This window comes from Levilactobacillus brevis ATCC 14869 = DSM 20054 (assembly GCF_001433855.1).
GTDB lineage: Bacteria > Bacillota > Bacilli > Lactobacillales > Lactobacillaceae > Levilactobacillus > Levilactobacillus brevis.
In genome coordinates this window covers 15,541-73,211 of record NZ_AZCP01000004.1, presented here as the reverse complement: position 1 = coordinate 73,211, position 57,671 = coordinate 15,541, and the positions used below count along the sequence as shown (strand labels likewise).

Sequence of the window (57,671 nt, the reverse complement as noted above, 5' to 3'; positions counted from 1 at the left end):
TATCGGCTCCTTTGCCTAGTCAACTGCTTGGGCGTGATCAGCTAAAGCTTTTTCTAGCGTAGCAACAATGGCACCTTTACCCGCAATCATTTGCTTAAAGTAATTTTCAACCTTTTCGCCTAGACCAACTGCATAGAGGTCTTGACCAAAGATCGACGTATTCGTCAAAACATCCTTCAAGTGGGCGTGGACATCCACGTCATCACCCAACTTGATATCGCCAACATACTTCTGTAAGTCAGCCATCATTGGGTCAGGACTCGGTTCGAAGCTAGCGCCTTCATCATTGACAGCCATCAGGTAACGGAACCAAGCGGCAATCGTCAATGGAATGAACTCCAAGGTTGCTGGGTCAAAGCCATCGCGTTCATCGTAGTGCTTGATTGTGACACCATACCGAACTGGAATCTTCTGTGAGGTATCGGTTGCAATCCGTTGTGGCGTATCAGGGATGTATGGGTTAGGCAAGCGCTTCGTGACTAATTGGTTGATGAAGTCTTTCGGGTTAATCACCTTAGGATCAGTCACAACTGGTAAGCCTTCGACGTAACCAATTTGCTTGATTAAAGCAACCAAGTCTTTGTTTTGGAGCTCCTTGGCAATGGAATCAAAGCCCAGAACACTCCCAAAGATGGCTAGCGCGGTGTGCAAAGGATTCAAACAAGTCGTTACTTTCATTTCATCAGCATCGTTAACCGTGTCACGGTCAGTCACAATCACACCAGCATCTTCAAACTTTGGCCGGCCATTTGGAAAGGCATCTTCAACGACTAAGTAGTGTGCTTCTTCCGTGTTAGTAAATGGCGCAATATTCGTATGCTTAGGTGTGTGCACAATCTCATGATCTTCAAAGCCAGCAGCGGCTAGTTTGTCTCCAACAGCTTCGGCAGGATTAGGGGTAATCCGGTCAATCATGGATAATGGGAAGCTGATTTGTTGTGGGTCTTGTAAGTAAGCTAAGAAGTCAGCGCCAACAAACCCATTTTCTTGCCAGCCTTTAGCAATAGTTAAAACGCTTTCTTTTAAGCGATCACCATTTTGTGAGAAGTTATCGGTACTCAAGAGAGCCAGTGGTGCCTTACCATTGTTAAAACGCGCCAATAATAAGGAAACTAATCCCGCCATGTTGCCCTTAGGTTTTTCGGGGCCATTAGCGATATCGGCCTTGGTGAGGTCATTTAAATCACCATTAACGGTCCGAAGGTTATAACCCTTTTCAGTAATCGAGAACGTAACCACCTGCAAAGAATCCTTCTTAAAGACATCAAACAAGTTGTTCCAGTCATCTTCGTGGCTTGGATTAAAGAAGTAAGCTTCCGCAACAGATGCAAATAATTCTTTGTCAAAGTTACCATCAGCTTTCGTCACAACCCGTAAGATCCGGTTGTTATAGGCTTGGTAAATATCTTTAACAACATCGTCATCGTATGTTTCACCAACAATCACGCCAGAATCCAATTCACCTTTTTCAATCAACGTATTCGCAATGGCAGCGTGGAATGCCCGGAATAAGTTACCACCACCAAAGTGAACCCAGCGAGGATGATCAGCCGTTGCTTGCTTTAGGGCAGCTTGATCATAAGTAGGAACTTTAATCCCAGCCTGTTCAAACGCCGCTTTATTATTTAAGTAATCGTCAGATAATTTAACCATGTCAATACGTCCTTTCTGATAAAAACATGCACTCAATAACGGTAACGAACCAAATAACTATCGCTTATAACTTATATATCAGTATTCGTATGTAACCGATTTCATATTACAATAAAAAAATAAAATGTCAAGACCCATTTAATCAGCGATTACAAGGCCGTGTACCGCTATTTGCGTAACAACAGCATCTACGACAATTTATATTTTTTTCGTTTTTTACGAAATCTAATACATCAGTTAACCGCGTCAACATTTTAGATTAAAAAGCCTTTAAATCACTATCGTATCAGCAATGTTACCGTGAACATAATCTTTCACAAACTAGTATACCACGAAGCGCAAATTCTTCAAATGTATTGGCACTGCTTATCAGCACAACAAAAAGTGGGTATTATCCGCTATTGCGGATGATGCCCACTTACCATCACTATTTTTTATAATTAAAGTCCGGAATATTCCGCCACCGTTGCGTTAAATACCGAACCACCATTTTAGGTTCACGCGCTCGGGTAAAAATCCCCTTCTTATTTCCTTGAACGCGTTGAATCCCAAATTTTGTTTGGAAATCAGCAAAATTCCAAAGCTGCTCGCCAACAAAGTTAGTCACTTCATCAAAAACCCGACTACACATCCGATAGTAATCTTCTTGGAACTCTTCGGAAAACGGCTCATCGTAATTACTATGCAACCCCGCAATCGTATCCGCACCATATTCAGTATACATGATTGGCTTGTCTGGGAACTTTGCCTGATAAGCTAAAAGTTCTTCGCGCGTCGCAGTTTCTGCTGCTTTCAAATCACCATTGCCCATATACCAACCATAGTATCGGTTCAGTGCAATTACATCAGCTAGTGCCAAACACCGATCTGTTTTTAACGTTGTCATCATAATGCTGGTATACGTGCATGGTCGTTGCTGTGGATCCAGCTTGCGAGCCAGATCAAATAACGGTTTAAAGTACTCATAGGCCCCCTTGGAAAAGTTGGCGGCCTCATTAGAGATTGACCACATCACCACTGAGGCATGATTTTTATCACGATCAATCATCTCAGTGATCGCCTGACGATGGGCCTCAGCCGTCCGTAATTTTTCCCACGTATCGTCTTCAAAATCATCCTTTTCTAGTGCCGAAACATCAAAGGTAAAGGACAGCATCAATCCAACTGCCGGCACCTCATCAATCACAACGATCCCCTCACGATCACATAGCCGCATCATTTCTTCTGAATACGGGTAATGGGACGTTCGGAATGAATTAGCTCCCATCTGCTTCATTAGGCTCAAATCCAAGACATTCTGTGGTTCGCTTAACCCTCGACCATGAATATAAGCGTCTTCGTGTTTCCCAAATCCTTTGAAGTAAAAGGGCTGCCCGTTAATCAAAAATTTACCAGCCTTGACCGCAATTTGCCGAATGCCAAACGCCTCGATGTACGTATCAATCACTTGCCCCGCCTGATACAATTCTACTTTAGCGCGATACAGGTAGGCCTTTCCCGGCTGCCATAGATGAACTGAGTTCAACTCAATTGCCAGTGTTTTCCCACTCGTGGTACCAACAACCTGGTTATCTTCGTCTAAGATCGTGACGACTACCTGTTCAACATCGCCTACCGTCTCAATTTCACCATTAACCACCGCCGAGTGATTGGTCAAATTAACCTTAGGCGTCAACGTAATGTCTCGAATATAGCTGTGTGGCGTACTGTAGATTTTTACAGGACGCTGTAACCCCGCATAATTAAAGAAGTCAAAATTTTCATCTAATTGCCGTACCCGTTGGCCCGTCTCACTTTGCGTTTCTTTGTAATGTCCGACCGGCAAAGTTGTATAGTCAAGCATATTACTAAGTTTAACCGTCAGTCGATTCTCACCAGTCACTAAGTCGTCATTAATTTCTACTTCAAACGGTGTAAAGCCACCCTTGTGATGCGTGATTAAGTGCCCATTAAGATACACCCAGGCCTCATGAGTCGCGGAGCCAAACCGCAAAACGAGTCTTTCTTGCCGCAGTAGTTGGGGCATCTCAAAACACCGTTCATACCAAACGTATCCGACATGTTCACGGATCTCTTTTGACGCCGTCTGATCGTTAAATGAAGCTGGAACTGCCATCGATAAGGTTGCAGGCAATGGACGAGTCACATCAACTGGTATCTGTTCTTTATCAATCATAAACCGCCAGACACCTGATAAATCTAAAACCACTCGTGACGTTGTTTCCATCGGATATAACATAATAATGCCTCCATTTCTATTCTGACTGTATAACAAAAATGATGACCGCCAGTGATTGCCTACTCGTCATCATTCTTGCATTTTTAACTCAAGATCCTAAATCGAAATTAAATCCTTCACACTAAAGTTAACCTTTACGGCATAATCAGCCACTTCGGGATTAGCATATTTAATTTGAACCTGGCGACTTTCGCCATCAAAGTACCAACCCTCAGCGGCATCCGCGAACTTAGCCGCATTGAGGTACCGTGGCAAGGATTGGTCGGCTAAATCAACACTTAACGGCGCAATCTTCGGACAGCAAACTGCTAGTGCCATGGTTTTAACTTGCGTTTGATACTGGCCAACCCGACTAAAATCAATCACAACACCGTCAGCTGTTGCCGTCGTTTTAATGGTCGTTTCTAAGGTTTCGCCTTGGCGGTAATTATTGGTTACTCCGTCATCTTCATACACCACAAATTCAGCATCGCGACTTGGTTCAATTAACACATCCAGCTTGTCGATCACGTCGTTATGCAGGTTCATCAGGCCCTTACTTTGAGGAACGATGCTCCCGGCTTTCAAGAACATCGGAATGCTCCCTAAATCTACCGGAATCGTGATCGTCTGACCACCCGTATAATACTGAGACGTCTTCAGATCTAACCAATCCACTCCCGCTGGCAGGTAGACTGACTTAGCGGTTTGACCCTTGTCAACAACGTTAGCCACCAATAACGAAGCGCCTAACATAAATTCAAAACTTTCTTCCGCCACCTGCGGATCGTCTTGGAATTCATAAACTAATGGCCGCATGATCGGTGAGCCTTTCGTTGAGGCTTCATACAGCAGTGAGTACAGGTACGGCACCAAAGAATACCGCAACTGAATTGCTGCCCTGATGTACTTGGTGTAAGCCGGATACGTCCAGGGTTCTGTGACCGTATTATCATTGTTGCAAGAGTGAATGGAGAATCTTGGTTGGAAAATACCATTTTGAACCCACCGAACAAAGAGTTCTGGTTCAGGTAGCGGGCCATCGAACCCACCAATGTCACAACCCTGGTTCGCCACTCCTGACAACCCCATGCCTAGAATAGTGGGAATATTATATTTCACATTCGTCCAGCTCGTGTAGTTATCACCAGCCCACGTTTGGGCATACCGTTGAATGCCAGCAAATCCTGCTCGGTTGACTAGATACGGGCGAACCGTTGCGTCATAACGATTAATGGCATCCTTAGCTGCCTTAGCCATCATCGTCGGCATAATCGGCTTTAGCGCACCAATCGTGCTCTTTTGTCCTTCGGCATCCACTACGGCCTGCGTATCATTGATTTCATACTCGTTATTATCATTCCAAATCGAGGTAATGCCAATTGATAGCAAGGCCTCCGTCATTTTTTGCTCCCAAGCATCCCGACCATGGGGATTGGTAAAGTCAACAAAGTGGGCATCGCCACCCCAATACTGGTCGACTTGGCTCCCTTGACCGTCGGGCGTCTTGATGTAAGCATCCTTTTCCATAAACTCATCGGCTAATGGGTGAGTCACCAGCATCCCTGGTTTAATATTGGGAGCTAACAGTGCGCCGCGCTTCTTGAGTTCCGCCACAAATTTTTGTGGATCAGGGAAACGTTTCTTATTCCAATTAAAGACGTACCGTTTGCCATCCTTGCCCGAGGTATACCCCGAAGATAGGAAGAAGCCATCACACGGAATCCCGTTTTTCTTACACGTATCGATAAAGTCCAGGATGGCTTGATCGGCATCCTGATCCAGTTCCGTATAAAACATGGTTGAGCCCATATAGCCCAGTGATGGCAATGGCATCATGGCTGATTTTCCCGTCAAATCCGTATAATGCTCGACCACTTGCTTAATGGTTGGGCCGCCAATGAAGAAGACATCTAGATCGCCACCATCACACTGGAAATAACTGTAACGTAACCAGTAGTTACTGTGTTCACAGTCCATATCAAAGACCGAGTCGTGCGTGTTGTTGTAGTACAAGCCACTCGCGATATTAGTCGTCGTGTTGAAATCAATATAGAAGGGAATCATTTTATACAACGGATCTGACTTAGCGGCATTCCAACCTAAAGAATCCGTGTTGTGCATGCGCATACGCCGTTTAAACTTATTAAGTTTGCCGGACTTCTCACCAAATCCGTAAAACTTATCGTGATCGCCCATGGCACTGTAGTGGAAACGACGACCTAAATCATCCTGGACAAAGGACCGTTTCACGAGATCCTTATGCACCGTCACACCATTTTGATCTTTAATTTCAAAATAGAAAGGCTCTGCATGAATTTCCAACGTGTAGCGACCGTTTGACACCGTATAACCGTCAGCCGTTTCCGTCAATTCAACCGCAATCGGGGTTACCCGTTGCCGCTCGTCACCGATTAGGTCATCGGTTGCATCCGCCCACGCCGTCTTAACCAGTGCGTAGGACTCTTCTGGCGCGAAGTCATCATCAAACGTTCCCCGGATGCGAATAATATTCTCATCTAGTAAGTAAATTCTAAACTTTGCGCCGTCTGTAACTAAATCAAGATACTCATGATGGTTGGTGATACTCAGCAATTTTGAGCTAACTTTCATAATGCGCCTCCAAAGCAGGTTAGGTGGTATATCAGAAATGTGTCTCTAGTGATACTTTAGAATCTTTTGGAAGCGCTGTCAACCATCTTTTTAATAATTAAAGGTCACTATCGATTAAAGTATAAACGTTAATATAACGGGATTGGTTAACCAATTTTTTAAATAAAGCCAATTTTATTTCACTTCGTGATTTTTGTCATTTATCCTTGAAAGCGGTTTCTGAACGTGCTATTCTGTGGATAGCTTATATATCAGTTTTGAAGGAGATTTGCCTATGAGTTAAACGTCTAACCGTATTTTGCTTTTATCTAACAACCTGTACCCTCATCATAATTTATATTTTAGGAAGTGTCAGACATTGGAAAAAACACAAAAAACCATCACTGTGGCTGCTGCGCCTTTCAATATTAAAGACCGAATTGGCTACATGTTTGGTGATATTGGGAATAACTTCTCCTTCAACATCATCAATTCCTTCTTAATGATTTTCTACACCAACGTTTTAGGGTTAACGGGGGCCCAAGTAGGGATCCTCTTCTTAACCGCCCGCTTCGTCGATGCCTTTGCCGATATCACGGTTGGCCGGTTAGTCGACAACAGTAAGCTACATAAGAGTGGGCGCTTCAAGCCATGGATTAATCGCATGAAGTATCCCTTACTCATTGCCTTTATTCTAACTTTCGTGCCGATTGTTAAGGACTGGGCTTTGCCAGCACGACTCGTCTACGTCTTCATCACGTACTTGGGTTGGGGAATTTTCTACTCCTCCGTCAATATCCCTTATGGTTCAATGGCCTCTGCCATTAGTGGTGATCCTAACGATAAAACCTCACTATCAACATTCCGGGCCATTGGTTCCGCTGTTGGTAGTGCCTTAACCAGCTATATTGTTCCAATGTTCATCTATATCGGCGCCTCACAAAAGATTTCTGGCAGCCGCTTCTTCTGGGTTGTGGTTGGCTGTGCCCTGATTGCCTGGGCCTGCTACACGCTGACCACCGCACTGACTACCGAACGGGTACGAACTGAAAAGTCCGAAAATGTACCTTTAGCTAGCGTTGTTAAAGGGATGTTTGAGAACCGGGCGCTGGTTGTTTTAGTTGTCGTGGATATTTTAATCGTCATCAACCAAAACCTCTCGGGAACGCTATTGACTTACCTGTTTAATGACTACTTTAAGGATACCAAAGCCTTAGGGATTGCTTTGATCTTCAACTTTGCTACGGTTATTTTACTTGCGCCATTCAGTACCTGGATGACCCGGACTTTTGGTCGGAAAGAATGTTCGATTGTGGCCTTATTTATTGGAGCTGCCATTTATGGAACTTTAATGATCGTCCACACCCAAAGCTCCCTGTTCTACTTGGTTATGTTATTCTTTGGTTCCTTAGGTGCCGGAGTCTTCAACTTAATGGTTTGGGCCTTTATTACCGATGTTATTGATAACCATGAAGTCTTAACGGGTGTCCGTGAAGACGGTATCGTTTACGGGGTTAACTCATTTGCCCGTAAAGTTGCCCAAGCAATCGCCGGTGGTTTCGGTGGTTTCATGTTGACCTTCATCGGTTACAAGTCCTCCACTGGTGGTGGCGCTGATCAAACGACCACCGTTATTAACCATATCTACACGTTAGCAACTGGTGTACCAACGGTCTGCCTCTTCTTAGCCGGCTTGATCTTATTGGTCTTCTACCCACTGAGCAAGAAGCGCGTTAATGCCAATGCTGCTAAATTAGCTGAAATTCACGCAGAAAATGCCGCTGAAGAAAACAAATAAGCGCCTGACCATCTAACAAATGAAAGCGTTTAATTTATCAAAACCATCTGTCATAGAAAGAGGAATTTTATCATGACATTATTAAACGAAGATTTTCTATTAACCAATGAGCCCGCCAAACGGCTCTACCATGAACATGCCGAAAAAATGCCCATCATTGATTACCACTGTCACCTAGAACCAAAAGACATTTATGAAAACAAGAATTACCCCAACATCACCCGCATCTGGTTAAACGATGGCAGTTTAGGCGACCACTACAAATGGCGGTTGGAACGGGCCAACGGGGTTCCCGAAGATCTCATTACCGGCGATGGCGATGAATATGACAAGTTTCTGGCTTGGGCGGGCACGATTGAAAAAGCCATTGGCAATCCCCTATATGAATGGACCCATTTGGAACTGAAGCGCTTCTTTGGCATCGACGAACCCTTCACCACCAAAAATGCTCCGGCTATTTGGGAAAAAGCCAATGCGTTGTTAAAGACTGACGACTTCAAGCCACGGAATTTAATTAAAAAGTCTAACGTTAAAGTCGTTTGCACGACTGATGACCCCGCTTCTGATTTGCATTACCACCAGTTGCTCAAGCAAGAAGAAGCAACTAACGGTTTCAAAGTCCTGCCAGCAATGCGGCCAGATAATGCCGTACGGATTAACCAAGGGGACTACGATGCTTATCTGCGCCAGTTAAGTGACGTCTCTGGTGTCACGATTACTGATTTTGATTCCTTAGTTGCCGCTTTGGCCCAACGCTTTGAATTCTTCAACTCATTAGGCGGGCACCTCTCGGATCATGGTCTCAACACGTATCACTTCCGGAAAGTTTCTAAAGCCGACTTGAACCAGATCATTAACAAAGCTCGTCAAGACAACCAAAGCCTCAGTGCGGCCGAAATCGATGGGTACCAAACTGCCCTACTAGAAGCCCTAATGCGCTTGAATAAGCAATTTGACTGGACAATGCAATTCCACGTCAATGTTTTGCGCAATGCAAATGGTCCTATGTTCCGCAAATTAGGTGCCGATGCCGGTTTCGATTCCATGGGTTCACAACCAGGCATTGCCGGTGAACTGATGCAATTAATGAGTGATATGGCTGAGGAAGATAATATTCCTAAGACGATCTTCTTCTCAACCAACCCGAATGATTGGCTCGAATTAGCAACGGGGATGCAAAGCTTCCAAGGTGGCGTAGCTCAAAAGATGCAGTTGGGCTGTGCTTGGTGGTTCAACGATACCCGCGAAGGCATGCATGACCAACTACGGATTATGGCGCAACAAAGTCTCTTGCCAAACTTCGTGGGGATGCTAACCGATTCGCGGAGCTTCCTTTCCTATCCACGGCACGAATACTTCCGTCGGGTTCTCTGTGATCTGATCGGTGAATGGGTGGTTCGCGGTCAGGTTCCAGACGATGACGCTTATCTTGGCAAGATTGTCGAAGATATTTCGTATAATAACGCCCACGATTATTTTGGTTTCTTTGACCAAAAGTAAGGCGCAACCGACTAAAATTTTTCAATGAATAATGGGGAACTACCGGTGTATGACGGTGGTTCCCCATTATTACTATCCTGTATTCAAGGAGTGATGGCATGAATCAATTAGATCTAACGACTGGTAGTCCCCTGCGACGCTTACTTTTGTTTTCGTTGCCCTTAATTGGCGGGTCACTCTTCCAACAACTCTATAACTTCATTGATACGCTGATTGTCGGCCGACTGATTGGCATTGATGCGGTGGCCGCAGTGGGGGCCTACTATCCCCTTAGCTTTCTAATTCTAGGATTCGTTCAAGGCAGTTGCATTGGCTTTAGCATTCCCCTGTCTCAAAGTGTGGGCGCCAAAACAGCCACCACCACCCGGTCTTATTTTACCAACGGGGTGTGGTTAAGCGGTGGGCTATGCCTCCTGTTGACGCCACTGATGATTTTAGGCACCAACTATTTCCTTCAATGGCTGAACACGCCCAATAATATCCTAGCAATGGCCGAAACCTTTACACTAATTTCCTTCATCGGCATCCCCGCCAATATCTTATTTAATTATTCGGCAGCGGCCCTACGCGCTTTTGGTGACGCAATTCACCCGTTGCACTTCCTCGTATTTTCACTGATTGTGAACGTTGTTTTAGATTTACTGTTCATTTGTCAGTTTCATCTAGGCATCGCTGGCGCTGCTTGGGCAACCGTAATCAGTGAGTTTATCGGCGGGTTACTGAACCTCTCGCGCTTCTTTTGGGGCCAGAATCAATTAAAACTAACGTCGTCTGATTGGCGGATTTCCTGGGCCAAGCTCAAACGCATGTGTGCCATTGGCCTACCAATGGGGTTTGAATATTCAGTATCCGCCATCGGGGCCATTATCATGCAGGATGCCATCAACCAACTAGGCTCAGCTATCATGGCAGCACAATCGGCCGCTGATAAGATTCGTCAATTGTTCACGCTCCCCATGGAAAGTGTGGGCGCAGCGATGGCCACCTATCAAGCCCAAAACTTTGGTGCCCGGAATCGGGATCGGATTAAGCGGGGCATCTTAAATGGTTGTCTAATCCAAATCATCTATTCATTTGGCGCCTTTGGCATCTTATGGTTCAGTCGACGGGCCTTAGTCACTGCTATTTTAGGTAACGGGTCACCTACCACCACCGCAAGTGCCCTACAATATCTCACCATCATTGCCTTCTTCTTCCCAGTGCATGGTTTACTAATGATCTTTCGGAATACCATTCAAGGCTGGGGCCACAGCTTTTATGCTATCGTCTCCGGATTTGGTGAATTGGCCGGCCGGCTGGTCGCTAGTCTATTAGCCCTGACGCCACTTGGCTTCGTCGCTATTTGCTACGCCAATCCATTAGCCTGGCTGATCTCCTTGATTTATTGTGGCTTCATTTGCCGATTTATTAGTAAGCATGGTCTACTTAAGCCATAAAAAAACAGGGGCCTAAGCCTCTGCGTTCCATTCTGCCTTATATTCTGCCAAGAAATCAAGCATGACTTGTTGGCGGTGTTCAGCCAATTTTTTAGCGGCTGTCGTATTCATCAAGTCCTTTAACGTCAGTAGTTTTTCATAAAAGTGGTTGATGATAGTTTCATTATTAAGATTGCGATACTCCGCGTGAGTCATGGCTGTCCGCGGTTTTACCGCCGGATCATAAATTTTCTCACCAAAGTGACCGCCAAAGTAAATGGCTCGTGCAATGCCGATTGCCCCAATCGCATCTAAGCGATCTGCATCTTGCACAATTTGGCCTTCTAATGGCAGTGGCTTGGCCGTACCATCCAGTGTCTTATGGTATGACATATTATCCATAATCAAGAAGACCGTGGCTACCTGTTCAGCGGTTAACCCCTGTTGGTTCAAGAACTGCCGCACCTCGTCACTGGCCGCGACAGTATCTGTGACCAATTTTTCGTCAATCACATCGTGTAAATAAGCGGCCGTCAGTGTTAAAACCCGATCGGCTTGCGGGTAGGCCTGTACCAAACGATCCGCCAACCCCACGACCCGTTGAATATGGTCGAATCCGTGGCCCGTCTCATCATCCCCCATTTTGGCTTGTGAAAATTGCCGCACTGCTGCTAAAACTGTCGTTGTCATCCGTTTTCCTCCTTGCCTGGGCTACCGGTTCGCCCTAACGTCTGCATCTATTTTAGCATACCACTGAGCAAAATTTAGTCACCGTTCCATAAAGGGCGTTCACATTGACTTCCCTTAGCGATAAGCTTACGATGTAATCGATTTCAGAATCGTTAGGGGGAATGACTCATGAGCACCACACCACTCTTGCACCTACAGCATTTGCAAAAAAACTTTGGCCACTTTCGTGCCTTAAAGGGCGTCACCTTTGACGTCTATCCCGGTGAAGTCTTTGGTTTTATCGGCCCTAACGGTGCTGGTAAATCCACGACGATTCGCATCTTACTTGGGCTCATTCGGGCCAGTGGTGGTACCGCCACTCTCTTCGGTCGGCCCGTCTGGCAGGATAGTGTTCAGATTCATCAGCGATTGGCTTACGTTTCCGGCGATGTCTATCTCTGGCCTAACCTGACTGGCGGCGAGATCATCGACCTGCTGCTCCGAATGAACGACCAAGCCCACACGACTCAAACGGATACCCTGATTCACCAATTTGGATTAGATCCCACCAAGAAGGCCCGGACCTATTCCAAAGGTAATCGCCAAAAGGTGGCCCTCATTGCTGCGCTCTCCCAGGAAGCTGACTTCTACATCTTTGATGAGCCAACTTCAGGGCTAGACCCACTTAACGAGCGGCTTTTTCAAGCAGCAGTACTGGCGCTTAAAAAACGGGGAAAGGCAGTACTATTATCCAGTCATATTCTGTCAGAAGTGGAACGCATGTGTGATCGCATTGGGATTATTCGTGAGGGTCAAATCATTGAAACCGGTAGTCTCGCTGCAATGCGTCACCTAACGCGGACCACAGTAGCCGTCACGTTGGGCGATGACTTCGATGTCACCACCCTTCCCGGTTTACATGCCGTTACGCCCGGACACGCCGCACGCGAGTGGCAATTTTCAGTTGATGCCGATAGCTTAGCCACCACGATGACCACATTAGCTGAACATCACATTGCGGCGCTCCAAAGCACGCCACCAACCCTTGAAGATCTCTTCATGCACTACTACGCAAAGGAGTGATCACAATGTCTCAATACCATAAAACTGGTTTATTACTCCGTTTGAACTGCCGGCGTGATCGCTGGCGAATCGTCATTTGGATTGTGGTACTGGCTGCCCTCATGGCCAGTGTTGCGGCTAAATTTGACGGTATCTACGGCACCCCACACGAGATTGAAGCGATTCGCCAAACGTTGGCTAGCCCCGGAATTGTCGCGATGTTTGGCGCCTTTCATTTCACTGGCCGCGTCACCACTGCCGAAATTTTTGCTAACGAAATGTTATTGTTCATGGCCCTAATCCAAGTAATCATGAACCTGACGCTAAGTATCCACGCCACCCGTAGCGATGAAGATCAAGGCGTGACCGAACTTATTCGCGCCCATACCGTCGGGGCATTAGCCCCACTAGCTGCGGCAATGGGAGAACTGGTCATTATCAATGGTGGACTCAGCGTTCTATACGGTCTAGGGCTCCAACTGGCCCACATGCCCGGAGCGACCACCAGTGGGAACTGGCTGATTGGCTTAGGACTCGGAACAACCGGTCTGCTATTTGGCACTGTGGGGGTGTTAACTGCCCAGTTGGCCGACCATGCCGCTAGTGCCACTGGTCTCGCCTATGCCCTGTTTGGAATCAGTTACTTGGCGCGGATGATCACTGACGTTCAGCACCCCCAGTCCACTTGGTGGTCACCACTTGGTTGGATTGAAAAACTCAGTCCTTACCAGCATCCCAATTGGACACCCGTGGGTCTCAGCTTGCTTTTAACGTTCGTGATTTTGGGATGTGCAGTTTTTGCCAATGCACACCGGGACTTAGGTTCTGGCGCTTTGACCACTCGACCGGGACGTCGAACGGCTTCTCCGTTGTTACGGGGTCCGCTCTCCCTCATCTGGCGCCAACAACGCAATATTTTTATTGGCTGGTTATTGGGAATTACCCTCTTTGGGGTGGCATATGGTACCGTCTTTAACACAATCGGTAACATTTTAAAAACCAATCCCACCATGCAACAAGTCTTCGGCCGAGCAATGGTTCACGATGCCAATCATCAAATTCTACTGAATTTCACTAGTCTGCTAGCTATTGTCATGGCTAGTGTGGCCGTTATCCCCGGTCTACAGTTGGTTTTAAAACTGCATACGGACGAAACGCATGGCTGGTTGGAGGCCCTGTACGCACGACCACTTAGTCGTTCGCGCCTGTTGGTCAGTTACGTTAGCAGTGCCTTGGGCTTGAGCACCGTGGCTTACATCGGTGGCCTCGCCGGTGTTATTGTGACTGGAAATGCTAGCCTTGACCATGTTCAAGATGGCATTAGCACCGCCGAGTTTTGGCAAACCATCGCTGCTCAACTCCCCATGATCTGGGTATTTTTGGCGCTGGGAGTGGGTTTAGTCGGCTGGGCGCCGCGCATTAAGGCACTCAGTTGGGGCTACCTCGCACTAGGCTTTATCGCGGTCTACATGGGTGGTCTCCTCCAGTTACCAACTTGGGTCCAACGCTTGGCGCCTACCGGGTGGATGCCCCGCGTTCCCGTTCATGCGGTCAATTGGACCACATTTAGTTGGATGGTGGCTTTGAGTGTCCTAGTCTTATTCCTGGGCTGGCTGGGCTACCACCGGCGAGATCTCCAGCTCCGTTAATCACGACAAAAAGCGCACCCTTAGACAGTTGTCTCGGGGTGCGCTTTCTAATCTATTGAATGACGACATCATAATGGTTGCCGGTGATGGCCGTCCCGCGGTCATGCACAACCCCCATTCCTAATGGCGTCATAATTTTTGTGCCAAAGGCAACGTTTGACGGTGCTGCCACAACCCGGTAGCCATTTGAATCTAATCCATTGGCACTGATCTTAGTGCCATCGGCGGTTGTGCTACCTGAATAATAAGTCCATTTATTTCTATTCAAATAAACGACCCCTTGGGATTCAAAGGCGGCTTCCGTAGTCGTCGCCCCGGTTGCCTGACTCGTTGTAGTAGTGTTAGTGGTACTGTTAGTTGTCGTCGTTGCGACTGTTTGATTGGTCTTTGCTGTCGGCGCTGTGCCATAGATGGCTGTTTGAGGTTGATAATGATAGCTTTGTGCCGGTACTTGGACCGTCGCGGCATTGGCGGTTACGTTAGAAAAACTGATACCGGCTGCCAAGACTGCCGCCGCACTCACGGTCGTTAAAATCACTTTTTTTATCATTAAATCGTTCCTCCTTTTGATTGACCCTAGCTTACAACGCCCATATCTCAAATCGATTAGTTTAACGTTACTGCTTGGTTAAGGTAATCCGATTTTCATGACAAACTGTCATGATTTTTACGTAATCGACATTGTCTACAAAAAATAGTTAAAATTAGCCATTAAGCTTTTACTAACCTAGCTCTGTTACTGTAACCTGGGGGATTTTGCCTTTAAGGCTTTGGTTCCCCCAATAAACAACCGGACCAATCGCCACTCACTGGCACGATTGGTCCGGTTATCTAGTTTAGTGGGTAAGTCGCGCCACATCGCGAACAATCATCAATTCCTCATTGGTCGGAACGACTAAGACCTTAACGGCCGCGTCATCCGGACTAATCACCCGTTCCTCACCCCGGAAATTATTTTTGGCCGGATCAATCGCAATATTGAGTCCCGCCAACTGGTCCGCAATGGCTTGTCGCATCGCAATGCCATTCTCACCAGATCCGGCTGTAAAGACAATCGCGTCCACGCCACCCAGTTCAGCCACGTAACTACCGACGTAACGCACGACCCGGTTAACAAACATGTCTAAAGCCAGCTTAGACTTTGGCCGGTCAGCTTGGGTGTCTTCCAAATCCCGTTGGTCAGGGGACAATTCCGAGATACCCAAGAGTCCTGACTGGTGATTCAAAATATCGATCATTTCTGGCATCGTCTTCTGTAATTTTTCTGCTAGATAGGCGACTAACGACGGATCAACATCCCCCGAACGAGTCCCCATCATCACACCGGCTAATGGGGTAAAGCCCATTGAGGTATCCAATGCTTGACCATGATCGAAGGCAGTAATCGATGACCCCGACCCCAAATGCAGCGTGATTAATTTTAACGCCTCTAATGGCTGGCCCAAGAGTTCAGCCGTCCGCTTCGCCACATAGCGATGACTAGTCCCGTGGGCCCCGTACTTTCGGGCCCCGAACTTCTCGTAATAGGCATACGGCAGGCTATACAAGTAGTTCATGGCCGGCATTTGTGTATACAGCGACGTATCAAAGACGGCGACCTGCTGCGCTTCTGGTAATAATTGCTGGAACACATCAATGTAATAGGCCTGCACTGGGTTATGTAACGGCGCATAGTCCTTCAATTCCTTAATTTGCTTCAGTACGGTGGGCGTGATGACGGCTGAATCCTTGAACACCTCACCCCCGGCGACAACGCGGTGGCCCACTCCCGTAATTTCACTCAAGTGCTGGACAATCCCGTAAGATTTCAGTCGGGTCAATACCATTGCCGCAGCCAGTTTATTCGTAATCTTATCTTGCGTTTCCGTGAACTTTTGCCCGTCCGCTAATTTAACTTTGAAGATGGACCCCGGTAAATTCAAGCGATCGACCATCCCTGAGGCAATGACCGTTTCTTCTGGCATGGCAAATAGTTTCCATTTCAGTGTTGAACTCCCGGCGTTGATAGCTAATGTTTTTCCCATGATACTCCTCCCAATCTATTATCAATTACTTTCCAGTCTAAAGAAAAATGTAACCGTTTTCAATGATAAGTTCAACTTATTAAAAAACCTGTCGCAACGACAACGTTGCGACAGGTTGATAGTCACGCTTCAAGGTGATGCTCACGATAAAAACGGGTTAACTGGGCCGGCGTCGGGTAGCCGTCATTATCGCCCGGCGTTGTAACGGCTAACGCCCCAATGGCACAGGCCCGTTGAACCGCGGCGGTTATCGGTACCTCCGCCAGCAGGCCACTAATCAAGCCCACAGCAAACCCATCACCGGCACCGACGGTATCCACGACTGAATCCACGTGCACCCCGGGAACCCGCTGGGCCGCCTGCCCCCGGACTTTCAACAATGCTCCCGCAGCCCCTAATTTAACAATTACCACCTGCGTCACGGTACTTTGTTGCAGGTAAAAATCCGCAATGGCAACGGGATCTTCTTCTCCGGTCAAAATGGTTCCTTCATTTAATCCCGGTAACACGATCTGCGCGTCACGAGCCAACTGATTGGTGACTCGGCACATCTCAGCGCGACTCGGCCACAGCGTTGGTCGGAGATTTGGGTCAAAGACCACGGTCGCCCCGACTGCTAACAAGCGCCGGTTCAGCTCCCGATAAATGGCTTGATCATTAGCCGACAACGCGGCAAAAATTCCAGAAAGATGGCCCAACTTCACGTGGGTCAAATCGAGCGACGCCAGCACCTGCGGATCAAGATTGGCCGCTGCCGAATTTTTACGATAATAATAGGTAGCCGGATCGCCTTGGGTTACCCGTTGTTTTAAGTAAAAACCAGTCCAATAATCGGCACTCACTTGAACATGTTGATGATCAACGTGTGCTGCTTGGAGTTGATCCAAAATAAATTGACCCAATGGATCTTGACCCACGGCCGACACGTAGCTCACCGAATGACCCAATCGGGCTAACCCCACGGCCACATTCAATTCTGCTCCGGCAACAAACTTTTGAAAATGCTGGGCCGCTACTAGCGACACATTCGGTTCGGTTGCGGCAAATACGGCTAGTGGTTCACCAATCGTCACCACTTCAGCACCAGATATACTGGTTGTCATCTCTCATCACCTAATTTCTAACGTAAGTCGTGCATATCCACGGCATCCATATCATCGTAAGTCTGGTTCTCACCACACATTGCCCAAATGAAGGCATAGTTGGTCGTCCCAACCCCGCAGTGAATGGAATAACTGGGATTAACGACCGCCTGATCCGGCTCCAACCAGATGTGCTTGGTATTCTCGGGAGTCCCCAAGAAGTGCGCCACCCGCGTATTGGGATCACCAAACTCAGTATATAAGTAGGTTTCCATTCGCCGGGCATGCGTATGGGCCGGCATGGTATTCCAAGAATTCCCCGGCGCCAAGACCGTGTAGCCCATTTGCAACTGACAAGTCGCCATGGTTGAGGCATCAATGTACTTATAAATAGTCCGCTTATTCATATGAACTTGGTCACCCATCGGCATCGCCAGCGCATCCTTAAAAGCCAACTGCTTGCTAGGATAAGCCCGATGCGCAGGCGTTGACACCACGTAAAACTTGGCGGGGTGTTTGGCATCCGTCGAGGCAAAGATCACTGATTGGGTCCCCATACTGATATAGTAGCCATCATGCGGTGCCACATCACTGGTCGTACCATCAATCGTCACCGTGCCGGCACCCCCGATATTAATGAATCCCAGTTCACGGCGTTGCAAGAAATAATCCACACCTAGTTGCTGATCAAGCTTGATTTCCAAAGGCGTCGTTGTTGGGGTTACCCCACCAAAAATCATGCGATCGTTGTACGTATATGTCAGGCGGATATCACCTGGTACAAATATTTCTGCCATTAAAAACTGTTGTCGTAATTCATCCGTATTGTAATGATCAATATCTTCCGGACTATGAGCATACTGCGTGACCATCTGAAATGCCATCTTCATTACCTCCAAATTAATTTAGCGATAAACACCGTGTTCATCACAAAGAAAACGTTAACATTATAAGTTTAGCTTAGAGGAAATGAAAATAAAGTCAAGTTAGGCTCTTAGCTTCTGGCCCAGCCAACCCTAATTCAACAACTGGGCTGGTGACAATTCTCGACTACGGGTGAAAATGGTATATGCCTGCTGTGGCGACTGAACTGGGGTCTGCGTTAACCAGAAGCGAATAAAGTCCAAAACGCCCTGGGCGACCAGCTCACGGGCATAGTCAGCGGGAATCAGTGTTGTCTTGGGTTGACCGATCACCTCAAGAATTAGCGGTTTAATGCGCTTAGTCAGCTGCGACGCGGGACTTTCCAATAGGATTACGGCCAATTGCCGCTGGCGGTACAGGTAGCGGAATAGCTGACTAAAGGCATCCTTTGCGCCTGTCTGGGTGGCGGTGGGCTTCGGATACTGCTGGAAGATCAAGTGAACTTGATTGACCAAATCATTTTCGTACCGCGTTAGTAAATCGAACTTGTCTAAATAGTGGAGATAAAACGTCCCGCGATTAATCTGCGCTTCCGTTGTCAATTGCCGCACGGTTACCCGCTCAAAGCCTTGCTCACCAACCAATTTGATAAACGCCCGTTGCAGTTTTATTTCCGTTTGTAGTCGTTGCGCGTCTGCTTCCATAATGCCACCTCCACAATTGCTTCCTTTTACTGCCCACATTAGAAATCTTTTTTCGGCACCTGTCAATCAACAACTAGTCGGTTTGTGTTAAGCCGTTAGTTTCCTAACTGACTCACCCCAAGCGCAGGCCGCGCTTGAAACCCGCCATTTCTACCCAACACTTCCACTAAAATTGATGATTGCCCGGCCGCAATTTTGCAGGTACTCTGTAGGCGTTCAATCAACAGGCTGTTCAGCCAAAAGGGGCGCGTATGATGTTAAAAAGTGAATGGCAATTTCTCAAGCAACATAAAATGATGCTAGTCGTTATGTATGATGCCGATCGCACTTATCGACGACCACGCTGGGCTATTGGGGAACGGGGAAGCAAGGCTGCCGTTATCTCGACCAACACCGCTACGCCAGCTGCTTGGCTGGCAATGATTAGTATGACCATTGGGTTCAATCTACTCATCATTTTGAAATTTCACTTAGAGATGAAACGTCAGCCGCTAGGGGTTTAGTGGCGACTTATTTAATAAGGGATGGGGCCTCTGTAATGAGTTACCGCCATCAGTAACCCTTCTAATGAATCATCAACAGCCAAAAAAAGGAACGATTTCCAATTACCTGGAAATCGCTCCTTTTTTTATTAAAACCACCCGTAGCCCAACCAATGATGCTTGGCCTGAGTCCAAGTGCCATAACGACTGTGGGCATACCGGTCAGCCGTCTTTTCTTGATTTGCTTTACTGTAGTCACCATGAAGCATCGAAATCGTTAGTTGATACTTACCGTAGTAGCGACCATTTCGTGCGCGGTAATTACCACCGGATTCTTTCCGGGCAATCCAAGCCTTCGCACGCTTTTCTTTCTTAGATAGGTTGCAAACGTACGTCACACTGGCCTTAGCCGTCGTTGCCGGCGTAACCACAGACGTCACGCTGGGCAGAGCCATCGAAACGACCATGACGATTAACATAAAAATTGTCTTGAGTTTCAAAATCAGGTTCCCTCCCAGCGAATTGTTAAGAATATCATAACCTTTCCAAGTTACAGGTGGATTGTCCGCATGTTACAAACGTGTAACGAACGACCCCATTTTTTGCAGTATGGTGTACAAATCCTATTTTATCAGGGGTTTTCCACGTCAAAACGACGGTTAGCTCATTTGAACTAAACCGTCGTTTCCGTGTATTTTTTTAGGTGAACGTCTTAACTAGTTTTAGTACCAGCCATTTGCTTGCCAGAAAGACTTGGCAGCGGCCCATGAACCATACCGTGAGCTAACGTAAGAATTAGCAACCTTTTCTTGGTTGGCAGCTGAGTAGTCACCGTTTAACAGGGACTTCGTCAGTTGGTACTTCCCATAGTAGTTCCCGTTAGACGCGGTGTAAGAACCACCAGATTCCTTGTTAGCAATCCATGACTTAGCGGAAGATGTCGAGCCAGATGTTGACGTTGTTGCTGCCGTGTTAGTGCTCGTTGTTCCCGTAGTAGCCGTTGTATGGTTTGCTGTGCCACTATAGTTTGTTGCTGTGTTGGCGCTGTTGTTAGTCTTGGTTGTCGACTGAGCTGGCGTCGTGCTTTGGCTTTGCGTCGTCGCCGTGGTTGCAGCAGTGGTGCTAGCTGCGGTCGTGCTATTCGGCACTGACAGGCTTTCACCGACGTAGATTAAATTAACATTCTTTAAATTGTTTGCCGTTTCAATGGCAGAAACACTTGAATTATATTGGTTAGCGATCTTGGCCACCGTGTCTCCCGATTTCACCGTTACCCGGACGTCGGCGTTAGCGGAAGTGGTGCTGGCAAATAACCCAGCGCCCAATACTGCGGCGGTACCTAAAGTAGAAACTAAAACTTTTTTGATATTCATAAAAATGAATGTCCTCCTTTTGTTTTGGTGAAACTGTCTTGCAATTACTTAACGAGACCTATCATAACCCGTGGAGGTTACATCGCGATTGTTAGTGAGTTACACGCAGATTAAGAAAATCGGCCGAAAATGACAATCCGTAATGTGGTTAACCAACTTGACACATTAACCCACTTTAGCGGCGATTAATTGCGGTCATGTGTCAGATAAAGCGGTCTCATCCCATTTAAGGCCTGTGCCGTTTTTTTAAAAAAGCACTTTTTCTCCATATTTATTGGTGTAATCTAGCAGATTTACCGTCATAACTCGTTGCCCAACTACTTCAATCATCAAAAAAGCAGATCAACTCGTCGCCGAATTGGTCTGCTCATTTTTGATTTTATTCATAAATAACCCGTTCTGTCGCCTGCAAGTTAATGTCGTTTTTCGCGCCGGAACCCTGCTAATCCCAATAGACTACCTAGAAGAACGATCCCCCACCACGGAGAAGTTGCTTGCTCCCCCGTCTGTGGTAAAGTCTTCAACGTTGTCTGGGTTGGGTCTGACATCCCGGCTGGCGTGGTCGTGGCCTTGGCCGAAACTGCTGGTTGCGTTGCACCGTTTTGAACGGTGGCCTGTGGTTTGACTCGCGTACCTACCCGAGCCTGATCAGCTTGCCCACCCGTCTTATTCACAGTCGGCTGCTTGGCTGGTTGTGTTGGCTTAGTCGGTTTAACCGGCTTAGTGGGAGTCGTCGTCCCTGGTTGATCAGGGGTTACTTGATCCCCGTCACCACTCTGTTGGACATAGACATAGGTTACCACAATATTTTGATCACCCACTACTCCCGAGGCATTTGCCGGTGTGGCCTGTAGCCGATAATTCTTTACATCGGCGGGACTGGTCGCGTAACGATCGCCGATTTGCTTCGTAAAGACGAAGTCCGATGCTACTGCCTTGCCATCCGGATCTTGGTAATGAACCGTCACGGTAACCTGTTGCGTAGGGGTTGGTGGCGTCACCGCATCTTTGGTGTAGGTGACGGTAAAGGTATTGGCAGCCACGTCGTCACCAAACACTGACGTTGGCAGCTTACTTGCCGTGTAGCCCTTAATCACCGGACTTGTTGGGAAGGCGATGGTATCGCCATATTTGCCACTAATCGTTTGGCTCGGGGCGGCTTCACTGCCATCCACATAAACGTAATGTACCGTTGCCGTCTTGGTATCAGCGGTATAAATCAAATTAATCGTCGTATCAGCCGTTAAAGTTCCCGCCAATTGGCCATCTGTTAGCGTTAACGGTTGACCATCTTGGGTTGCCTGCTTAAACGTATAACCTTTTAGGGATGGAATTTGTGTCTGCCAAGCTTGCCCATAATCCCCCGTCATCGTTTGGGGCACAGCCAGTGTGTGCCCTTGATCATCAATAAAGTTGAACGTTGCCGCAAGCTTCTTCACGCCAAATAGCAACGTAATGTTAGTAGGATCTTCGGCGTATACACCTGTCACGGCCATATCATTGGCTGTTCCCTGATAAGCGTAACCTTGAGCCATAATTTTCTGAACCGCGTTCATCACCGTGGCGGATTGATTTAAGTCAAAATCATCCCCCAAGTTGCCACTCAAAGTCACTTGCGGCGCCAATGATAGCCCACTAGTCGTCTTGAAATTAACATTAACGTTACCGACCGAATCGCTCAGCGTATATGGCTGAACAATTTCACCATCAAATGGGTAACCTGGTAGGCCCAGCAACGTGTCATGCCAATCTACGAATAGATACCCCGACTGCCCTAGGTCTTTCCAAGCGACCGTCGCATCATCCAAATTAGTTCCTGTTCCGGCGCTAGTCATCCCAAAATAAGGTGAGGTTTGCACTGGCGTAATCGGCACATTACCGCCATCAAGATTGGTAATGATAAAGGATGGCATCGTATAGGAAGTTGTTTTGGCATTCAACACAATGGTGGGCAACTTGATAATTTGATAAGCCATCGTTGCCGACGTTGACATCGTATCCTTGGAATTCTGGAGCGGTGACAGGTCAGAAATCTGGTTGTATGAGAGTGAAACCCCTTTTAGTTTGAGGTTCTTCAATGCTGAAATGTTACTAATTTGATTCATCTGTAAATTTAATTCAGTTAAGTTGGTCAACCCAGCCAGTGCACTAATATCACTAATACTTCCGTATTTCATGTATGCGCCGGTCCAGTTGAGATTAGCATCCAGATTAGGACAGATCCATAAATCCGTTAAATTTTTCGCATACTCCAATCCTTGCAACGACCGGACTTGCATGGTTGCTAAGTAATAATCTTTATTGTTCTGCTGCGCCGACGTATCCACATATAGTTTTGTCAGATTGCCCATCATCGCCTGCGTAATCTGATCAGCCGAGGTAATGCCAGTCGTCTTCGCCAGTTCATGGAGAACCACTTGTTGTAAGTTCGTATCAGGCATCCATTGGTCAATGGTGACATCTGTTGGTGCCACTGACTGGATAGTTGCCACAACAGGAGCAACCGCTGCTGCATTGCGAGTTGTTGCTGCTTTTACTTGTGCTGTTGCGGCTGATACCGGTGTGGCTACCTTAGTCGCGTCGATGGCAGCCGCAGATGATACTGGCGCTACAGATGAAGGTGCCGCACTAGCCGGCGTGGACGTCGAATTAGTAGCCGTCGAATCAGGCGTCACAGCTGAGGCCGTCTTCGAAATCACCGGTGCGGCAGAACTAGTCGCCGCTTGAGTAGCAGACTGAGCAACGCTTGTTGCGGCTGAATTTGGCGTGATTGCTGAGCTAGCGGCACTAGCTGGCGTTGCCGCCGCTGAGGATTGTTCAGTGGCTGTGGCTTTAGCTGGCGTCACTGTCTCAGTGGTAGAGGTATCAGTCGTCGTTGTCGTCGCCGCTTGGGCCGGTTGACCGCCCACAAGTCCCATCATAACAGTAGCGGTAAATACCCCTGCTACCATCCAAAGCTTACCTTTTTTGTACATCTTATAATGTTCTTTTGAATTCATCGCCTTAAACACGATAATTCCTCCCTTTATGAACATTGCAATCAATATAACAGTGTGACTAATTAAGTGCTTTTTATAATGCATCATTACATGTTGTTAATCATTACGATTTCATTATAACGTGACATGGTGGATAATTCTATGACACCCAATAATGTTTTATATTGTTTTTCAAATTTAATTATGGTCAAAACACCGATATATCAGCAATTATCATTAGATAAGTCACTTTAAATTAATTCGTTACGTTTTTTAATAACTGTTGCCCATCCGTTTATTTTTAATGCCTAACGTGGCGACTAAACTGGCGAAATGTTTAATCTGAGTAAATAGCGATCTAAAACCACGCTTTGTGGGTTAACACTCATCAAACTTACTGTACGCAAAAAAAGGCACTATCGGACCTGCCCGATAGTGCCTACTTGAATTTAAACGTTTTGTTTAGAAGCTAGGTTTAGTACCAGCCATGTGATTGCCAGAACGCCTGAGCGGCTGACCAAGAACCATAGCGGGAATTTACATAGCTGTTAGCCACCTTTTCCTGGTTAGCAGCAGAGTAATCACCATTTAAGTACGATGAACTTAATTGGTACTTACCGACGTATTGACCATTACGAGCTGAGTATGAACCGCTAGATTCCTTGTTAGCAATCCATGCTTTAGCACTAGCTTCTGATCCGGAAACCCCGGTTGAAGCTGATGCTGTGCTGGTAGTCGTATTTGTCGTTGCTTGACTCGTTGTGTGGCTGTACGTGTTGTTGGCAACACTAGCAGCTTGCGTCGTAGCAGCTTGCTTGCTGTTAGGTACGTTGAGTGTTTGACCAACGTAGATCAAGTCATTATTCAAGCTATTAGCCTTTTCAATAGCGTTAATAGATGAGTCGTACTTGTTTGCCAATGACCAAACAGAATCCCCCTGTTTGACCGTCACCTTAACGTCGGCGTTAGCCGTATCGTTAGTAGCGAAGATACCGGCGCCGACAACGGCTACCGTTCCAAGAGTCGTAACTAAAGCTTTTTTGATATTCATAAGAAATGAATGTCCTCCTTTGTTTGCTTAACGGATATTAGAATAACTGATGGTTATGTCATTTAGATTGGGGTTTCGTTACGCCGCTGTTAAGAAAAATATTACAGTATGACAATCCGTCATATTTGTTACGTGTTTGTTACATAAACCGCTTTTATTAGCCAATTTTTACCCATTTTGGTAAAAACGAGGGGGTTTTTACCGTGCATTTCGCACCGAAAAAGCTGTAAAACTTGTCATATTTAATGAAAATTCGATGATAATTGGCTCTTTTCGCCGTAATTTTTCCTAAAAAATTAACCATCTTTCGAAAAAAAGTGGGGTTAAAATAATGTGATTGATTCACCATTCATCCCGTTTGTCTCTTGTTTCTCGCTCGTTTCTACTATATATAAGAACATTTATCAGATTAGTAACGACCTGTCCCTACAAAAAAGGACCACGATAAACTATCGTGATCCTTTTTACCTATTTATTAATTGCTTATTTTTCGACGTTCTTACCATCGTATTCATCAAGCATAATTTGCTTTAATTCAGATACGAGTGGTTCGCGTGGGTTAGCCGTTGTACATTGATCCTCAAAGGCTAACTCAGCTAGCTTGTCCACTGCTTGGTCAAAGTGGGCTTTGTCGACACCGTTGGCCTTCAGACTTAAGGTCACATCAACGGAATGGGCCAGATCAATGATCTTCTTGACGAGAGCTTCCTTGAGCTCTTCATTAGTCGTTCCTGACAGACCCAAGTAACGTGCGATTTGAGCATAGTCTTCATCGGCCTTGAAGTGGTCATACTTTGGCCACATGGATAACTTCGTTGGTTCCTTGAAGTTATACCGGATAACGTGTGGCAAGGTAATGGCGATAGCCAATCCATGAGGCAACCCAAATTCGCCACCCAACTTGTGGGCAATCGAGTGATCAATCCCCAAGAAGGCGTTGGCAAACGCCATCCCAGCTAGCGTTGAAGCATTGTGCATCTCTTCGCGCGCTGTAATATCACCGTTGTAGGAATTAGTCAGGTTATCCATCACTAATTTAATCGCTTGTAATGACCATGGCCGGGTGTAATCAGAAGCCATGTTTGACACGTAAGATTCAATGGCATGGGTTAAAACGTCTAACCCAGAGTAAGCCACCGTCTTCTTAGGGACCGTTTCGATAAATTGGGAATCCACAATCGCAACGTCTGGCGTTAAGGCATAGTCAGCCAGTGGGTACTTCACGTGAGTTTTAGAATCCGTAATCACGGCAAACGGTGTGACTTCTGAACCCGTTCCAGAAGTGGTTGGAATGGCAACAAATTGGGCCTTGTGCGGCTTGTTAAACTTGTAAGCCCGTTTCCGGATATCCAAGAATTTCTGCTTAGCGCCAAAGAAGCTGGCTTCTGGATCTTCGTAGAATAACCACATGTTCTTGGCAGCATCCATTGCTGAACCCCCACCTAAAGCCACAATTGTATCTGGCTTGAACATCCGCATTTGAGCAACCCCACGGTTAACCGTATCCGTCGTTGGATCAGGTTCCACGTCAGAGAACAAGGAGTATTCAATGCCGTTTGGTTGACGCTTCAATTCATTCAGCACGGTGTCGATGTAACCGAGTTCAACCATGGCTGGGTCAGTAACTAAGAATACCCGCTTGATGCCTGGCATGTCATCGAGGTAGCGAACTGATGTCTTTTCAAAGTAAACCCGAGGTAATTTAATCCACTGCATATTATTTCGCCGCTTTGCAATCGTTTTGATGTTCAGTAAATCAAAGGAAGAAACGTTATGGGAAACAGAGTTTTTACCCCATGATCCCGTTCCTAAGGTCAATGATGGCACCATTTCATTGTAAAGGTTCCCGATACCACCGATAGCAGATGGGGTATTGATCAATACTCGACTAGCTTTCATCGCAATCCCAAACTTCGTTGCCAAAGCATCATCCATTGTGTGAAGAGATGCCGTGTGACCGAGACCACCGAAGTGGAGCAAGTCATCACAAAGCTTGAAGGCATTTTCCTGACTCGTTGCCTTGTAAACTGAAATCATTGGACATAGTTTTTCTTGAGACAATGGGAACTTTGGTCCGACTCCGGTAATCTCAGCGGCTAACACCTTCGTACCAGCAGGAACCTTGATTCCAGCCAAATCAGCGATCTTTTGTGCTGACATCCCTGGAATTGGGCCTTTAACGCCACCCTCTGGTTTGAACATAGTGTCAGCTAGGGCCTTTTCGTCGCTCTTCTTAATGAAGAAAACGCCACGGTCTTGCATTTCTTTTTTAACATCATCATAGATTTCATGGTCAATGACCGCACTGTTTTCAGAGGCACAAACCATCCCGTTATCAAAGGTCTTCGATAAGACAATGTCATAAACGGCCCGTTTGATATTCGCCGTCTTTTCAATGTAAGCTGGACCGTTACCAGGACCCACCCCTAAGGCTGGCTTCCCAGTTGAGTAAGCGGCCTTCACCATGCCAGGACCACCGGTCGCTAAGACACTGGCAACCATTGGGTGATTCATTAAGGCTGTCGTTGCTTCCAAGCTTGGCGTTTCAATCCATTGAATAACCCCTTCTGGTGCACCAGCAGCGATGGCCGCATCACGAACAACTTTGGCCGCCATAACTGAAGATTGTTGGGCTTGTGGATGGAAAGCAAAGATGATTGGGTTCCGCGTCTTAACCGCAATTAGGGACTTAAAGATAGTGGTTGACGTCGGGTTCGTAACAGGCGTTACCCCGGCCAGAATTCCTAGTGGTTCAGCGACTGTAATCAATTGCCGTTCATGGTCATCCTTAATAATGCCAACTGTTTTGTCATGCTTAATTGAGTGCCAAATTTCTTCACTCGCATACATATTCTTTACGGCCTTGTCTTCCATCACTCCACGACCAGTTTCTTTAAAAGCGGCCTTGGCTAAAGCCATATGCTGATCTAAGGCTGCAATCGACATCTGGTGAACGATGTGATCGACTTGTTCTTGGGTAAAGTCATCCATGGCACACAGGGCGTCATGGGCCTTGGCTGTCAACCGGTCGATCATCTGGTCAACGGTTTCAGCGCTTTCTTTTGATTTTGATTTTGAATTCTCTTTCACGTCTTTTAACATCATTATGCCTCCATTTTTTGAAAACACTCTTGTTAACTTCTTCACGAAATATATCATAACATGTTTTTGGGAATCTGCAAGTCTTTTATGTTAAAAAAATCACAATTAATTAACTGGTCTTGTAACGCTATTCAGTCAGCACTTACGGCCGTTTAAGATGTAAGCGCATACAGTTTGATAAACTTTTTTTCTGCCGTTTTCTATACGTGAATTAAATCACGATACTAACATTTTGCTTTCATAATAACTAGATTTTGTTTTCATAAGGTTTAACGATTCTTTCGGCAAACTTTTCTCCACCGACCATCACTAGAATATGCTAAAGTAGAAGTAGTTCATATTTGTGAGAGGAGTTGAGAACTGTGCAAGCTTGGCGGTTCTGGCGGGAATCAACCCGTCATTTTTTTCAGCACTGGGGGAGTTACGTCACGCTCGTATTCATTACGAACTTGGCCATTAGTTACGTTGCCGTTCCCGCCTTTACTTGGTTAACGGCCGCCCTCATGAAATGGCAACACGTCCCCTACGTGTCATACACCAATATCGGCAGTATTGCTTTGCGGCATCCCTTAGCAATCATTGGCTTGTTGCTCATTTTATTGGCCATTATTACCTTAATCTACTGGCAATTTGCTTACCTATTACTGGGGATCATGAATATTCGCAATGGCCGTCCCCAGACTTCCCGTGCCGTACTGGGTGATGTTTTCCGAAGTCTAGTTGGCGCATCACCCAGTACTTTCTTATTCTTTATTGGTTACTTCGTTGTGATCATTCCGTTTGGTAGTGAGCTTTTTTCAACGCCACTCCTCAACAAGGCTAAAATACCCGCCTTCATCGTGACCTACCTCATGGCCAACCCACTGTGGGCCGTCTTTTTGGGCATCTTCTACGTGGCAGCCGCCTATATTGGTATTCGACTTATTGCCGTTTTACCGTTAATGATGCTGGATGGCTACCACAGTCATGAGGCCATTCGCCTCAGCTGGCAACGCACCCGTCGACACTTTTGGGCCTATTTCAGTAAAATTCTGGTGACCTTAGCCATCGTGACGGTCATGGTCACTTTAATCTACGGCCTCATCTACTTGGGACAATTAGGATTTGACCGTACTGGTTTTGGCTTAGCCGCTGCCACCTTCAATCTATTCCTCATGGAAATCATTACCGAATTTATCGTTTGTTACTCCACGGTCATCTTCATGATGGTTGTTCTTAGCAGTCACGATAGCCAGCAACAAACCCCACTGAGCCTGTTCTCATTCCGCGAACCCGCCAGAACCAAGCTACGCACGCGACTCTTAATTATTAGTGGTTTAACACTCATCAGTGCCCTCCTCGTTGTGTTTAATCTCGTTTATCTTAACGGCTTAGCCATGACTAAACCGTTGACCATCGCCCACCGTGGCGTCGACAACGGTAACGGGGTTCAAAACACCATTCCCGCAATGGTCAAAACCAGCAAGGAACGGCCAGACTACGTCGAAATGGATATTCGGATGACCAAGGACCACCAGTTTGTCGTAATGCATGATGGCAATCTGAAATCCCTGGCTGGACTCAATCGTTCCGTTGCCAGCATGACTTTACGCCAATTAACCAAGGTAACGGTGACCGAGAACGGCTATCAAGCAAAGATTCCTAGCTTCAATCATTATCTCAACACGGCAATTAAGCATCATCAAAAACTTCTAATTGAGATTAAAACCGGGTCGGCCGACACCCCTGACCTGTCCGAACGCTTCTACCGGCAATTCGGTCAACGCATCTTAACGAACCACGAGCAGGTACACACACTGAGTTATAAGGTGATGGATAAACTAAAAAAAGAGCATCCGCAGTTATTTGTCAGCTACATCATGCCATACAATCTAACTTTTCCACGGACTCGGGCCAACGCCTATACAATGGAATCAACGACACTAAACGATAGCTTTGTCGACCAAGCGAACCGAGAACACAAGAAGGTCTACGCTTGGGACATCGACGACGTAAATAGTCTTGATCAAATGATGTTTATGGGCGCTAACGGCGTCATTACCAATAACTTAGGTCTGATTCAACAAGAAATTAAGGACAACACGGATCATCCCAGCTATGCCAACCTCCTGTTGACGTTCATGAATGATCTTTCTCTGGAAACTCAAACGCAATAAATCAATATCAAAAAGCATCGTTAACCGCTCACTGGCGATTAACGATGCTTTTACTTACTTCTTTTCAATTTTACGTAATGGTCGTTTAATTAGGCGCAGCAGTTTTTCTGATTGCAGACGCGAGACCACTGTATCGACAGCCACCTGCATGAGCTTCTCATTCAAGTTCTGCGCGGCTGGTTGCACCTGGTCCTCGCCCAAATGGTGTAGGCGGTCTTCCAATTGGCCGATAAAGTTATCGTAAGCCTGTTTAGGATAATCGCCCGCCGTAATCTGGTCGATTCCCGAACGCACCGTATCCGTCTGGAACATGGGTTTGAGTAGGCTGATCATTAAAATATCGGTCAACTGCATGGTCTGATATTTCTTTTTCACGGGGGCCATGATCACATTGTGTTTCACATAATTATTAATCATCGCCGGCGTAACCGTATCAATCCCTAAAGGTCCTAAAACGTCATTAATTAAGGCGGTTACTTGATCCATGTATAGGTCGAACTTGGGAAGATCATCCCAGCGTGGTAATTTAACACCATGCATCTGATGCTCCCACCGCGTGTATTGATTAAAATCAGCCATAACATTCCCTGCCCTTCCATTTCTTACCTAAATTATAACACACCAACTAGTCTTGATGACTAGCTAATGATTATAAATTTCAAATCATCTAGCGCCAACGAATTCGACTGAGAATTCGCCGGCCCAAGATATCTTGCACCAGTAAGAAAATTGGCTCGACACTCACCATCAATGGCAGATAAATCAGTGCTAAGCGCCAGTTAAGTAAGTTAACCAGCGAAAAGATTGGTCCAAAGAATAAGAAGATAATGGCAAACAATGCCGCCATTGCGACCACTAACCCAATCTTAAATCGGTTCAGTGGTCGGGCAACCATCAGTAAAGCATTGAGACTAATTAGCCCAGTCATTAGGACACTAAGCGTTGAAGTTGTGGCAAAGCTCAACTGAAACTGGGTCCCCAATGCCATCACAACTAAAATATATCCCACGACACAGACAGCGGCCGGCGCCGCAATTTCCATGACCTGTTTCATAAACCGGTCCGCGATCCGCGCATAATTCGGCTGCAACGCTAGGAAGAACGTAGGAATTCCCACCATTAACGAAGAGATCGGCGTCAACTGGATCGGTTCAAAGGGGTAGCTGCGGCTCATAAAAATAAAAATCAAGGTGAGTACCACAGAATACATCGTTTTAATGAGGAACAGGGACGCTACCCGTTCAACGTTGTTAATTACCCGGCGGCCCTCATTCAAAACGTTAATCATCGCGTCAAAGTTAGAATCCACTAACACAAAATCAGCCAGACTCTTCGTAGCCTCACTCCCTGAAGCCATCGCAATACTACAATCAGCTTGCCGTAACGCCAATAGGTCGTTGACCCCATCTCCAGTCATGGCAACCGTGTGTCCGGCCGCCTGATAAGCTTTGATCAACTGCTCTTTTTGTTGTGGCGTCACGCGACCGAAGACAGTATAGTCCCGCACTAACTGTCCATAATCCGGGGTCTCACCAACTTGACTCATGTCCACCAACCGCTCGGCACCCGCAATCTCCGCTCGCTGGGCAATACTAGCCACCGTCACTGGATTATCACCCGAGATCACCTTCAAAGCGACATCTTGATTGGCAAAGAAGCTGAAGGTATCTTTAGCCCGGGGACGCAATTCATCCGTAATGAGAATCAAGCCTAGTGCACGTGGTGCCGTTGGTCGCGGCGTAGTCAAGGCCTTAGCCGCTGCTAAGACCAAGACGCGATACCCTTGACCAGCCAGCGTATGAATCCGCGCCTGCAGGTCAGCGGGCACTTGGTCAAAAATAAACTCTGGTGCTCCCATCACGTAGGCTTGCTTATCCCAAATTGCCCCGCTCCATTTTCGCCCGGAAGAGAACGGTAAGACCGTTGTCGCAGTGACTGTTGGCGTTCCTAATGCTTGTTGAATTGCTTGTGCCGTTTCGTTATCATCACCAGTAGCCGCCACCAATTGTGCCAAAATAGTCTGAGTGGCTTCAAGGTTAGTTTCCGCCCACGGTTCTACCCGATCAAGTTGTAATTGGCCGCTGGTAATCGTTCCCGTTTTATCCAAACACAGCACGTCGACTCTGGCCAACGCCTCAATGGCTGGTAATTCTCGTACTAAGACGTGACGACGGCCTAAGGTTAATGCTCCAGCTGCTAGTGCGACCGAGGTCAATAACACGAGCCCTTCAGGGATCATCCCCACCATCGATGCGACGGTGCCCAGAATGGCCCGGTTTAGATCCTGACCGCGCATCATGGATGACACGAACAGGGCCACACCTAATGGAATAATCGCAAACGTTAGTGCTTTAATAATTCGGTTAATAATGGTTAACAGCTGACTAGCCGTTCGTCGTTTTTGCTTTGCCGAATGGGCCAATTGCTTCACAAAGCTGCCATGACCCACAGTAGTCGCTTGGACCGCTGCTCGACCGGCTAAGATTACACTCCCCGAAGTTAACGTTTCCCCAGTCGTCTTTATAATGGGCGTTGATTCCCCCGTAATTTGGGATTCATCAACTTCCAGTCCGGCGGTTTGCCGGATCAATGCATCTACTGGTAACTGATCGCCCCGCCCAATTTCCAAAATATCATCTTGGACAATGTCTTCTTGTGGGTGCGCAGCGATCTTACCAGCTCGCCGAATCCGGCTTTTACTTTCGGATAACAGAGCTAATTTATCGACCTGCCGTTTTGAGCGAATTTCCTGAAAGATTCCAATCGCCGTATTGACGACCACGACGCCCAAAAACAGCAGATTCTTATAGCTCCCCGTCACTAGCACTAAGGCACCCAAGAGTACGTTAATTAAATTAAATAGTGTGACTAAATTATCCCGAAAAATTTGTTTAATACTGCGCGTTAATGGGGGCAAGGGATCATTTTGTTGACCAGCTGCGACCCGTTGTTTCACTTCTTCCGGTGTTAACCCGGTCTCTAACGATGGTTCGTATTGTGGCATCACCCTTAACCTCCTTCACCGATTCCTTATTAACTATTGTACTAGATATTCCAGTTGGTCTCTTCTAATCTGTCCGGGATTTTCTCATCTTTTAACGAATCGCAACCACTTTAGAAGCGTTATAATTAAGGTGTGATCTTTGGATCACAATTTAAAAATTTAGTTGGCATTGATACTGGCGCTAATCTGGACGCGGACTAACGATCTTATCAATACTCGCTAACTGGGAGGCTTTCGATGAATCACAAAGCAACGGCAGTTATTTTATTTGTTTTATATCTTATCCTACTAGGATGCATGCTCAGCAATCAAAATATGTTGGCCATGTGGTTAATGACCGTCGGGATGTTATTAGAAGCCAGTGTAAATCTTTACGATCAGTTTCGCCGGCGGTAAGCGTTGTCATTTTTCAGTGATTAGCCTAAGATAGAGATACTACGTCACGTCGAGGAGGATACACCACAATGACACCAACCGAAATCACCGCCACGCGTAAGCTGGCCGATGGTCGCCAAATGCCGGTTATGGGCTTTGGCACCTATCTACTTAACGATCAGCCAACCATGAACACTGCCATCCAAACTGCTTGGGACGCTGGCTACCGTATGTTTGATACGGCCATGCTTTACCGCAACGAGGACATCTTGGGGCCCGCCATTCAGCAACTGGGATTACCCCGTGAAGGATTATTCTTAACCAGTAAGGTCGCTGAGATTGTGCAGGGTTACGACCAAACTATGAAGGCCGTAGAGGGCTCGCTCAAGCGTCTACAAACGGATTATCTTGATTTACTGCTGATTCACTGGCCAGTTCGCGAACACTTCTTTGATACCTGGCGGGCGTTGGAACAGTTGAAAGCAGACGGTCAGGTTAAGTCTATTGGCGTTTCCAACTACACGATCGCTCACTTGGAGCTACTCGCAACTAAGGCCAAGGAAATGCCAGTTGTCAATCAAGTGGAGTACCATCCCTACTTAAATCAACAAGCCCTAGCCGATTACGACCAAGAACACGACATTGTTACGGAGGCTTGGAGCCCATTGGGACGGCGCGTGGTCTTAGATGATCCGATGCTGGCTAAAATGGCAACACATCACAATAAATCAGTTGCTCAAGTTATCTTGCGCTGGGAACTCCAACATCAATTGGTCACCATTCCCAAGTCAACGCATCCCGAACGTATTCAGGAAAATGCCAATATCTTTGATTTTAGTTTAGACATCGACGAAATGACCATGATCGACTTGCTAAACAAAAATGAGCGAACTGGTAACGAACCGGAAATCGTTTACGAAACGGGCAAACAGTATTAAATCTGGCCATACTAAATAGGCGCTTCAAAAATCTTAGATGATTTTTGAAGCGCCTATTGGTGTTTTATCATAAAAATTTGGCGTTCTGCTATGGCGAGACGCTGTAGGCGCGACCAGAGAGGGCAATCACGACTAAGAGTAACCGGCTTAGTTGCGCCAAACCAACACAGTCACCTGCCATTAACCTCTATTTCCGAGCTCGCCGTTGATACCAGACGATGCCCAGCAAACCAAACAGCAAAGGCCCCATTAACATCCAAATCGTACTCTGGATATCACCATTTTCTAGGACTGGTTGAATCAGGGTAAAGACATTGGCACCCAGTACCACGAGGAAAACCACCCAACTAATCACCGTCGTCAGGCGCGGCGATTTGTAAACTTCAAAGGGTTTGACAATATCTCGATTATGCTTGAATTTAGGAAAGGCATAGACCAAGAACAAGTATGGCAAGGTCATCGATACATTAGCCATCAACGTTAAGATGTTATAAAAGGCTGACGCATCTGTCGAGGCAAACGATGCCAGTAAGATAATCACAATGACAACACCGCATTGTAGCATCATGGCAAAACTCGGCATATCATTTTTGTTAAGCTTGGTCATCTTGGCTGGCCACATCGACTTAGGCGTTCCTAAGATTAACGTCTTCAGTGGCGAATACGTCAGAGTGAAAAACGCTCCCGAGTAAGCCAAGAACATCCCCAACCCGGTGTAGCGCGCAAACCACAACCCAATAGTGTTACTGGTAGCCGCACTGAGACCTAATGACTGACCCAAAACATCACCTAAATTACGCATCATTACATAACTAATATTCCCCATATTGGTGGTCGATTTCGCCAAAACGGTTTGCCAATTGGTGCTAATCCCCCAACACAAAATCCCAATCGCATACCCCAAGGTGATGACCACCGCTGAGATAATAATGCCCCGCGGAAATGTCTTTTCTGGATTATGGGTTTTATCAACCATGCCCCCCAATACTTCCAGACCACCGTAAGCAAAGATCGCGAAAACTGCAAAGCTCATAACGCCTAAGGGTTGTTGGTAGCTCGGGTTCGGCGATGTTAAAAAGTGGTGGAGCGGCTGCGCCATTTCTCCATGACGCAACGCCAGAACAACCCCCGAAATGACCAGCAAAATGGCATTGAGACTCATAACCGCCAAGCCTCCCAGACTGGTGACCCGCACAATCCCCTTAACCCCCTTAATGGAGACTACTGTGACCAAAATCATCCACAAACAAGATAAGATTCCGATCACCTGCGTCGCGTTTAGCCCAGCAAACCCAAAATTTCCCGTCTGATCGCTACCAAAAAACAGCGTGGTAAATGGAATCCACACCTTGGCGGATGTCGAGACCAACCAGATGATATAGGAAGCAAACCACATAAAAGTGCCAATAAAGGCAAAGCGTGGGCTGACACTCACTTCCAACCATTGGTACATCCCACTTCCCTCGTCGGACTTAATAGCCGCACCATATTCCGCCATCATCAGCGCAAACGGAATAAAGAACAACACCGCCGCAACTAAGTAAAATAGGATGGACGAATAGCCCATCAAGTAAAAGGCCACCGTACTATTGGCAAAACCAAAAACGGTGGTAAAAATCATCATGACTAACGCCATCAATGTGATTTTATTATGATTATCAGTCATTATTTTCTCCTCACTCATACCCGGTTTCGGGTTTATACATATTTATGTATAATTCTAAGCAAGTGAACGGTTAATCTCGTGGTAATTTCCTGATAACCGGCTAAAATTTCCGTGTGATCTTTGCCAATTTTCTCATAATAAAAGAATCCGCAGAAAACACAAAAAGTCCAGGGCTTTTGTCCTGGACTCTTCACAGTAGACTATTTAGTTTCAATTAGTCGATGCTAATCTCGTGATTGCCATCAACTTCAGTTTGCTTTGGCAACGTTAAGGTCAGGATGCCATCGGCGTAGGCCGCCTTCACGTTCTTCAAATCAATACCTGGTAGGTAGAAGGAACGGGCAACATTTTGACTCCGACGTTCTTGCCGCAAGATCCGACCATCGTCATCCTTGGCCGATTGGTTAACTTCCGTCTTACCAGAAATCCGCAAAGTTTCATCACGGTAATCCACGTGGATATCATCCTTCTTAAACCCAGGAAGTTCCGCGGTGACCACGTAATCCTTATCATGCTCAACTACATCCGTCTTCATGGAGCTATCACCACTAAACATGTCGCGCCCCAAATTGCCGACTTCATTAAAGAAATTCATTGGATCAAAGAAATCATAGTTCCGGTTCATTACATCATTAGCCATAATCAATAACCCCTTTCAACTGATTTATCTTGATTACATTATTTATAATAGTCAGTATTGGTCAGGAATGCAAGTAATTAGCACTCATCAATTTAGAGTGCTAATTTTTCCTTTAATTCATTGCAATACCAACGATTACGGCCATCATAATAATAAAAAAATTCCAATTCGTCAACTATTTTGTTATAAAGGTCAGTAAATATCAAATGCTTTTTGATTTAAAAAATACGACTGGGATAAGAGTCCCAGTCGTATTTTACATTTCTTGTTCCAGACTTATTAGTAAGTAGTTTGATCAACCTCATGGTGCACAATCTTTTCACCCAATGCATCTGCCAAATCATGTAAGGCTTCTTCACGGGTCTTGATAACATCCATATTAAAGATAATGGAATCAATGTCGCCACCGTCAAAATCAAATTGCTCGAAGTAGACGTAAGGATCGTGGTCGTCATCGTCGTTTAAGAAATGCTTCATCACAGCATCAGATAGAGCGGTCGCCCATGCTAAATCTGCCATTTTTGGTAGATCTTTCTTCGTCACATACCCCGGGTCCAAAACCAACTTTGCCGCTTTTTCCACGTCTGCTGCGGGAATTTCAACGGGTGTTGCTTGTTCCTCTGGTGTATCTGCCATAATCAAAATCTCCTTTGAATTACTGTCTTTAGTTTAGTCCTTTTTACCAGAAACGTTAAGTATTCTCCCCTTTTCGTGACTTTTTTCCGTGTTCGGTTGCGGTACTGCCTAAGAAAGGGTAGAATTTGCTTCAATTCACCCCCTATAAACGGGTGGGGAAACGCGGTATAATAGTAGGATAGAACGAAATGAAATGAGGAATGATGTGTGGATAGCGGTCAGATAGTTGTGAATCTAATTATTATTTTAATTACTTTCTTTTTTGCAGCTTTCTTTGTTGCCTGCGAGTTTGCTTTGGTTCAGACGCGCCCTAGTGCTCTTGAGGAAAAAATTGCCGAAAGAGACAAGCCGTCAGCAAAGCTCAATCGGGCCATGAAAATGGTCACCAATTTAAATGAATATTTGTCAACAACTCAAGTGGGGGTTTCCCTCGCTGGTATTATCTTAGGGTGGATCGGGGAAACCTTCTTCGTTGACATCCTGTTAGCGGGCATTGCGCCAGCCCACATTAACAGTGCCACGGCGCACACTGTAAGTGTCATCATCGGGGTATTACTCTTGACCTACCTCGAAGTGGTCTTTACCGAAATTGTTCCTAAGAATATTTCGATTGATATGCCCATGAAGGTCTTAATGTTAGTGGTCACACCTCTTCATTATTGCCACGTTATCTTCTACCCATTCGTCTGGTTACTCAACGTGAGTGCCTCAGGAGTAGTTAAGATGATGGGCCTTAAGGTCGCTAACGAAAGTGATGAAGTCTTTTCCCAAGCCGAAATTTTAAACCTGTCACGGAGTGCCGTGGAAGGTGGCGAGTTGGAAAAAAACGACTTGGTTTACATGCAACGGGCCTTTGAATTGAATGACAAGGTTGCCAAAGACATCATGATTGACCGGACGCAGTTGGTCGTTATTGACATTACCTCAACTGTCAAGGAAGCGTTAAACGTTTATTTACAGGAACGATTTAGCCGGCTGCCAGTCGTGGCGGATAATGATAAGGATAAGGTGTTAGGTTACGTTTATAACTATGACTTAACCCGGCAACAACAAGTGGATTCATCCGTGCGCGTTGATAAGCTAATCCGTGATATCTCCACGACACCTGAAACCACGCCAATTACCCAAGTGCTCCAACAAATGATCAAAAAGCGGACCCCAATCGTGGTCGTTGTTGATGAATACGGCGGGACCTCGGGGATCATTACCGATAAGGATATTTACGAAGAACTCTTTGGAACCGTCCGTGATGAAATTGACGATGCTAACGATCAATACATTTTCAAACAACCAAATGGCACGTTCCAAGTCAATGGGAAAATGACCACGTATGACTTCGAACGATACTTCAACACGGATATTAAAGATTTTGAAGCGACGGAACTGGTCACTATGGCTGGTTACATCATTGATAATTATCCCGATGTGAAGGTCAACGACGTCATCCACTTAGAAAACTTTGATTTGAAAGTTCTCGATTATGAGAACTCGTATATTAACTGGTTTGAGGTTACCGTTAACCCGGTAAGACCGAAGATCACGTCGACTGACGACCAAGACTAATCTGATAAAGCTCACTCCCAAGGGAGTGAGCTTTTTGATGCTAACCGGAGGAGGGTTAACCATGAAAAATACGACCATTGCCGATGTTGCTACCGCAGCGGATGTTTCCGTTACGACAGTGTCCCGTTACCTTAACGGGAACTACCAAAAGATGAGCGCCGCCACCAAGCAACGCATCAAAGAAACCATTGCCACACTACATTACGCCCCAAAAGCATCTGCCCGTAAAATGCGTCAAGACCACAGTCAGCTCATTGGCGTGGTCGTTGGTGACATTGCCAACGTCTTCTCTTCTTTACTGTTTAAGGGAATTTACGACGTTTTGCAGCCTGCTGGTTATGATGTCTTATTAATGAATGCCAATAACACCGCCACTACAGAACACGGTGAATTAACCCGTCTGGCCGCACAACAGGTCGATGGCATCATTCTACAACCTAGTGCCGCCACAGCCGCGGCATACGCCGGGCTCACCATCCCAACCGTTATTGTCGATCGTCAGTTACCCAACAGTCCATTGGCACAGGTTCTTTCTAGCAATTTTGATGCAAGCTATCAGTTGGGACAGCACTTACGCGAACAAGGCTACCGCCGCCTAATCACCGTCGGTCGTGTCGTGGCTCCCCATACAGCTCAAACCGACCGGTTGACCGGACTCACTGCCACGGGATTATCAGTTATTCATTTGGATATGACAGGTCATGGGGCGCCTTGGCTCACCCAACAACTTCGTCAATACCGGCAGGCTCCTGACAAGCCCGTAATTATTTCTTTAATGGGGCCTCTATTATTTGAAATCCTTGCGAGCCTAAAAGCCGCACACCTACATTTTCCCGCCGATGTCGGACTGGTTAGTTTTGATGACTGGCAATGGTCCCAATATGTCAACGACGGTATTTATCTACTCCAGCAACAACCGGCATTGATGGGCCAATTAGCCGCCACAACGTTACTCCATCAGTTAACAACAACGTCAACGACTATGACTCAATACGTTCCCGTCGCCCCCGTTGTTAAACCATCACTTTAGCTAATTAAAAACGGGTCCTTTTTGAACAGTACGTTCTGAAGGGACCCGTTTCTCGTTTAAACTCATCGCAATAAATAACCGCCATCAACTGGCAACATGACCCCCGTCACATAGTCAGATGCCGCGCTGGCCAAAAAGACCATAGGCCCCATCAATTGATCTGGAACCCCCCATTGACCAGCTGGAATGTGACTCGCAATTTCCGGTCCCCGTACTGGATCTTCTTGGAGTGGCTTGGTCATATCAGTACTGATATACCCTGGCGCAATCCCATTAACTTGAATATTTTCGGGCGCCAGTGCATCGGCATACGCCTTAGTTAAGCCCATAACACCGTGCTTACTGGCGGTATAAGGAAAGATGTACTTACCGGCCCGATAGGATTGCATCGATCCAACATTAATAATCTTACCAGCATGCTGTTTCACCATCTCTTGGGCAGCGGCATGGGATAGGTAGTACAGGGCATTGAGGTTCAAATCAATCACCCGCCGCCAGTCCTCGTCCTTAAACGCCAGAACGTCATTGCGCAGTTGCATGCCAGCGTTATTGACCAAGATATCCAGGCGGCCAAACTGAGCGACTACCTGGGCGACAATGTCGGCCGCACAACCGGGTTTTGTAATGTCTTGCTGAAGGAATGCCACCCGCTGACCATTTGCCTCAATCGCTTGTTTGACGTCATCCCAGCCGGTCTTTGACTGACTGACAATGAAGATATCCGCGCCATATAACGATAATGCCAAAGAATAATACTTCCCGAGTCCCCGCGCACCACCGGTAATCAGCGCGACTTTCCCTGTTAACGAAAAACTTTGTCGATCAAATGCTGCCATCCTACCGCACTTCCTTTAATTAGTTTAGGTGTATCGATACACCTAAACTATAAACCGCGGGATGGTAACTGTCAACTTCGTCACTCACACGATTTATTTCGTTCCGGCGGCCCCAATTAATACCTTATGTATATATCCCTACTTTTATCGGCCAGCACGCTATTTTGTCCGCACTAACCCTTTAGCGAAATAGTAAATGCCGCCTACAAAAAGTAGCAAGCACACCCACCAAAATAAGCTAGCTACTCGAATTGGCATAATGTTCCAAATCATTAGAACCATAATCAGTAGGCCACTCCAGAAATCCAATGAGTGAATAAATCGACGGTTAAACTGCATAATATCCCCCTAAACTTTGTATCCACTGCGCATTACTGATTAATTGGTAAGCGCTTCTTCTTTCATTCTAGCACGTCACCCCGGCGTGCTGGAGAAAAGTTTGTCAGCACATCGCAATTACGCCAGCAAAAAAGCGGCTGGACTAGAGAGCCCAACCACTTTTTAACTTCTATTTCGTCATTTTAGGTAACCGTAACGCTAATAAGAAACCGACCAAGGCTAATCCAAACGTGAAATAAAACCCATAGTGGGCCCCGTTAACGAAAGCGCCAGCCGCTTGGTGGGCACCAGTAGCCAAGTAAGCGGCTTGCCCAATTCCCAACAGACTTGTCGCAATCGCCGTGGCAATCGCACCCACAATCTGCTGCAAAGTATTCATAATTGCACTGCCATCGGCCGCAATCGGTCCCGTTAACGCATTAAGACCGTGCGTTTGTGATGGGGACATTGCCAGTGGTGCTCCAATCATCAAGATGACGTGAGCCGCAATCACATACCAGATAGCCGTTTGGGTTGACGTCAACGCCAGCATTAATGCCCCGACCATTGAGATGATAAAGCCGAGACGGGCTGGCATCTGAGCCCCGACATGATCATATAACCGACCAGAAATAGCCGAGACGATCGCGTTCATCAGACCACCAGGAAACATAATCATCCCGGTTAAGGCCACGGGCAATAGCAGACCCTTTTGAATGTACATCGGTAATAAATACATTGCCGACAGAATAATCCCGAAGTTAATCATCACCAGACTCGCCCCAATACGGAAGCCCGGGATCGCAAACGCTCGTAGATTTAAAATTGGCTTATCAACATTCAACTGCCGATGGGTGTACCAAGCCAAGACCAAGATACCAACGACTAACGCGCCGATCACACTAACAGAACCCCAGCCTTGATCACTGGCGAGACTGACCCCCAGCACCAAGCTACCAAAACCCACGGTCGATAAAATAATTGATAAGAAGTCGACTTTAGGCCGCGTAACCTCCGCAATATTTTTCAATGACGTGATCGCAAAACCAAAGGCAATCACTAAAAATGGCACGAACAACCAAAAAATCCACCGCCATGAAGCAACACCTAAAACAATTCCGGCCAATGTTGGTCCCACAGCGGGGGCAAACATAATCACCAGGCCGACCATACCCATGGCCGCCCCTAATTTATACGGTGGAAAGATCTGCATGGCTACCGTAAACATTAACGGTAGAATTAATCCTGTCGCAATCCCTTGAATCATTCGGCCAAATAACAACACGCCAAAACCGGGTGCCGACGCCGAGATAATGGCGCCAACTGCGAAATCAATCAGGGCAAATAAAATCACTTGCCGTGTTGTAAACCATTTCGTAATCAAGCTAGACAGAGGTAAGACCACTCCGACCATTAACATATACCCCGTTACCAACCATTGAATGGTCGCCGTTGACACATTTAATTGCGCCATCAATTGTGGCAAAGCAATATTTAAAGAGGTTTCGGAAAACATCCCGACAAACCCACCAATCAGCATCCCCATCATCGCTAACATGGGGTGAGCAACTTGCACCCGCGCTTTTTTAGCCAACTCTGGCTGGCTACTTTGTACTGAATCCATTTGTTTTCACACTCACTTTCAGTTCAACACAATGGATTACTGTACCAGAAAAAATAATTTTTCGTAAGGATTATTTTTCAATAACTCTAAATTTGTGGTCAGTGGGCGGCTTTTATTGCCGCAATTCGCTGACGTAGATCCCGCAATCGCTGCTGGTCTAGCTCAGGGGCCATCATCGCTTGATCGTATTCAAACTGTAACCGGGGCAAATCAGATGCCGGTATGCCTTGCGCTGTCCGGTCTGGGTCGCGTAGCTGATGGTCTACTAACACTAGCGTCCGGGTTGCCACGTGGTTCCTAAAAACCTGATCGTGGGCCACAAACAAAACGGTGCCCGGATAGCCAACTAAATAATCCTCTAGTGCCTGAACTGCTGGTAAATCCAGATAGTTGGTGGGTTCATCCAAAATCAATAAGTTACTTGCACTAACTAGAATCGTTAACAATTGTACCTTGACCCGCTCGCCACCGCTCAGTTCGGCGATTGGCCGGTTGTAGAATCGGGCATTTAATCCAAATGCACCCATGACCTGCCTAGTCCGATTGCTGTCAAAAACTGTCGCTGCACTGATAACCTGCCAGACCGTTTGCGTTAGGGGCAACGCCGCCACCATATCCTGTTGAAAATAACCCACGCGTGCACTTGGGGCTAAGCGCGTCCCCACTTGGCCCGTCAAAATGGCCGTAATCAGCGTTGATTTACCACTCCCGTTCGGTCCTGCTAAGGCAATCCGTTCACCCGGGGTCACGCGAAAATTCACATCACTTAGCAACTCGTGTTTTTCCCGTTTTAGGTGCAGGTTACGGACCGTAATCAACTGCTTGCCAACCACTGGTGGCAAGTCGCTCGCCAATAATTTCATTGCCGCTGCTTCATGCGGCTTGACCGCCGTCGTCTGCCGGTCGGCGCGATCTTGAAAGACCCGGGCGCCCCGTTCCATCTTCGCGGCATTTTGCTCGCGTACAGACTTGGAGTCGGCCCGTTCACCAGCACTCATGCGATTACTGCCCCGCCGAATTTGGGCGGCCTTTTCATGCCGAGCTTGGGCCGCTTGTCTGAGCTTGCGTCGTTCAACTTGTTCCTGCCGATAGGCACTCTGGGCGGTCTGCCGTTGTTGCTCACGGACCGTATTGAAGGCAGCAAAATTGCCATTGAATTGCGTATAAACATGGTCGTCTAGTGACCAGATCGCGGTCGTCACAGCAGTTAGTAACTCCCGATCATGCGAAATTAACAGGAGCAAACCTGAATAATGGCGCAGCTGCTCTATCAACCACTGCTGATGATTGTCATCCAGATTGGCTGAGGGTTCATCCAAAATTAAAATAGCTGGCCGTTGTGCCAGTGCCCGCCGCACCCGCGCTAACATACTTTGACCACCAGATTGTCCATCCATGGGGGCCAATTGCGGCACCAAAACGACGTCAGCTGTAACGTTCCGTTGACCACTAAACTCATCGTCTTGCCCCGCAATAATCCGCGCCAGTGTCGTTTTTCCACCACCATTAGCGCCGATAATGCCCACGCAATCACCAGTTTGCGCGGTCAAACGATCGGCTGAGAATAGTCGACCATCCGCTAAATCCTTGATTAAATTCGTTAATTTTACTTGTGTCAAAAAATCGTCCCCTTTTAAAAAGCGGGATTGATCGCACAAAAAAAGACGCATTTCCCAATTGGAAATGGCGCCCTCTGCTTACCTATAGCAAACAGTCGGTGCACCATCAATCCCAAATTGCAGGCCCACTCCACCCCTTAAACGGGTGAAGCTGACAAACAGTTGTGGATTGATTAGTTGCGCATCGGCGGAATACCTCGTTCTTTCTTAAAGTAGCCACAGCATACCACAGCTTAAATCACTTTGGCAAGTCGTTAAAACTTAACAGCAATTTTGCTTAAATCCGTGTACACTAGAAGATATCAGTCTAGCAGAAAGTGGAGGAACCCCCATGCAACCCATTCGGATTTTATTTATCTCAATTGAAGGTAACACCCGCAATTTTGTCGAAAATCTCACGGCTTATGCTGCCAAGCAGCACGCCAGCCAACCGGAATTACCGGAAATCACCGCAACAGAAATCAGTGAAACCAGCGATTTAACGGATGAAACACAGCCATTCTTCTGCTTTGTCCCCACCTACCTAGATGGTGGCAATGGCATCGACAACGGCGTTAAGGAATTGATGACCAACGTCTTGGGTGAGTACATTGCTTATCACCACAATGCTCAGCAACTACTGGGTGTTGTGGGTAGTGGTAACCGTAACTTTAATGAGCAATACTGTCTCACTGCTAAGCGCTATGCCACGACTTTTGGGGTACCCTTTATCGCTGACTATGAGCTTCGTGGGGTTCCCAGAGATGAGACCCGGATCTACGACGCGCTGGTCAATCGCTTGAAGGAAGTGACTCCAGCCTCATGAATCCAACTTTAACGACCCTATTTAACCATCGCAGCATTCGCCAATTTACGCCAGAAAAGTTGACAACTGATGAAGTGGCAACATTAATTACCGCGGCCCAACATGCTGCTACCAGCACTTTTTCCCAACAATACAGCGTTATTAGCGTCACTGATCCTGCTAAACTAGCAGTCCTCGGTGATATCACCGGCCACCATTGGTTGGAAAAAGCCGGCCACTACTTTGTTATGGTCGCTGACCAATATCGTAATCAGCAGTTGGTCCCACCTACAGCCACTACAACCACGAATCTACACAGCTTAGACAAGCTACTGGCGGGCGTTTTCGATGCCGCAATTGCTACCGAGGCCATCGTCACGGCGGGAGAAAGTCTGAACTTAGGTAGTACCATCATGGGGAGTATTCTCAATGATGCCGCGCGGGTGATTGACCTGTTAGATTTACCAAAACTGACATTTCCGGTATTGGGACTAGCCATCGGCCACCCTACGGAACATCCCGAACAAAAACCCCGGCTCCCTCAAGACTTGATGCACTTCACCAATGGGTATCAAGCTCTGACAGCTGATAATGCACGACTAGCGGCGTATGACCAGGTCATCCACGATTACTACCAGCAACGGGGGACTCACCAGCGCGATGAAACATTTAGTCACCATATCGTGAGCGAAATGAGTCGTGATCCACAACAGCGAGCGGGTATCTTACAGGCATTGCAGCAACAAGGATTTTTAACCAAATAGCCTTCTATCCCCATCATAAAAACCGCTCTACGAAAAGCACATATTTTCGTAGAGCGGTTTTGTTGTGCAACTAACATCTCTAGTATTGCCCCAACTCATCAAGGTTAGTCATAGGATGATACGACTCTTTTGGCTGTGTAAATAATTCCTACTTTGTTAACGTTTGTTGATACTTTAAGGTTAAGTGTTCTAAGTCCGGTTCCACGGCATCTAAGTTGATTTGGGCGCGGTACTTCGGCGCAACCACCTGAGTAATGACCATCTGTAAATACTCCCGTAACACATTTTGCGTCACAACTTTATGTTGCGTCAGTACCCGCGGCTGCATCAATGCCGCCACGGTGGCTTCCATCTGGATCAAGAACAGTTCCGGCTGCAAGCTGGAATTAAAGGCCCCGTTGGTAACCCCGTTAGTCAAAAAATCTCGAACCTGGTGACACCAACTGGCATAACTCTCTTCAAATTGCTCTGAAAGTTCTTCATCAGCTTGCGCAAGATCACGGCGAAACTTTTGTGAACTGGAGGCAATCAAATTGGCCAAGTTTAAGATGACCTGCGGAAAATTTGTAACACTAGTTTTTGCATCCACCGATTGCGGCACGGATCGCGTTGCCATGAACTCTAGGTATCTGGCAACCACATCCGTCATTATGGCCGTCTTGGATGAGTAATACTGATACATTTTCGTTCGGCTAACGCCCATTAATTTAGCGATTTTTTCCATTTTTAAATCTGCAAACCCATTTTGGACAATAGTTTGGGTAATTCTTCTAATCATTTGTTGCCGCCGTTCATTCTCAGTAGCCATAGGAAGCTCCTTTCCCGTTATCGAAGTTAAAAACAGTATACAATTTTTATTTTAAAAAATCAAAGTGAACAAAAAGAGTTTTTTTTGTTTACTTTGTTCAGAATGGGTGCTATAGTGTTCCTCGTTGGTTACGACTTGAAAAATAACGAAGGGAAGCCTAGTCTATGACTGAAACAAGACGCCGGATCATTACATTTGGCTTATTACTGGCAAATATCATGGCCGGATTTGAAGGCACAATCATCTCAACAGCGATGCCGACCATTGTGGCCGATTTACACGGTCTATCATTAATGAATTGGGGATTTACCATATACTTTTTATTCAATGCGATTGGTACGCCCATTTGGGGACGCGTTGCCGACATTATCGGCCGCAAAAGAAGTTTCCTTTTTGGAACTGCCATCTTCGTCATTGGCTCGTTGCTTGAAGGCCTAGCAACCAATATGATCTGGTTAATCATTGCGCGTGGCATTATGGGAATTGGTGCCGGTGGCATGTTGGCGATTCCTTTCATTATCTTTTCTGAAATTTATCCCGTAGATCAACGGGCAAGTGTATTTGGCTTTACCGCTGCATTTGGCGGTATTTCCGCAGTATGTGGCCCGCTCCTGGGTGGTTGGATTATCGATGTGTTGAATTGGCATTGGGTGTTCTTCATTAACATTCCTATCGGCATTATTTCCATTCTGATTGTCTACTTTGCTTTCCGCGAAGAATCAAAAGAGCGGCACGCTAAGATCGATGTTTGGGGAAGCCTCAGCTTATCAATCGTCATTTTGGCCTTTTTACTAGGGATCCAATTAATCGGACAATCCCATACGCCGGTCATCTGGGCAATCGCCTTTCTTCTAGTCGCTATTGTCTTTGGCTTTTTATTTGTGCGGATCGAGCGAAACACTCATGACCCACTTATTCCTTTACATCTGTTTAAAAATAAAGACATGTTATTGTGGGACCTGATGGCCTTTGTTGGTATGGGATTTTATATTTCCTTTAGTGTCTATATCCCAATGTGGGCTCAAGGAATCTTATTAACTAGTGCGTTGGCCGGTGGTGCAACACAAATTCCTACAGCGGGACTGTGGTATAGCGGCTCCCGGTTTGGTAGCTACCTGTCAAAAAAGCGGAATCATCATTTGACGGCTGTACTGGCACTATCATTTGCTCTCATTGGCACGCTGGTCCTACTTGCTTTAGGCATGACTCCCAACTATGCTTTCTTCATCATTGTTGGTGCGCTATTGGGAATCGCACTGGGAATGTTACTAACAACTTCACAAGTTGGGGTTAGCGAGGCCGTCACCAGTAACGATTTAGCGGTGGCAACAACACTCAATCGGTTGTTTAATACCCTCGGACAGACCATCATGACGGCAATATATGGCCTAGTGTTCAATATTGTTGTCAATCATCAGGCTACAAAATTAGGGTTGCCATCTGCCAAGATTAGCGGATTAACCAATTCCGCGGTGACGAGTGACTCTAAGGCACAATTGTTAATCATGCATCACGTGCTCTTTGCTGGCATAAAGAGTGTCCTTATCGTTGCGTTTGTTTTATTGTTAGTGGCCTTAATTCTTGAGATCGGCAATATCTATTTGACGAGAATTAAAAAACAGTCGGTCCAATAATTGACGCATCTTGTGCTTCAAGACCTAACATTATCCATCAACTGGGAACCCCGATTTTTGATAAGATCAGCGTTCTTCATCATCTTTTAAAGGAGATCTAAAAATGAAATTAGCTATTATTGGTGCAACCGGTAAAACTGGAAATGCTGTTTTAGAAGTTGCCCGTACCCGAAAAATCACGGTTACCGCTGTCGTCCGTAACGCCGCCAAATTAACAGAACCTGTTTCAGTAATTGAAAAAGACATTTTTGCTTTAACCCCGGCTGACCTACAAGGCTTCGATGTGGTTATCTGTGCCTTTGCTTCTTCCAAAAAGAGTGACTACCCCCGGGTTAACCAACATCTTGTCGAGATACTAACTGGAACCGATACCCGTTTAATCGTGGTAGGCTCTGGTGCGACTCTGTTCACAGACGAAACGCGACAGAAAACAGTTGGCGATGAGTTGCCATTAATTATGCGTAATTCCAGCCGCAAGCATCTGCAGGCTCGTCAGATTCTACAGGCTAGCCGGTTAAACTGGACTTATATGGCGCCACCTATGAATTACGTGCCTGATGGTAACGCAACCGGATCATATCAAGTTGGACACGATGTCTTACTCTACGATCGTCATGGCGATTCAACCATCAGTTACGCCGATATGGCCTTGGCGTTGGTCGATGAGGTTGAACACCCTCAAAATGAACGCCAACTTATGACCGTTGCTTGGAAATAAAAAAGTTACCTAAAAAGAGACGCTAGCAGCCGGCGATAATCGCCGACGTCTAGCGTCCCTTTCTTATATCATCAAAACCAAATTTAAAGACTACTCGCCAGCCGCGATCTTTGCCACGTGATGTTCATGAATGGCAATGTAGCACAGTAACAGCAAAGCTAAACCAGCTGCCGTGTAAAGCACCGTGTTGCTGGCAATCCAGCCAAATTTTGCTACCAAAATTCCGATTAAAGCCGTTGCCAACGTTTCACCGAAGATATACTGGAAGAAACCCATGAAGCCTGTCGACGACCCCACCGCGAACTTTGGCACAGACTCATTGACCATCAGACCCACCAAAGTTAGAGGCGCGTAAATCAAGCTACCCATGATGAGTAATACAATAATAATCGCTAGATGACTGGTGCTAAAGAAGTACGTCGTGAGACAGATCAGTAACCCGATCACACACCCGATACAAACGATCGCCCGCCGATCTTTCAGTAAATCAGAAATGGCCCCCATCAAGATAACGCCTGGAACTGCGGCCAATTCAAAGATACCAACTAACCATTTAGCCGTTCCCGGATCAAAGCCTTTGAATTGCGTCAGGTAACTCGGAATCCAACTCATAATGCCGTAACGGACTAAATATAATGACATCGACGTCAACGTGATAGCCCAGACAACCTTGTTGGTCAAAATGTACCGGACGAAAATCTGCCACAAAGAGAGATCAGTTAATTCGGCCCTCGTGGCCTGACCATCATCTAAAACGACTTCGTCACCGGTGTACTCGCCGATGCTAGGTAACCCCACCGTTGCCGGACGATCGGCGCCCGCTAAGACAATGAAGATGGCAATGACAATCGAGACAACCGATGCCGTGTAGAAGACGGCCGCAATTGAATGCGTAAACATCAACGTGGCGATTTGGACCACGGCCACACAGGCAAAAGCACCGGCATTATGCGCTGAAGACCAGACGGCATAGACGGTTCCCCGCCACTTTTTCCCCCACCATAGCTGTACGGTTCGCTGACAGGCCGCCGCACCCATGCCTTGGGCCACCGACATGACCAACATGAGGAGCATCATCACGTAGAGGTTACGCGTGGAGCCCAAGCCAAAGTTCAGGATGGCGGAAATGAAGAGACCGGTGGCCAAATACCACTTCGGATTACTCTTATCACTCAGTGCCCCCATGAACAGCTTGGAAATCCCGTAACCAATCCCAAAACAAGACATAACCAACCCAATATCTGCGGTGGTAAACCCATACGCCTTCATGATGTCATTTTGCTCGGTTGTAAAAATCAAACGAATAATATAATAGCCAATATAACCGATACAAATCGACAACAAAACACCTGTCTGCCGCAAACGATAAGTCCCCACAACTTTTTCAGCAGGAACTTTCACCTTAGCATCTGGTGCGGGCTTCAGAAATGAAAACATAAGCTCATCTCCTATGTAACAAATTGGTAAATCCTTGATACACTTTTAATGTACCGCAAGGTTGATTTGACGTCAATGTAAACCCTTACATTTTAAAATAATTTTGTTCATTAAACTAAAAAATGGACCAACCATTTTCAGGTTGATCCATTTTAATTTATTTTTTAACCCGTGTCAGGTTGTGGTGATTACGGAGCATAACTGCCGCTAAAGCCGCTAGCATAAGGCCCGTAACGGACCAGAACAGTAACTGATAGCTTCCATACTCAATGATTAACCCGCCGTATAATGGGCCCACCGCCCGACCAAAAGAAATTGCCATGTTATAAATACCTTGAAATTTCCCTTTGTCGTTGTCTCCAGCAAGACCATCAATCCAGGCCGGAATTCCAGGGAACCCCGTCATTTCACCAACCGTCAGAATAACCATAGTCACCACAAACATGGTGTAATCTCTAGCAAAGACCAGGAGTAAGAACGATAGAATAAAAATAAGCGTCCCCACCGCAATCTGTGAACTCATTTTAAAGTACGTCCCAATCCGATTAGCCAAGGGCTGACCGAAGACGATCAGGAGTCCATTTAGGGTCCACAACAGACTGTACTTTTCAAAGGAAATTCCGAGGTTCGTCATGTGGACCGAGATCACACTTTCCCATAAGGAGTAACTCAAGTAAAGGCAAAAGACCATCGCCGCAATCAACCAAATGAGCTGTAATTGAGCCGGCTTGGCCGGGCCCTTGACGTGTTGATGGGTCTTGGTCTGAATGTCCATGCGGAAGTCCACCACGAAAATCACTAACAAAGCCGCATAGCTTAGACTAGCTACCATAAAGACCAATTGAACCCCATGATCCATCAGCATCCCAACCATCAGAGTCCCAACAACTACCCCCAGGTTCATACCAATATACAGCCAGTTGAAGACCCGCCGACTACTAATTTCTTTAATATTTGCCGCAAAAGAATTGACGACAGTCATCACAATCCCATCACCAAGACCGATGAACAGGAGCATAATCCCAAAGATCGGCCACCCATGAAAAACAATTAAGGTGAGCATCGGAATAAAGGAACATAACGTCCCGACAAGTGCTGACTTAAACGGTGACCAATTATCAAAGAGCCATCCGCCAAGCCAGTTCCCAACAATCATACATAACGACATCCCTAACAGCGCCACCCCAGCCAATGCTAACGTCTGGTGAAGCTGATTGTGCATATAAACAGTCGTCAACGGCCACATACACGCGGCAGCCGCGTTAAGTAGCAAGGTCGCTGACAGAATCCCCACTAAACTGACCTCTTTTTTGGTTTTCCACATTTACTGTCCCTCACTTATTTTGAACTTCTAGCTTCATTGTCGCATATTTCACTAAAAACCGAAACTCTTAACAGCTACGATCATTGTTAAACTGCCATTTTGAGCGAAGTGGCTAGTCGATTCGTGAAGATCCAGTAGTTGGTCAGCCCCGGCAGTTAGCTGATACGTATAAGTGTAACCAAATAAAAACGATCATCCCTTCCTAACCGGTTGGCATGATCGTTTCGCTTTGATGATAATTAATTCTAATTAAGCCTTAGTGAATGCCCACTTAGCAGCAGGAGCAACGCCGGCCTTGGTTGAGATAACCTGGTTCTTACTGTTGACCACCTTGAACTTCTTAGCAGACGTGAAGCGTAGATACATCGTTTGCTTCGTCTTAGAACCCTTTGGTGTGTAAGTAATCTTCCAGAAGGTTGGCGTCTTAGCAGATACACTATACTTCGCGTAAGAAACCAAAGTCTTGACCTTCTTACCATTCTTGTACAGGTATTCATTCAGACCGGTCTTTTGGCTGAAGACCCACTTTTGTGAGTACTTGTTGGCCGTGTTAGACGTCCACGTCCCAGTTGGCGTCTTTACAGAAAAGCTGGCCGCACTAGTCTTTGAAGAAGTCGTCGACTTTTTCGTGGTTGTTTTCTTAGTAGTCGTCTTCTTTGTTGACGTGCTCTTAGTCGTTGCCGCCTTCGTTGAAGCCGCTTGGACCCGGATAATCCGGTAGAAATAAGCCTTCGTCTTCGAATTGGTAGCGTAGACGTAAACGTTAGCGTTCTTCTTTAACTTCTTGGATAGCTTAATACTGTACTTACCCGTGGTCTTAGAAGCCGTACCACTGGCAAGGTTCGTCTTGGCATTCTTTGTCGCCTTAACGGTAATCTTGGACCCCTTAGTCGCCGTTCCAGCAACCTTCGTGGACGTGGTGTAAATCGCGTTAACCTTTAAGCTTGGGCTGACGTACGTTGACTTCGTTGCGGCATGTGCCGTGGTAACTGCAGTAGCTGGGACCGTTGCGCCAACAGTGGCTAACGTGACTAACCCAGTCAAAGCAACCATAAATTTCTTCATTATTCCTGACCCCTTAGTCTACCGGCAGTAACCCACCGGCACTTATTTTTTTAACCGATTGTTAGTATAACAGATTTTTTACAGAATCGTGACATAATCTCGCGGAGTTTAGGCTTTTTTAATCTGGCTTAACTTTAATTTAACGCCAGCGTTTTACTGAGCCAAAATGTTTGCACCACCTGAGTAAAAAGACTAACTTAATGTTAGCATTTTAATTCTTACGAAGGTGGTATTTCAGCATGGAAAAAACATTTACATTTGATTCCGATTTAACGGTCAATCGCCTAGGCTATGGGACGATGCAACTCACTGGTGACGGCGTTTGGGGACCAGTTGCTGACCCAGATAATGCCGTTAAAGTGATTGAAACGGCGATTGATCACGGCGTTAACTTCATTGATACTGCCGATGCTTACGGGCCCTTTTATGCTAACCTCTACTTGCGAGATGCCTTGAAGAATCGCCCGGACAATCACGTGATGGTTGCCACCAAAGTTGGTAACACCCGGCAAGGACCAGATGTCTGGACACCAGTTGGCGTTCCTGCCTACCTTCGACAACAAGTTGAAATGAATTTATTTACGCTGGGTTTGGATCACATCGATCTCTTACAACTTCATCGGGTTGATCCGAATGTTCCGTTGGCCGACCAGATTGGCGTTCTAAAAGACATGCAAGACGAGGGTAAGATCAAGCACATTGGCTTGAGTCAGGTCTCTGTTGACCAGCTCAAAGAAGCTACGGCCATCGCTCCCATTGTTTCAGTTCAAAACATGTATAATCTCAGCAATCGGCAAGACGAGGACGTCTTAGATTACGCAGATGCCCATCACATTGCTTTCATTCCATGGTTCCCACTAGCTACTGGTGAACTGATCAAAGACGCTACGCTGACGAACATTGCGCAAAAATACAACGCTTCGCCCGCACAGATCGCGTTAGCCTGGTTGCTAAAACGTTCTGACGTTATTCTGCCAATTCCAGGCACTAAGTCTAGTGACCACGAATTGCAAAATATTCAGGCCCAAGACATTGACCTGAGTCAGGCGGACTTTGACGCGTTGAAGGCCTTAGCCAAGTAACATCTGCTTATTAGTAAAAGAGAGATCAAGCACGGTTTGTGCTTGGTCTCTTTTTATTTTGGCTCTATTCGATTGAAGAAAATCGAGCACGCCCCTTTAGACTAGAGTCCCAACATCTTCTTAAATCGCTTCTCATTACGCTGACTGTGTATCGGCACCATGAAGCGTGTGGTGTATTTGGCTAAAATTCCTTGTTTATAAATCGATTTAGGATTGCTGAAGGTTTCAAAACCAACCTTGCCACCTTTATAACGCCCCATGCCAGAGTACCCGACGCCGCCAAATCCCATTTCGTGAGAACCCGCGTGTAAAGCGAGCTCATTGATATCAACGCCGCCAGACGAGGTGTGCCGAATAACCCGGTCTAATTGTGCCTTATTTTTGCCAAACACATACATGGCCAATGACTTTTCGTGGGTATTTATGAACGCAATGGCCTCATCTAACGTTTCATAAGTGAAAATTGACAAAATCGGGCCAAAGATTTCATTTTTAGCAATCTGTAAATCTGGGTCGGGATTAATGGCTAACGTCAACGGAATCAATCGCTTGGTGGCATCGGGTACCGCATCGTGGTTCGGATTAATGGTCAGTAATTGTGTCCCGCGCTGTTGTGCTTCTGCTAACATCCCCGTAATTCGCTTATAAGCCGCATCATTAATGATCGCTGAATATTCTGGATTATCGCTATATGTGGGAAATGCCTGTTCTAACTGCTCTACAATCAAGTGAATATAATCCGTCAACTGGTTAGCCGGAACCATCGCGTAGTCAACATCTAAACAGATTTGACCACTATTGCCCGATCGTCCCCGTGCAATTTTTTCTGCTGCCAGTTGTTGATTGGCGTCCGGTAAAACAACCGCTGGATTCTTCCCGCCTAATTCCAATACCACTGGTGTCAAATTAGGCGCGGCGGCAGCTAAAATCTTTTTCCCAGTTTCTGACCCCCCAGTGAAAACAAATTTATCCCAATTCAAGGCTGAAAAATGGACCGACACATCTGCTTCACCAGTAATGACAGCAAACGTGGTCTCGCTAACGTACTTTTTTGCCAATTTTTGTAATAAAGCTGCCGCCTTGGGCGTGTACTCAGATATTTTAACCATCACTCGGTTTCCCGCCGCAATGGCTTCAATGGCTGGGTCAAGTGCCAGGTCGATCGGTGCATTAAAGGGTGACATGATCCCCACCACGCCTAATGGCTCATTATAGACATATTCCCGACCCCCACTAAGTCCCATCAGACCTAATCGCTTTTTGTCAGGCTTCATCCATTTACGCAAATGCTTTCTGGTATAGGCAATAGTGGTTAAGGGGCCCGTTAGATCTGCCCCAATAATTTGTAATGGATCACGCTGATCAAAATCGGCTTGCAAGGCCTCAACAAAAGCATTTAGATTCTCTCGTAACAGTCGTTCAAGTTGATCCAGCGTTGTTAATCGGGTCGCTAAGCTCATAGGTTGTGCGCGATTGTACTGTTGCCGTTGGTCCTCAAAAATTTTAGTCATTTCTACATTAGTGGTCATTTATTTTTTCTCCTTTTTTAATCGAATGTTCGTTTAATCATAACGATAAAAAATAACCCGTTGCCCGGTTTATTCTTTTAATAACGCGTGCATACACATATCAATAACTTGCTCAATTGAAATGGTTTGGGCCGCCAACTGATTGGTTTTACGTGCTTTAACATATAAAACAATAGGTGCGTAAGCAAAGCCTAAGATCACGGCGGCTGAGTCCGTTACAAATTGTGGCGCATGACTAGTGGCTTCAAATAACCGTTCGAAGCCTCGGTATGACTCCGCTTGACTAATCTGTAAATTATTTCGAACTGGAGAACTGTTAAATTGTTCGATAATCATTAGGGCTTCATAATGTTGCATGCCAAATTCATACAGTGCCCGCATAAATTGCTGCGCAAAGATAACTGGATTATCAGTTGTCGCTTCAATATTTTTCAGTAAAAAAGTGGCTAACATTTCTTTTTTTGCTAAATAAACTTGTTTCAACACATCTTCCTTATCCGTAAAGTACACGTAAATCGTTGATGAAGAAATGCCACTTGCTTTAGCAATCTTGGACATTGAAACTGCCGCAATTCCCTCGTTTAAAATAATATTACTGACCTCATCAATAATACTCGTTTGTTTTGCCGTATCTTTTTCTCGCATGATTGGCTCCTTTTAAAAGATCGATCGTTCGATTATTAATATAACGCGAGCCATTAACTTTGTCAACCACCAGCACTTTATTTCTTGACAGCTAGCCTCATTTATACGGTCCCCGTGCCTGAATATCCGATAGACTCCTCGATAAGTTCATCTCACGCCGATCCTTGTTTTGATAATGTCCTCATGCAAAATCAATCAACACCTGTATCCCATCACCATGGCCTGCTAGTACTTGGGTGGTCTGCTCTATCAACTATCTTTCCATAAAAAGTCTATTTTGATTTAAGCGCAGCATTACAATCATTTTTGAAACGCCTCCGTTCACCCTCACATATGTGGGGAATACGCTGCATAATGGATAGGCTTAAGCACTGACTTAGGATCACCCCCACACATGTGGGGAATACACTATTCGGGAATCGGTGTGATATAATCCACGAGGATCACCCCCACACATGTGGGGAATACACTAAAGAATCCTTGATATACCAGCATTTTCGTTTAGAGAAAACAGCAAATTTTATCACTTTGACTATTAAAGCATACCCTACTCATATTTGATTAACAATCATCTATCCAACTGGAATTTGTGGCCTTACTTTTGTAAGTAATTTCGACTTAGATTGCTAGTAACGATCCAGGTGCTTAATCTACGTAGCCAGGCCGCCAAATCACTAGCCTGTTCCAAAGTATCGTGACTACCTTTTGATACAATCAAAGGATAGAAGACTATATAATACAATAAAACGTAGCCGCTACTCCGTTCACCGCGGCTAACAACTACGCTTTTATATCTTGTACTTTTTAGCTCATCTCGCGTCGATCTTTTTCTCGATAATACTCGCGCGCAAAGTCGACCAGCGTCCGCATCCCTATCGCCCTGGCCTGATGGTGCTGCCCCAGCGGCTGTTGGACGACCTGCTCCGGATGGGCTTGGCAAAAGGCCGCTCCCATCACATTAAAATCATCATATGGTTCCAACTCAACCATTTGATAAGACCGCCACTGGGGCTTACCCGCCACGCTAATGGGCGCCTGTTCCTCGAAAACCGGACGGCCAATGATCGATTCTGCTAAATGAATCGCCGTAGCCGTTTCAAAGTCAGTGCCTAGACACACGACCTTGGCATTCAGGTCATAAAGCTTTTGCAAAGGCCCTTGCGCACCAAAAGGCAAATCTAACGTCGGTGTCGCACAGATTTGCGCCGCATTCCGGCCCCAAGCCGTCATTGAACAGGTTGGGTGCCCACTGCGTTGCGT

The 57,671-nt window shown here is 46.3% G+C and carries 45 protein-coding genes; 16 read left to right on the top strand and 29 right to left on the bottom strand.

Going from position 1 to position 57,671, the window contains the following annotated elements; all coding sequences use genetic code 11:
• Positions 1 to 15: 15 nt before the first annotated feature.
• The 3 genes from FC61_RS08290 to FC61_RS08280 all read right to left on the bottom strand — a co-directional run bounded on the left by FC61_RS08290 (position 16) and on the right by FC61_RS08280 (position 6,484).
• Positions 16 to 1,653: a mannitol dehydrogenase family protein gene (locus tag FC61_RS08290; protein WP_021742373.1), complete on the bottom strand. Its 1,638-nt coding sequence runs from the start codon at positions 1,651 to 1,653 to the stop codon at positions 16 to 18.
• A gap of 427 nt (positions 1,654 to 2,080) precedes the next feature.
• On the bottom strand, positions 2,081 to 3,892 hold the full coding sequence (gene uidA, locus FC61_RS08285) for a beta-glucuronidase (RefSeq protein ID WP_035464933.1): 1,812 nt from the start codon (positions 3,890 to 3,892) through the stop codon (positions 2,081 to 2,083).
• Positions 3,893 to 3,988: 96 nt separating this feature from the next.
• On the bottom strand, positions 3,989 to 6,484 hold the full coding sequence (locus FC61_RS08280; protein ID WP_021742371.1) for a glycoside hydrolase family 31 protein: 2,496 nt from the start codon (positions 6,482 to 6,484) through the stop codon (positions 3,989 to 3,991).
• 358 nt (positions 6,485 to 6,842) lie between these two features.
• On the opposite strand from FC61_RS08280, the gene FC61_RS08275 reads away from it, so the two are divergent.
• The 3 genes from FC61_RS08275 to FC61_RS08265 all read left to right on the top strand — a co-directional run bounded on the left by FC61_RS08275 (position 6,843) and on the right by FC61_RS08265 (position 11,197).
• Positions 6,843 to 8,261, top strand: a complete 1,419-nt coding sequence (locus FC61_RS08275; RefSeq protein ID WP_011666942.1) for an MFS transporter — start codon at positions 6,843 to 6,845, stop codon at positions 8,259 to 8,261.
• Between the two features lie 72 nt (positions 8,262 to 8,333).
• Complete coding sequence (uxaC, locus tag FC61_RS08270) at positions 8,334 to 9,761, top strand: glucuronate isomerase (RefSeq protein ID WP_021742370.1); 1,428 nt, start codon at positions 8,334 to 8,336, stop codon at positions 9,759 to 9,761.
• 98 nt (positions 9,762 to 9,859) lie between these two features.
• Positions 9,860 to 11,197 carry an MATE family efflux transporter gene (locus tag FC61_RS08265; RefSeq protein ID WP_021742369.1) on the top strand — a complete coding sequence of 446 codons (1,338 nt, stop codon included), beginning with the start codon at positions 9,860 to 9,862 and terminating at the stop codon, positions 11,195 to 11,197.
• A gap of 12 nt (positions 11,198 to 11,209) precedes the next feature.
• Here the strand turns inward: FC61_RS08265 and FC61_RS08260 are convergent, their stop codons facing one another.
• The gene (locus FC61_RS08260; protein ID WP_024525940.1) at positions 11,210 to 11,866 is read right to left on the bottom strand and encodes an HD domain-containing protein; all 657 of its coding nucleotides are present in this window, start codon (positions 11,864 to 11,866) and stop codon (positions 11,210 to 11,212) included.
• A gap of 168 nt (positions 11,867 to 12,034) precedes the next feature.
• Between FC61_RS08260 and FC61_RS08255 the strand changes: the two genes are divergently transcribed.
• Together FC61_RS08255 and FC61_RS08250 are read left to right on the top strand one after the other, a co-directional pair.
• The gene (locus FC61_RS08255) at positions 12,035 to 12,928 is read left to right on the top strand and encodes an ABC transporter ATP-binding protein (RefSeq protein ID WP_021742366.1); all 894 of its coding nucleotides are present in this window, start codon (positions 12,035 to 12,037) and stop codon (positions 12,926 to 12,928) included.
• A gap of 5 nt (positions 12,929 to 12,933) precedes the next feature.
• On the top strand, positions 12,934 to 14,556 hold the full coding sequence (locus FC61_RS08250; RefSeq protein WP_021742365.1) for an ABC transporter permease: 1,623 nt from the start codon (positions 12,934 to 12,936) through the stop codon (positions 14,554 to 14,556).
• A gap of 52 nt (positions 14,557 to 14,608) precedes the next feature.
• Here FC61_RS08250 and FC61_RS08245 read toward each other — a convergent pair whose 3' ends face one another.
• From FC61_RS08245 to FC61_RS08225, 5 genes are all read right to left on the bottom strand, one after another.
• Positions 14,609 to 15,106 carry a hypothetical protein gene (locus FC61_RS08245; RefSeq protein WP_021742364.1) on the bottom strand — a complete coding sequence of 166 codons (498 nt, stop codon included), beginning with the start codon at positions 15,104 to 15,106 and terminating at the stop codon, positions 14,609 to 14,611.
• A gap of 286 nt (positions 15,107 to 15,392) precedes the next feature.
• On the bottom strand, positions 15,393 to 16,580 hold the full coding sequence (locus tag FC61_RS08240) for an acetate/propionate family kinase (protein WP_021742362.1): 1,188 nt from the start codon (positions 16,578 to 16,580) through the stop codon (positions 15,393 to 15,395).
• A gap of 122 nt (positions 16,581 to 16,702) precedes the next feature.
• Positions 16,703 to 17,683, bottom strand: a complete 981-nt coding sequence (locus FC61_RS08235; protein WP_042516688.1) for a sugar kinase — start codon at positions 17,681 to 17,683, stop codon at positions 16,703 to 16,705.
• A gap of 17 nt (positions 17,684 to 17,700) precedes the next feature.
• Positions 17,701 to 18,546: a 5-dehydro-4-deoxy-D-glucuronate isomerase gene (gene kduI / locus FC61_RS08230; RefSeq protein ID WP_035464955.1), complete on the bottom strand. Its 846-nt coding sequence runs from the start codon at positions 18,544 to 18,546 to the stop codon at positions 17,701 to 17,703.
• A gap of 132 nt (positions 18,547 to 18,678) precedes the next feature.
• Entirely contained in the window at positions 18,679 to 19,230 is a 552-nt protein-coding gene (locus FC61_RS08225) for a TetR/AcrR family transcriptional regulator (RefSeq protein WP_035464956.1), read from the bottom strand.
• 254 nt (positions 19,231 to 19,484) lie between these two features.
• On the opposite strand from FC61_RS08225, the gene FC61_RS08220 reads away from it, so the two are divergent.
• On the top strand, positions 19,485 to 19,733 hold the full coding sequence (locus FC61_RS08220; RefSeq protein ID WP_024525945.1) for a hypothetical protein: 249 nt from the start codon (positions 19,485 to 19,487) through the stop codon (positions 19,731 to 19,733).
• A 128-nt stretch (positions 19,734 to 19,861) separates the two neighbouring features.
• On the opposite strand, the gene FC61_RS08215 is transcribed toward FC61_RS08220, so the two are convergent.
• The 5 genes from FC61_RS08215 to adhE form a co-directional block, all read right to left on the bottom strand.
• The gene (locus FC61_RS08215; protein ID WP_011666931.1) at positions 19,862 to 20,212 is read right to left on the bottom strand and encodes an aggregation-promoting factor C-terminal-like domain-containing protein; all 351 of its coding nucleotides are present in this window, start codon (positions 20,210 to 20,212) and stop codon (positions 19,862 to 19,864) included.
• Positions 20,213 to 20,434: 222 nt separating this feature from the next.
• Entirely contained in the window at positions 20,435 to 21,085 is a 651-nt protein-coding gene (apf, locus tag FC61_RS08210) for an aggregation-promoting factor (RefSeq protein WP_021742487.1), read from the bottom strand.
• A 413-nt stretch (positions 21,086 to 21,498) separates the two neighbouring features.
• On the bottom strand, positions 21,499 to 24,096 hold the full coding sequence (locus FC61_RS08205) for a MucBP domain-containing protein (RefSeq protein ID WP_233995611.1): 2,598 nt from the start codon (positions 24,094 to 24,096) through the stop codon (positions 21,499 to 21,501).
• A gap of 442 nt (positions 24,097 to 24,538) precedes the next feature.
• Complete coding sequence (gene apf, locus FC61_RS08200) at positions 24,539 to 25,114, bottom strand: aggregation-promoting factor (protein ID WP_021742805.1); 576 nt, start codon at positions 25,112 to 25,114, stop codon at positions 24,539 to 24,541.
• 483 nt (positions 25,115 to 25,597) lie between these two features.
• Positions 25,598 to 28,216, bottom strand: a complete 2,619-nt coding sequence (adhE, locus tag FC61_RS08195; protein WP_080664809.1) for a bifunctional acetaldehyde-CoA/alcohol dehydrogenase — start codon at positions 28,214 to 28,216, stop codon at positions 25,598 to 25,600.
• Positions 28,217 to 28,578: 362 nt separating this feature from the next.
• On the opposite strand from adhE, the gene FC61_RS08190 reads away from it, so the two are divergent.
• The gene (locus FC61_RS08190) at positions 28,579 to 30,372 is read left to right on the top strand and encodes a glycerophosphodiester phosphodiesterase (protein ID WP_011666926.1); all 1,794 of its coding nucleotides are present in this window, start codon (positions 28,579 to 28,581) and stop codon (positions 30,370 to 30,372) included.
• Positions 30,373 to 30,426: 54 nt separating this feature from the next.
• Here the strand turns inward: FC61_RS08190 and FC61_RS08185 are convergent, their stop codons facing one another.
• Both FC61_RS08185 and FC61_RS08180 read right to left on the bottom strand, forming a co-directional pair.
• Entirely contained in the window at positions 30,427 to 30,951 is a 525-nt protein-coding gene (locus FC61_RS08185; protein ID WP_011666925.1) for a DUF1836 domain-containing protein, read from the bottom strand.
• An 88-nt stretch (positions 30,952 to 31,039) separates the two neighbouring features.
• On the bottom strand, positions 31,040 to 33,376 hold the full coding sequence (locus FC61_RS08180) for a cation-translocating P-type ATPase (RefSeq protein WP_021742808.1): 2,337 nt from the start codon (positions 33,374 to 33,376) through the stop codon (positions 31,040 to 31,042).
• Between the two features lie 237 nt (positions 33,377 to 33,613).
• On the opposite strand from FC61_RS08180, the gene FC61_RS12480 reads away from it, so the two are divergent.
• Positions 33,614 to 33,772, top strand: a complete 159-nt coding sequence (locus FC61_RS12480; RefSeq protein ID WP_021742809.1) for a hypothetical protein — start codon at positions 33,614 to 33,616, stop codon at positions 33,770 to 33,772.
• A 68-nt stretch (positions 33,773 to 33,840) separates the two neighbouring features.
• Complete coding sequence (locus tag FC61_RS08175) at positions 33,841 to 34,689, top strand: aldo/keto reductase (protein WP_021742810.1); 849 nt, start codon at positions 33,841 to 33,843, stop codon at positions 34,687 to 34,689.
• Between the two features lie 187 nt (positions 34,690 to 34,876).
• On the opposite strand, the gene yjeM is transcribed toward FC61_RS08175, so the two are convergent.
• From yjeM to FC61_RS08160, 3 genes are all read right to left on the bottom strand, one after another.
• Positions 34,877 to 36,355, bottom strand: coding sequence for a glutamate/gamma-aminobutyrate family transporter YjeM (gene yjeM / locus FC61_RS08170; RefSeq protein ID WP_035465069.1), 1,479 nt, complete (start codon positions 36,353 to 36,355; stop codon positions 34,877 to 34,879).
• 214 nt (positions 36,356 to 36,569) lie between these two features.
• Positions 36,570 to 36,995: an Hsp20/alpha crystallin family protein gene (locus FC61_RS08165; RefSeq protein WP_021742813.1), complete on the bottom strand. Its 426-nt coding sequence runs from the start codon at positions 36,993 to 36,995 to the stop codon at positions 36,570 to 36,572.
• A gap of 279 nt (positions 36,996 to 37,274) precedes the next feature.
• Positions 37,275 to 37,631 (bottom strand): hypothetical protein, encoded by a 357-nt coding sequence (locus FC61_RS08160; protein ID WP_011666919.1) that lies wholly within the window; start codon positions 37,629 to 37,631, stop codon positions 37,275 to 37,277.
• Positions 37,632 to 37,838: 207 nt separating this feature from the next.
• Between FC61_RS08160 and FC61_RS08155 the strand changes: the two genes are divergently transcribed.
• Positions 37,839 to 39,194 carry a hemolysin family protein gene (locus tag FC61_RS08155; RefSeq protein ID WP_021742814.1) on the top strand — a complete coding sequence of 452 codons (1,356 nt, stop codon included), beginning with the start codon at positions 37,839 to 37,841 and terminating at the stop codon, positions 39,192 to 39,194.
• 61 nt (positions 39,195 to 39,255) lie between these two features.
• Positions 39,256 to 40,224, top strand: a complete 969-nt coding sequence (locus FC61_RS08150) for a LacI family DNA-binding transcriptional regulator (RefSeq protein WP_035465071.1) — start codon at positions 39,256 to 39,258, stop codon at positions 40,222 to 40,224.
• Positions 40,225 to 40,286: 62 nt separating this feature from the next.
• Here FC61_RS08150 and FC61_RS08145 read toward each other — a convergent pair whose 3' ends face one another.
• The 3 genes from FC61_RS08145 to FC61_RS08130 all read right to left on the bottom strand — a co-directional run bounded on the left by FC61_RS08145 (position 40,287) and on the right by FC61_RS08130 (position 44,621).
• Entirely contained in the window at positions 40,287 to 41,060 is a 774-nt protein-coding gene (locus FC61_RS08145) for an SDR family NAD(P)-dependent oxidoreductase (protein ID WP_021742816.1), read from the bottom strand.
• A 508-nt stretch (positions 41,061 to 41,568) separates the two neighbouring features.
• Entirely contained in the window at positions 41,569 to 43,002 is a 1,434-nt protein-coding gene (locus FC61_RS08135; protein ID WP_021742818.1) for a DHA2 family efflux MFS transporter permease subunit, read from the bottom strand.
• A 98-nt stretch (positions 43,003 to 43,100) separates the two neighbouring features.
• On the bottom strand, positions 43,101 to 44,621 hold the full coding sequence (locus FC61_RS08130; RefSeq protein WP_035465073.1) for an ABC-F family ATP-binding cassette domain-containing protein: 1,521 nt from the start codon (positions 44,619 to 44,621) through the stop codon (positions 43,101 to 43,103).
• A gap of 331 nt (positions 44,622 to 44,952) precedes the next feature.
• Here FC61_RS08130 and nrdI point away from each other — a divergent pair, with 331 nt between their 5' ends.
• Together nrdI and FC61_RS08120 are read left to right on the top strand one after the other, a co-directional pair.
• Positions 44,953 to 45,426, top strand: a complete 474-nt coding sequence (nrdI, locus tag FC61_RS08125; RefSeq protein WP_021742820.1) for a class Ib ribonucleoside-diphosphate reductase assembly flavoprotein NrdI — start codon at positions 44,953 to 44,955, stop codon at positions 45,424 to 45,426.
• Positions 45,423 to 46,169, top strand: coding sequence for a nitroreductase family protein (locus tag FC61_RS08120; RefSeq protein WP_021742821.1), 747 nt, complete (start codon positions 45,423 to 45,425; stop codon positions 46,167 to 46,169). The genes nrdI and FC61_RS08120 overlap by 4 nt, the downstream gene beginning before the upstream one ends.
• Before the next feature lie 148 nt (positions 46,170 to 46,317).
• On the opposite strand, the gene FC61_RS08115 is transcribed toward FC61_RS08120, so the two are convergent.
• Positions 46,318 to 46,977, bottom strand: coding sequence for a TetR/AcrR family transcriptional regulator (locus FC61_RS08115; RefSeq protein WP_021742822.1), 660 nt, complete (start codon positions 46,975 to 46,977; stop codon positions 46,318 to 46,320).
• Positions 46,978 to 47,141: 164 nt separating this feature from the next.
• On the opposite strand from FC61_RS08115, the gene FC61_RS08110 reads away from it, so the two are divergent.
• Both FC61_RS08110 and FC61_RS08105 read left to right on the top strand, forming a co-directional pair.
• Positions 47,142 to 48,611, top strand: coding sequence for an MFS transporter (locus FC61_RS08110; RefSeq protein ID WP_021742823.1), 1,470 nt, complete (start codon positions 47,142 to 47,144; stop codon positions 48,609 to 48,611).
• A gap of 103 nt (positions 48,612 to 48,714) precedes the next feature.
• Entirely contained in the window at positions 48,715 to 49,329 is a 615-nt protein-coding gene (locus FC61_RS08105; RefSeq protein ID WP_021742824.1) for an NAD(P)-dependent oxidoreductase, read from the top strand.
• A gap of 90 nt (positions 49,330 to 49,419) precedes the next feature.
• On the opposite strand, the gene FC61_RS08100 is transcribed toward FC61_RS08105, so the two are convergent.
• The 3 genes from FC61_RS08100 to FC61_RS08090 all read right to left on the bottom strand — a co-directional run bounded on the left by FC61_RS08100 (position 49,420) and on the right by FC61_RS08090 (position 53,155).
• Complete coding sequence (locus tag FC61_RS08100) at positions 49,420 to 50,766, bottom strand: MFS transporter (RefSeq protein ID WP_024525962.1); 1,347 nt, start codon at positions 50,764 to 50,766, stop codon at positions 49,420 to 49,422.
• A gap of 157 nt (positions 50,767 to 50,923) precedes the next feature.
• Positions 50,924 to 52,090: an MDR family MFS transporter gene (locus FC61_RS08095; RefSeq protein WP_021741890.1), complete on the bottom strand. Its 1,167-nt coding sequence runs from the start codon at positions 52,088 to 52,090 to the stop codon at positions 50,924 to 50,926.
• Between the two features lie 249 nt (positions 52,091 to 52,339).
• Entirely contained in the window at positions 52,340 to 53,155 is an 816-nt protein-coding gene (locus tag FC61_RS08090) for an Ig-like domain-containing protein (protein ID WP_021741891.1), read from the bottom strand.
• Positions 53,156 to 53,394: 239 nt separating this feature from the next.
• Here FC61_RS08090 and FC61_RS08085 point away from each other — a divergent pair, with 239 nt between their 5' ends.
• Positions 53,395 to 54,237, top strand: coding sequence for an aldo/keto reductase (locus FC61_RS08085; protein ID WP_021741892.1), 843 nt, complete (start codon positions 53,395 to 53,397; stop codon positions 54,235 to 54,237).
• Between the two features lie 101 nt (positions 54,238 to 54,338).
• Here the strand turns inward: FC61_RS08085 and FC61_RS08080 are convergent, their stop codons facing one another.
• From FC61_RS08080 to FC61_RS08070, 3 genes are all read right to left on the bottom strand, one after another.
• Positions 54,339 to 55,766 (bottom strand): aldehyde dehydrogenase family protein, encoded by a 1,428-nt coding sequence (locus tag FC61_RS08080; protein WP_021741893.1) that lies wholly within the window; start codon positions 55,764 to 55,766, stop codon positions 54,339 to 54,341.
• A gap of 69 nt (positions 55,767 to 55,835) precedes the next feature.
• Positions 55,836 to 56,411, bottom strand: coding sequence for a TetR/AcrR family transcriptional regulator (locus tag FC61_RS08075; protein WP_021741894.1), 576 nt, complete (start codon positions 56,409 to 56,411; stop codon positions 55,836 to 55,838).
• Between the two features lie 804 nt (positions 56,412 to 57,215).
• Positions 57,216 to 57,671: AAC(3) family N-acetyltransferase (locus FC61_RS08070; RefSeq protein ID WP_162251071.1), on the bottom strand; the 456-nt coding region annotated here is incomplete at its 5' end.

Coding starts and splice junctions, on each gene's coding strand:
- FC61_RS08290 (WP_021742373.1), bottom strand. CDS start 1,653: ATGGTTAAATTATCTGACGATTACTTAAATAATAAAGCGGCGTTTGAA.
- uidA (WP_035464933.1), bottom strand. CDS start 3,892: ATGTTATATCCGATGGAAACAACGTCACGAGTGGTTTTAGATTTATCA.
- FC61_RS08280 (WP_021742371.1), bottom strand. CDS start 6,484: ATGAAAGTTAGCTCAAAATTGCTGAGTATCACCAACCATCATGAGTAT.
- uxaC (WP_021742370.1), top strand. CDS start 8,334: ATGACATTATTAAACGAAGATTTTCTATTAACCAATGAGCCCGCCAAA.
- FC61_RS08265 (WP_021742369.1), top strand. CDS start 9,860: ATGAATCAATTAGATCTAACGACTGGTAGTCCCCTGCGACGCTTACTT.
- FC61_RS08260 (WP_024525940.1), bottom strand. CDS start 11,866: ATGACAACGACAGTTTTAGCAGCAGTGCGGCAATTTTCACAAGCCAAA.
- FC61_RS08255 (WP_021742366.1), top strand. CDS start 12,035: ATGAGCACCACACCACTCTTGCACCTACAGCATTTGCAAAAAAACTTT.
- FC61_RS08250 (WP_021742365.1), top strand. CDS start 12,934: ATGTCTCAATACCATAAAACTGGTTTATTACTCCGTTTGAACTGCCGG.
- FC61_RS08245 (WP_021742364.1), bottom strand. CDS start 15,106: ATGATAAAAAAAGTGATTTTAACGACCGTGAGTGCGGCGGCAGTCTTG.
- FC61_RS08240 (WP_021742362.1), bottom strand. CDS start 16,580: ATGGGAAAAACATTAGCTATCAACGCCGGGAGTTCAACACTGAAATGG.
- FC61_RS08235 (WP_042516688.1), bottom strand. CDS start 17,683: ATGACAACCAGTATATCTGGTGCTGAAGTGGTGACGATTGGTGAACCA.
- kduI (WP_035464955.1), bottom strand. CDS start 18,546: ATGGCATTTCAGATGGTCACGCAGTATGCTCATAGTCCGGAAGATATT.
- FC61_RS08225 (WP_035464956.1), bottom strand. CDS start 19,230: ATGGAAGCAGACGCGCAACGACTACAAACGGAAATAAAACTGCAACGG.
- FC61_RS08220 (WP_024525945.1), top strand. CDS start 19,485: ATGTTAAAAAGTGAATGGCAATTTCTCAAGCAACATAAAATGATGCTA.
- apf (WP_021742487.1), bottom strand. CDS start 21,085: ATGAATATCAAAAAAGTTTTAGTTTCTACTTTAGGTACCGCCGCAGTA.
- apf (WP_021742805.1), bottom strand. CDS start 25,114: ATGAATATCAAAAAAGCTTTAGTTACGACTCTTGGAACGGTAGCCGTT.
- adhE (WP_080664809.1), bottom strand. CDS start 28,216: ATGTTAAAAGACGTGAAAGAGAATTCAAAATCAAAATCAAAAGAAAGC.
- FC61_RS08185 (WP_011666925.1), bottom strand. CDS start 30,951: ATGGCTGATTTTAATCAATACACGCGGTGGGAGCATCAGATGCATGGT.
- FC61_RS08180 (WP_021742808.1), bottom strand. CDS start 33,376: ATGCCACAATACGAACCATCGTTAGAGACCGGGTTAACACCGGAAGAA.
- FC61_RS12480 (WP_021742809.1), top strand. CDS start 33,614: ATGAATCACAAAGCAACGGCAGTTATTTTATTTGTTTTATATCTTATC.
- FC61_RS08175 (WP_021742810.1), top strand. CDS start 33,841: ATGACACCAACCGAAATCACCGCCACGCGTAAGCTGGCCGATGGTCGC.
- yjeM (WP_035465069.1), bottom strand. CDS start 36,355: ATGACTGATAATCATAATAAAATCACATTGATGGCGTTAGTCATGATG.
- FC61_RS08165 (WP_021742813.1), bottom strand. CDS start 36,995: ATGGCTAATGATGTAATGAACCGGAACTATGATTTCTTTGATCCAATG.
- FC61_RS08160 (WP_011666919.1), bottom strand. CDS start 37,631: ATGGCAGATACACCAGAGGAACAAGCAACACCCGTTGAAATTCCCGCA.
- FC61_RS08150 (WP_035465071.1), top strand. CDS start 39,256: ATGAAAAATACGACCATTGCCGATGTTGCTACCGCAGCGGATGTTTCC.
- FC61_RS08145 (WP_021742816.1), bottom strand. CDS start 41,060: ATGGCAGCATTTGATCGACAAAGTTTTTCGTTAACAGGGAAAGTCGCG.
- FC61_RS08135 (WP_021742818.1), bottom strand. CDS start 43,002: ATGGATTCAGTACAAAGTAGCCAGCCAGAGTTGGCTAAAAAAGCGCGG.
- nrdI (WP_021742820.1), top strand. CDS start 44,953: ATGCAACCCATTCGGATTTTATTTATCTCAATTGAAGGTAACACCCGC.
- FC61_RS08120 (WP_021742821.1), top strand. CDS start 45,423: ATGAATCCAACTTTAACGACCCTATTTAACCATCGCAGCATTCGCCAA.
- FC61_RS08115 (WP_021742822.1), bottom strand. CDS start 46,977: ATGGCTACTGAGAATGAACGGCGGCAACAAATGATTAGAAGAATTACC.
- FC61_RS08110 (WP_021742823.1), top strand. CDS start 47,142: ATGACTGAAACAAGACGCCGGATCATTACATTTGGCTTATTACTGGCA.
- FC61_RS08105 (WP_021742824.1), top strand. CDS start 48,715: ATGAAATTAGCTATTATTGGTGCAACCGGTAAAACTGGAAATGCTGTT.
- FC61_RS08100 (WP_024525962.1), bottom strand. CDS start 50,766: ATGTTTTCATTTCTGAAGCCCGCACCAGATGCTAAGGTGAAAGTTCCT.
- FC61_RS08095 (WP_021741890.1), bottom strand. CDS start 52,090: ATGTGGAAAACCAAAAAAGAGGTCAGTTTAGTGGGGATTCTGTCAGCG.
- FC61_RS08090 (WP_021741891.1), bottom strand. CDS start 53,155: ATGAAGAAATTTATGGTTGCTTTGACTGGGTTAGTCACGTTAGCCACT.
- FC61_RS08085 (WP_021741892.1), top strand. CDS start 53,395: ATGGAAAAAACATTTACATTTGATTCCGATTTAACGGTCAATCGCCTA.
- FC61_RS08080 (WP_021741893.1), bottom strand. CDS start 55,766: ATGACCACTAATGTAGAAATGACTAAAATTTTTGAGGACCAACGGCAA.
- FC61_RS08075 (WP_021741894.1), bottom strand. CDS start 56,411: ATGCGAGAAAAAGATACGGCAAAACAAACGAGTATTATTGATGAGGTC.